Annotated in this window: 50 protein-coding genes and 2 riboswitches (1 of these 52 running past the window's edge); of the genes, 23 read left to right on the top strand and 27 right to left on the bottom strand. The window is 61.9% G+C overall.

The features are described from left to right. Nucleotides 1-748: 748 nt before the first annotated feature. Nucleotides 749-1,168, top strand: coding sequence for a DUF1499 domain-containing protein (locus IE093_RS10065; protein WP_189468726.1), 420 nt, complete (start codon nt 749-751; stop codon nt 1,166-1,168). After that, nucleotides 1,165-1,827: a deoxyribonuclease V gene (gene nfi, locus IE093_RS10060; RefSeq protein ID WP_189468724.1), complete on the top strand. Its 663-nt coding sequence runs from the start codon at nt 1,165-1,167 to the stop codon at nt 1,825-1,827. The genes IE093_RS10065 and nfi overlap by 4 nt, the downstream gene beginning before the upstream one ends. Nucleotides 1,828-1,830: 3 nt before the next feature. Here nfi and IE093_RS10055 read toward each other — a convergent pair whose 3' ends face one another. Further along, entirely contained in the window at nt 1,831-2,721 is an 891-nt protein-coding gene (locus IE093_RS10055; protein ID WP_189468722.1) for an aldo/keto reductase, read from the bottom strand. Between the two features lie 131 nt (nt 2,722-2,852). On the opposite strand from IE093_RS10055, the gene IE093_RS10050 reads away from it, so the two are divergent. From IE093_RS10050 to IE093_RS10040, 3 genes are all read left to right on the top strand, one after another. Next, the gene (locus IE093_RS10050; protein ID WP_189468720.1) at nt 2,853-3,407 is read left to right on the top strand and encodes a DUF1415 domain-containing protein; all 555 of its coding nucleotides are present in this window, start codon (nt 2,853-2,855) and stop codon (nt 3,405-3,407) included. 78 nt (nt 3,408-3,485) lie between these two features. Continuing rightward, nucleotides 3,486-3,986, top strand: coding sequence for a thiol peroxidase (tpx, locus tag IE093_RS10045; RefSeq protein ID WP_189468718.1), 501 nt, complete (start codon nt 3,486-3,488; stop codon nt 3,984-3,986). A 96-nt stretch (nt 3,987-4,082) separates the two neighbouring features. Then, complete coding sequence (locus IE093_RS10040; protein ID WP_189468716.1) at nt 4,083-4,514, top strand: OsmC family protein; 432 nt, start codon at nt 4,083-4,085, stop codon at nt 4,512-4,514. A gap of 88 nt (nt 4,515-4,602) precedes the next feature. Here the strand turns inward: IE093_RS10040 and IE093_RS10035 are convergent, their stop codons facing one another. From IE093_RS10035 to IE093_RS10015, 5 genes are all read right to left on the bottom strand, one after another. Then, on the bottom strand, nt 4,603-5,223 hold the full coding sequence (locus tag IE093_RS10035; protein ID WP_229803449.1) for a glutathione S-transferase family protein: 621 nt from the start codon (nt 5,221-5,223) through the stop codon (nt 4,603-4,605). Between the two features lie 14 nt (nt 5,224-5,237). Next, the gene (locus IE093_RS10030) at nt 5,238-6,920 is read right to left on the bottom strand and encodes a GMC family oxidoreductase (RefSeq protein WP_189468714.1); all 1,683 of its coding nucleotides are present in this window, start codon (nt 6,918-6,920) and stop codon (nt 5,238-5,240) included. Between the two features lie 103 nt (nt 6,921-7,023). Continuing rightward, nucleotides 7,024-7,722, bottom strand: coding sequence for a gamma-glutamyl-gamma-aminobutyrate hydrolase family protein (locus IE093_RS10025; RefSeq protein WP_189468712.1), 699 nt, complete (start codon nt 7,720-7,722; stop codon nt 7,024-7,026). Continuing rightward, entirely contained in the window at nt 7,719-8,723 is a 1,005-nt protein-coding gene (locus tag IE093_RS10020; RefSeq protein ID WP_189468710.1) for an amidoligase family protein, read from the bottom strand. Before IE093_RS10020 ends, IE093_RS10025 begins: the two co-directional genes overlap by 4 nt. A gap of 80 nt (nt 8,724-8,803) precedes the next feature. Further along, nucleotides 8,804-9,064 (bottom strand): hypothetical protein, encoded by a 261-nt coding sequence (locus IE093_RS10015; RefSeq protein ID WP_189468708.1) that lies wholly within the window; start codon nt 9,062-9,064, stop codon nt 8,804-8,806. On the opposite strand from IE093_RS10015, the gene IE093_RS10010 reads away from it, so the two are divergent. The 4 genes from IE093_RS10010 (at nt 9,063) to IE093_RS09995 (ending at nt 14,547) form a co-directional block, all read left to right on the top strand. Beyond that, complete coding sequence (locus IE093_RS10010; RefSeq protein WP_189468706.1) at nt 9,063-11,396, top strand: mechanosensitive ion channel family protein; 2,334 nt, start codon at nt 9,063-9,065, stop codon at nt 11,394-11,396. The genes IE093_RS10015 and IE093_RS10010 overlap by 2 nt on opposite strands. Before the next feature lie 102 nt (nt 11,397-11,498). Beyond that, nucleotides 11,499-12,479 (top strand): LacI family DNA-binding transcriptional regulator, encoded by a 981-nt coding sequence (locus IE093_RS10005; protein ID WP_189468704.1) that lies wholly within the window; start codon nt 11,499-11,501, stop codon nt 12,477-12,479. Between the two features lie 215 nt (nt 12,480-12,694). Then, nucleotides 12,695-13,474 carry a ThuA domain-containing protein gene (locus tag IE093_RS10000; RefSeq protein WP_189468702.1) on the top strand — a complete coding sequence of 260 codons (780 nt, stop codon included), beginning with the start codon at nt 12,695-12,697 and terminating at the stop codon, nt 13,472-13,474. Continuing rightward, on the top strand, nt 13,471-14,547 hold the full coding sequence (locus IE093_RS09995) for a Gfo/Idh/MocA family protein (RefSeq protein WP_189468700.1): 1,077 nt from the start codon (nt 13,471-13,473) through the stop codon (nt 14,545-14,547). The genes IE093_RS10000 and IE093_RS09995 overlap by 4 nt, the downstream gene beginning before the upstream one ends. Here IE093_RS09995 and IE093_RS09990 read toward each other — a convergent pair. From IE093_RS09990 to IE093_RS09955, 8 genes are all read right to left on the bottom strand, one after another. Beyond that, the gene (locus IE093_RS09990) at nt 14,510-14,923 is read right to left on the bottom strand and encodes a hypothetical protein (protein WP_189468698.1); all 414 of its coding nucleotides are present in this window, start codon (nt 14,921-14,923) and stop codon (nt 14,510-14,512) included. The two genes, IE093_RS09995 and IE093_RS09990, sit on opposite strands and share 38 nt — an antisense overlap. Nucleotides 14,924-14,928: 5 nt before the next feature. After that, entirely contained in the window at nt 14,929-15,765 is an 837-nt protein-coding gene (locus IE093_RS09985; RefSeq protein WP_189468696.1) for a DnaJ domain-containing protein, read from the bottom strand. A 159-nt stretch (nt 15,766-15,924) separates the two neighbouring features. After that, nucleotides 15,925-16,350 (bottom strand): cytidine deaminase, encoded by a 426-nt coding sequence (gene cdd / locus IE093_RS09980; RefSeq protein WP_189468694.1) that lies wholly within the window; start codon nt 16,348-16,350, stop codon nt 15,925-15,927. Nucleotides 16,351-16,354: 4 nt separating this feature from the next. Continuing rightward, complete coding sequence (gene deoD / locus IE093_RS09975; RefSeq protein WP_189468692.1) at nt 16,355-17,089, bottom strand: purine-nucleoside phosphorylase; 735 nt, start codon at nt 17,087-17,089, stop codon at nt 16,355-16,357. 35 nt (nt 17,090-17,124) lie between these two features. Continuing rightward, nucleotides 17,125-18,342 carry a phosphopentomutase gene (locus IE093_RS09970; RefSeq protein ID WP_189468690.1) on the bottom strand — a complete coding sequence of 406 codons (1,218 nt, stop codon included), beginning with the start codon at nt 18,340-18,342 and terminating at the stop codon, nt 17,125-17,127. Beyond that, nucleotides 18,339-19,682 (bottom strand): thymidine phosphorylase, encoded by a 1,344-nt coding sequence (deoA, locus tag IE093_RS09965; RefSeq protein ID WP_189468688.1) that lies wholly within the window; start codon nt 19,680-19,682, stop codon nt 18,339-18,341. Before deoA ends, IE093_RS09970 begins: the two co-directional genes overlap by 4 nt. Then, the gene (gene deoC, locus IE093_RS09960; protein ID WP_189468686.1) at nt 19,682-20,458 is read right to left on the bottom strand and encodes a deoxyribose-phosphate aldolase; all 777 of its coding nucleotides are present in this window, start codon (nt 20,456-20,458) and stop codon (nt 19,682-19,684) included. Before deoC ends, deoA begins: the two co-directional genes overlap by 1 nt. Nucleotides 20,459-20,540: 82 nt before the next feature. Next, a complete protein-coding gene (locus IE093_RS09955) occupies nt 20,541-21,812 on the bottom strand; it encodes a NupC/NupG family nucleoside CNT transporter (protein ID WP_189468684.1) in 1,272 nt (423 codons plus the stop codon). Between the two features lie 253 nt (nt 21,813-22,065). Between IE093_RS09955 and IE093_RS09950 the strand changes: the two genes are divergently transcribed. Continuing rightward, nucleotides 22,066-22,839, top strand: coding sequence for a DeoR/GlpR family DNA-binding transcription regulator (locus IE093_RS09950; protein WP_189468682.1), 774 nt, complete (start codon nt 22,066-22,068; stop codon nt 22,837-22,839). 15 nt (nt 22,840-22,854) lie between these two features. Beyond that, on the top strand, nt 22,855-23,670 hold the full coding sequence (locus IE093_RS09945) for an alpha/beta hydrolase (RefSeq protein WP_189468680.1): 816 nt from the start codon (nt 22,855-22,857) through the stop codon (nt 23,668-23,670). Here the strand turns inward: IE093_RS09945 and IE093_RS09940 are convergent. Then, a complete protein-coding gene (locus IE093_RS09940) occupies nt 23,662-24,291 on the bottom strand; it encodes a class I SAM-dependent methyltransferase (protein ID WP_189468678.1) in 630 nt (209 codons plus the stop codon). The genes IE093_RS09945 and IE093_RS09940 overlap by 9 nt on opposite strands. 244 nt (nt 24,292-24,535) lie before the next feature. Here IE093_RS09940 and IE093_RS09935 point away from each other — a divergent pair, with 244 nt between their 5' ends. From IE093_RS09935 to IE093_RS09905, 7 genes are all read left to right on the top strand, one after another. After that, nucleotides 24,536-25,231, top strand: a complete 696-nt coding sequence (locus IE093_RS09935; RefSeq protein WP_189468676.1) for a CBS domain-containing protein — start codon at nt 24,536-24,538, stop codon at nt 25,229-25,231. 386 nt (nt 25,232-25,617) lie between these two features. Then, a complete protein-coding gene (cyoA, locus tag IE093_RS09930) occupies nt 25,618-26,535 on the top strand; it encodes a ubiquinol oxidase subunit II (protein WP_189468675.1) in 918 nt (305 codons plus the stop codon). Nucleotides 26,536-26,539: 4 nt separating this feature from the next. Next, nucleotides 26,540-28,567, top strand: a complete 2,028-nt coding sequence (cyoB, locus tag IE093_RS09925; protein ID WP_189468673.1) for a cytochrome o ubiquinol oxidase subunit I — start codon at nt 26,540-26,542, stop codon at nt 28,565-28,567. 2 nt (nt 28,568-28,569) lie between these two features. Beyond that, the gene (gene cyoC, locus IE093_RS09920; protein ID WP_189468670.1) at nt 28,570-29,172 is read left to right on the top strand and encodes a cytochrome o ubiquinol oxidase subunit III; all 603 of its coding nucleotides are present in this window, start codon (nt 28,570-28,572) and stop codon (nt 29,170-29,172) included. A 1-nt stretch (nt 29,173) separates the two neighbouring features. After that, a complete protein-coding gene (gene cyoD, locus IE093_RS09915) occupies nt 29,174-29,491 on the top strand; it encodes a cytochrome o ubiquinol oxidase subunit IV (RefSeq protein ID WP_189468668.1) in 318 nt (105 codons plus the stop codon). Continuing rightward, complete coding sequence (gene cyoE / locus IE093_RS09910; protein WP_229803447.1) at nt 29,491-30,378, top strand: heme o synthase; 888 nt, start codon at nt 29,491-29,493, stop codon at nt 30,376-30,378. Before cyoD ends, cyoE begins: the two co-directional genes overlap by 1 nt. A gap of 142 nt (nt 30,379-30,520) precedes the next feature. Beyond that, a complete protein-coding gene (locus IE093_RS09905) occupies nt 30,521-31,123 on the top strand; it encodes a Yip1 family protein (RefSeq protein ID WP_189468665.1) in 603 nt (200 codons plus the stop codon). An 84-nt stretch (nt 31,124-31,207) separates the two neighbouring features. Here IE093_RS09905 and IE093_RS09900 read toward each other — a convergent pair whose 3' ends face one another. Further along, complete coding sequence (locus tag IE093_RS09900; RefSeq protein ID WP_189468663.1) at nt 31,208-32,338, bottom strand: pyridoxal-phosphate-dependent aminotransferase family protein; 1,131 nt, start codon at nt 32,336-32,338, stop codon at nt 31,208-31,210. Between the two features lie 67 nt (nt 32,339-32,405). Further along, on the bottom strand, nt 32,406-32,744 hold the full coding sequence (locus IE093_RS09895; RefSeq protein ID WP_189468661.1) for a DUF6482 family protein: 339 nt from the start codon (nt 32,742-32,744) through the stop codon (nt 32,406-32,408). Nucleotides 32,745-32,964: 220 nt separating this feature from the next. Here IE093_RS09895 and IE093_RS09890 point away from each other — a divergent pair, with 220 nt between their 5' ends. Continuing rightward, nucleotides 32,965-33,489, top strand: coding sequence for a porin family protein (locus tag IE093_RS09890; RefSeq protein ID WP_189468659.1), 525 nt, complete (start codon nt 32,965-32,967; stop codon nt 33,487-33,489). Nucleotides 33,490-33,557: 68 nt separating this feature from the next. Here the strand turns inward: IE093_RS09890 and IE093_RS09885 are convergent, their stop codons facing one another. The 6 genes from IE093_RS09885 to IE093_RS09860 form a co-directional block, all read right to left on the bottom strand. Next, nucleotides 33,558-34,964: a Na+/H+ antiporter NhaC family protein gene (locus IE093_RS09885; RefSeq protein WP_189468657.1), complete on the bottom strand. Its 1,407-nt coding sequence runs from the start codon at nt 34,962-34,964 to the stop codon at nt 33,558-33,560. A gap of 34 nt (nt 34,965-34,998) precedes the next feature. Continuing rightward, nucleotides 34,999-36,288, bottom strand: coding sequence for an NAD(P)/FAD-dependent oxidoreductase (locus IE093_RS09880; protein ID WP_189468655.1), 1,290 nt, complete (start codon nt 36,286-36,288; stop codon nt 34,999-35,001). Nucleotides 36,289-36,294: 6 nt separating this feature from the next. After that, entirely contained in the window at nt 36,295-37,092 is a 798-nt protein-coding gene (locus IE093_RS09875) for an IclR family transcriptional regulator (protein ID WP_189468653.1), read from the bottom strand. A 154-nt stretch (nt 37,093-37,246) separates the two neighbouring features. Continuing rightward, nucleotides 37,247-39,136, bottom strand: a complete 1,890-nt coding sequence (thiC, locus tag IE093_RS09870) for a phosphomethylpyrimidine synthase ThiC (protein WP_189468651.1) — start codon at nt 39,134-39,136, stop codon at nt 37,247-37,249. Between the two features lie 86 nt (nt 39,137-39,222). After that, a riboswitch (TPP riboswitch) is annotated at nt 39,223-39,346 on the bottom strand. An 18-nt stretch (nt 39,347-39,364) separates the two neighbouring features. Next, entirely contained in the window at nt 39,365-40,033 is a 669-nt protein-coding gene (tenA, locus tag IE093_RS09865) for a thiaminase II (protein WP_189468649.1), read from the bottom strand. 60 nt (nt 40,034-40,093) lie between these two features. Beyond that, nucleotides 40,094-40,250, bottom strand: a riboswitch (TPP riboswitch). Between the two features lie 49 nt (nt 40,251-40,299). After that, the gene (locus IE093_RS09860) at nt 40,300-40,926 is read right to left on the bottom strand and encodes a CDP-alcohol phosphatidyltransferase family protein (RefSeq protein WP_189468648.1); all 627 of its coding nucleotides are present in this window, start codon (nt 40,924-40,926) and stop codon (nt 40,300-40,302) included. Between the two features lie 91 nt (nt 40,927-41,017). On the opposite strand from IE093_RS09860, the gene IE093_RS09855 reads away from it, so the two are divergent. From IE093_RS09855 to IE093_RS09840, 4 genes are read left to right on the top strand one after another with little or no spacing between them, the layout of a single operon-like run. Further along, complete coding sequence (locus IE093_RS09855) at nt 41,018-41,995, top strand: zinc-dependent alcohol dehydrogenase (RefSeq protein ID WP_189468647.1); 978 nt, start codon at nt 41,018-41,020, stop codon at nt 41,993-41,995. A gap of 46 nt (nt 41,996-42,041) precedes the next feature. Beyond that, on the top strand, nt 42,042-42,440 hold the full coding sequence (locus tag IE093_RS09850; RefSeq protein WP_189468646.1) for a 6-pyruvoyl trahydropterin synthase family protein: 399 nt from the start codon (nt 42,042-42,044) through the stop codon (nt 42,438-42,440). After that, nucleotides 42,437-43,531: a glycosyltransferase family 4 protein gene (locus IE093_RS09845; RefSeq protein WP_189468645.1), complete on the top strand. Its 1,095-nt coding sequence runs from the start codon at nt 42,437-42,439 to the stop codon at nt 43,529-43,531. The genes IE093_RS09850 and IE093_RS09845 overlap by 4 nt, the downstream gene beginning before the upstream one ends. Beyond that, nucleotides 43,528-44,397 carry a class I SAM-dependent methyltransferase gene (locus IE093_RS09840; protein WP_189468644.1) on the top strand — a complete coding sequence of 290 codons (870 nt, stop codon included), beginning with the start codon at nt 43,528-43,530 and terminating at the stop codon, nt 44,395-44,397. The genes IE093_RS09845 and IE093_RS09840 overlap by 4 nt, the downstream gene beginning before the upstream one ends. Here IE093_RS09840 and IE093_RS09835 read toward each other — a convergent pair. From IE093_RS09835 to IE093_RS09820, 4 genes are all read right to left on the bottom strand, one after another. Next, entirely contained in the window at nt 44,384-45,253 is an 870-nt protein-coding gene (locus tag IE093_RS09835) for a RibD family protein (RefSeq protein ID WP_189468643.1), read from the bottom strand. The two genes, IE093_RS09840 and IE093_RS09835, sit on opposite strands and share 14 nt — an antisense overlap. A gap of 121 nt (nt 45,254-45,374) precedes the next feature. Continuing rightward, nucleotides 45,375-46,199, bottom strand: coding sequence for a creatininase family protein (locus IE093_RS09830; RefSeq protein ID WP_189468642.1), 825 nt, complete (start codon nt 46,197-46,199; stop codon nt 45,375-45,377). A 100-nt stretch (nt 46,200-46,299) separates the two neighbouring features. Next, nucleotides 46,300-48,231 (bottom strand): glucans biosynthesis glucosyltransferase MdoH, encoded by a 1,932-nt coding sequence (mdoH, locus tag IE093_RS09825; protein ID WP_189468640.1) that lies wholly within the window; start codon nt 48,229-48,231, stop codon nt 46,300-46,302. Continuing rightward, nucleotides 48,203-48,688, bottom strand: partial view of an OpgD/OpgG family glucan biosynthesis protein gene (locus tag IE093_RS09820; protein ID WP_189468638.1) — the final stretch only. 1,065 nt of this gene lie beyond the right edge of the window; the window shows 486 of its 1,551 coding nt (coding positions 1,066-1,551); the start codon falls outside the window, past its right edge — the gene reads right to left on this strand; its stop codon occupies nt 48,203-48,205. The genes mdoH and IE093_RS09820 overlap by 29 nt, the downstream gene beginning before the upstream one ends.

Raw genomic sequence — 48,688 nt, 5'->3', positions numbered from 1 at the left:
ATATCCGGCCGCGCAAACGTTTCGACTTCAAGTGCCCCATCGAAATGATGGAAGAGCTGATGGCGAAGTGTCACGAAGGGCCATCATCAATCCAATGACTGTGTTGCACTCAGAACCTGCATCCGCCGTGTTCACATCCAAATTCACCACGTCATTTTCCGAGGAATCACCAAGCTCGCACTTATACAGTCATCGGGTAAGGTACACTTACGCATAATTATCAAAGAACTGTTCTTGAATTTTTCTGAACGGTTTGGCGAGGGAGGAAGCTTTCTGGCATGACTGTAAATAGGTGTGCGCTCGGACAAAACTGTCGCCCAGGAGGTGACGGAAGGGATCGCGAGCGGAGCGAACGACATGATGCCGGTGGGATAGCCGCCTGCCTTCGATGTTGCGGGTTTCGGCGGATCATGGCATCAGCCGCAATGCCGATATCGAAACCTATGCGGCCCGGTGGCTTGACGTCGGCGCTGCGGCGATGGCTGGCTGCCACGCCCGCCTGGTGTTGGTTCGAAAGCGTGAGAGTTGACAACAAATGGCTCGTTTTCGCGCGCCCGTTTACGCAAGCCGCTTGCAGTTCTCGTGGATATGGACTTGACTGACCAACAGTCCAGTGGAAGGACACTGGTAGTGATGGTCGTCCATGCCTTGACATGGACCTTTTTTGTGGAAAATATTTCCAATTGTATGAGAGTGAGTTCTTCGTGACTCGCCGTATCGCACAACAATAGATGAGGGCGCACTCCTTATGATGACCAATCCGCTGACCAGCAAGCGACCCCAGTCGTTGGGCGTTCATCAGGGCCGGTTGTCGAGCTGTCCGACGGCGCATAACAGTGTCTGCAGCCAGTCCGAGGACCCTGAGCACTACACCGAACCCTTCGCTCCGGGGCTGCGCAGCAAGCAGGAGTTGATGCGCCGGCTCAAGAGTGCCTTGGCCGCTTGCGAGGAAGCCGAGATCATCACTGCCACCGACGACTACCTGCATGCGGAATGCCATGCCTCGATGCTGGGGCTCGTCGATGACCTGGAACTGCTGTGGAGCGCAGAGGAAGGTGTGTGCCACGTGCGTAGCGCCTCACGCCTGGGCATTCCCGACTTCGGTCGGAACCGCACCCGCGTAGAAAAGCTGCGCATGCTGCTGGAGGGGTGGGGCTTCTGTGAGTGAGCGTCTCGTTGCATGAGTGGACGTTGAGTCCGGAAGACGCGATCGGATTGCAGACCCGCCTGGCGCCGAGAGTCGAGCGCCAGGACCGCCTTGACACTATCAGCCGCATCGCCGGCGTCGACATCGGGTTCGAGCAGGAAGGAGAGATCACCCGAGCGGCGGTGGTGGTGCTCGAATGGCCGGGGCTTGCGGTGCTCGAGCAGGTCGTGCATCGCGAGCCGACTCGCATGCCCTACATCCCCGGCCTGCTGTCGTTTCGCGAGGTGCCGGCCGCACTCGAGGCGTTCTCCCTTCTTGCCTTGCCTCCCCACCTGGTGATGGTGGACGGGCAGGGCATCGCTCACCCCCGACGACTGGGGGTGGCTTCCCACCTTGGATTATGGCTTGACCTGCCGACTATCGGCGTGGCCAAGTCGCGGCTGTGCGGCTGGCACGGCGAGATACCACCGCAGCGTGGCGACTGGATGCCTTTATGGGATGGTGACGAGATCATCGGCGCCGTGTTGCGCAGTCGCCAGAACGTGAAACCGATCTACGTTTCGCCCGGCCACCGGCTGTGCCTTGAGACAGCGGTGAATTGGGTGGTGCGTTGCCTCGTGCGTACCAAACTGCCCGAACCGACCCGCCTCGCGGATCGGCTCGCCTCCCGACGCGGTTGAAACCTAAACGATATCCAGAGGAACCTGGTGCTCGGGGGCCGGAAAGGCAGCATCGAGCCGGGCGATGGCTTCCTCGCTCAAGTGGATCTGCAGCGCCTTGGCGTTCTGGGCCACGTGCTCGCGTTGTACCGCCTTGGGGATGGCGATCGCGTCGCGTTTGCCCTGATGTTCGCGAATGACCCAGGCCAGCAATAGCTGGGCCGGTGTGATGCCCAGGCCCGAGGCGATTTCCAGCACTTCGGGGTGAGACATCAGCTCGTTACGCAGCCGTCCGCCCTGAGCCAGGGGGCAGTAGGCCATCAGTGGCATGTCGCGGGCACTCATCCAGGGGCGTAGCCGCTGCTCGATGCCACGCGATCCCAAATGGTAGAGCACCTGGTTGGTGGCACAGGCATTACCGCCCGGCAGGGCTTCCAGGGCGGCCATGTCGTTGACGTCGAAATTGGACACGCCGAAGCGGCGGATCTTGCCCTGTTCCTGCAGGCGCAAAAAGGCTTCCAGCGTTTCTTCGAGTGGAATGCTTCCTGGCCAATGCAGCAGATAGAGATCCAGGTAATCAGTCTCGAGGCGCTTCAGGCTGCGTTCGCAAGCGGTGATGGCACTGTCGCGTCCGGCATTCCAGGGATAGACCTTGGATACCAGGAACGCCTGGTCACGGCGACCGGCGAGAGCCTCGCCGACGACTCGTTCGGCGCCGCCGTCGCCGTACATCTCGGCGGTATCGATCAACGTCAGACCGAGTTCCAAGCCTTGCTGCAGAGCGCGTACTTCCGAGCGATGCGGCGCCAGGCCCTCGCCCATGTACCAAGTGCCCTGACCGATGGCGGGCAGTTCGATGGCAGGCTGGTCGGCGGTGGCGGCGAATTGCACCCGGGGCAGAGCAGTAGGGTTCATGATGACCTCTTCATGTCATACATTTTTATGGAAGCCTTTTCTAGCCCATGCTGGCCCAGGGTGTGGGGCGTTGCAATGGTCGGCGACGATATCGGCTATACTGGACATCCTCTCACCACCCGAGTCTTGTCATGAGCCGATCCGACAGTGCGCTTGCCGCGACCCGTAGCTGGGTCGAGGACTTCGTGGTAGCACATGATGTCTGCCCTTTTGCCGGCCGCGAACTGCGTCGCGAAGCGATTCGCTATGTGGGCGTCACCGCCGATGACTGGCCGGCCGCGCTGACGACACTGATCGAGGAGTGCCGGCGTCTGGACGGTGCCCCGGACATCGCCACCACGCTGTTGGTGCTGACCAGTGGGGTGGAAGACTTCGACGACTATCTCGACCTGCTGGCCATCGCCGAGACGCTGCTGGTCGATCAGGGCTATGAGGGCACTTACCAGCTAGCGAGCTTTCACCCCGATTACTGCTTCGCGGATGTCGGGCCCGAGGACCCTGCCAATTTCACCAATCGCTCGCCCTGGCCGATGCTGCACCTGCTGCGTGAAGCCGACATCGAGCAGGCGCTGGAGCACTACCCCGATCCCGAGGCGATCCCCGAACGCAACATTGCGGCGATGCAACGCCTGGGGCGGATGTCGCTGGCCGAGCAATTGGCGGCGTTACGGAAATTCCCGGGATAGGACTTGAATCTGCGCCGAGGACACCGCATAGGCTATGGTGTAGAGATTGCTTCCCTTGTTGTAGACGAAGGAGAAAAGATGAACCAGGTCACTCGAGCGGGTATCCCTATTGAAGTCGCCGGCGATTTCCCGGCGGTCGGCCGTCCGGCACCGGCGCTGTGTCTCACGACTCAGGAAATGCAGGATGTGACCCTGTCCGACTTCGCTGGCAAGCGCAAGGTCCTCAATATCCTGCCCAGCCTCGATACACCCACATGCGCGACCTCGACCCGCAAGTTCAACGAGCTGGCTTCCGCCCTCGACAACACCGTAGTGCTAGTGGTGTCGGCGGACCTGCCGTTTGCTGCCAAGCGCTTCTGCGGAGCCGAGGGGTTGGATAATGTCGTCACCCTGTCGACGTTCCGTCATCCCGAGTTCCATCGCGACTATGGCGTGGCCCTGACCAGCGGGCCGATGGCAGGTCTCACGGCGCGAGCCGTGGTAGTGATCGACGAGCATGATCAGGTCATACACAGCCAATTGGTGCCGGAGATCAAGCAGGAGCCGGATTACGATGCTGCCTTGGCGGCGCTGAAATGACCGCACTCGCTGTCAGCCGTCTACACTGATTCGGGCAAACCTGTGGCGGCGCCGTGAGGGGCCGTCGAAGCAATACAAATCCAGGAGGGAGGTGCTATGAGCATCCAGAAGTCCGGGTCAGCAGAATGGCGGGGCAGTTTGAAGGAAGGCAAGGGGACCGTGTCGACCCAGAGCGGCTCGCTCAAGGACAGCTCTTATGGCTTCAAGCATCGCTTCGAGGGCGAACCGGGGACCAATCCCGAAGAGTTGATCGGCGCCGCCCATGCCGGGTGTTACTCCATGGCATTGTCGATGATCCTGGGCGAAGCTGACCTCGAGGCCGAAAGCATCAAGACCGAAGCCACGGTGACCTTGGAGCAGGATGACAGCGGCTTCAGCATCACCCGGGTGCATCTAGATACCACAGCCCGCATTCCCGGTGCCGATCAGGCGACGTTCGATGATTGTGCCAACAAGGCGAAGGTAGGGTGTCCGGTATCCAAGCTGTTTAAAGCTGAGATCACCCTCGATGCCAAGCTGGAAAGTTGACCACCGAGTATCAAGCCATACATTCATATCGACATGCCGGCCATCCTTCGGGATGGCCGGTGCATTTGTCGGTCCTAATGGGGGCGTGTCAGGTGAAAGCGCTTTCCTTGAAGCTGCGCCTCGACAGGCGGGCATCTTCCCAGGCCGTCAGGGCTGGACAGCGTGACTCCCATTCCAACTCCTGGAAACGTAGCCGTAGATAGTCCAGGGCCACGCCGATGACGATATCGTCCAGGGTGAGATGGACATCGTCGGCGTAACGATGACGAGGCGCGGTTTCGGCCTCCAGGGTTGCCAGACCGCGTTCGATGGACGCCAGCCTGCGACGCCCCAATACGCTGCGGTCGGGGTCATCCAGGTCGGCATAACGGCGGGCTATCGACAACTGGAAGGCGGAATCGATCAACCCCATGCCGAGCCCCACACCATGCATCACTTCGGCTAGATTGTCCGCTGGCAGCAGGGGAGGGCCGGAACCGGTACTGTCCAGATAGTGGGCGATCAGCAAGGTTTCGCTGATGGTGATGCCTTCTGACGTGCGTAGCGTCGGCACCTTGGCGTGGGGGTTGGCCTCGAGCAGTGCCTCATCGTCGGTCCAGGGGTCGACCCAACGCAACTTCAGACGTTCCCCGAAGCCTTTTTCCTTTGCGCAGATACGTGCCACTCGGGCATAGGGAGACGTGGCATTGAGAAACAGTTCCAGGCTCATGGGCACCTCCTGCATCACGAAGCGGCCGTGGTGGCCATGCTCGTTTGCTGCGTTATCCGGTGGCGATTGCGGCGATCCTCGAGCACCATTCGTGCGGCTTTTTCGGCGATCATCAGTGTCGGCGAGCAGGTGTTGCCCGAGGTGATGGTGGGCATGATCGAGGCGTCGACGACACGCAGGCCGTCGATGCCATGCACCCGCAGTCGGGCATCGACCACGGCATCGCCGTCCGGGCCCATTTTGCAGGTGCCCACCGGGTGGAAGATGGTAGTGCCGATATTGCCGGCGGCCTGGGCGAGGTCTTGGTCGCTGTCGAGTTCAGGGCCGGGCTTGACCTCTTCGGGACGATAGCGGGCCAGCGCCTTTGACGCCACGATACGCCGGGTCAGGCGAATGGCATCCACCGCCACACGCCGGTCCTCGTCGGTGCTCAGGTAATTGGGAGCGATCGTCGGTGACACCGAGGGATCGCGTGAGCGGATATCGACCCGGCCACGGCTTTCCGGTCGCAGGTTGCAGACCGAAGCGGTGAAGGCCGGAAAATCGTGCAGCGGTTCGCCGAAGGCCGGCAGCGACAGGGGCTGGACGTGGTATTCCAGGTTGGCACTGGTCTGGCTGGGATCCGAGCGGGCAAAGGCGCCGAGCTGGCTGGGCGCCATCGACAACGGCCCGCTGCGGGATATCAGGTATTCCCAGGCCATACCGACCTTGCCCCACCAGTTAGAGGCGATCTCGTTGAGCGTCTTGACGCCCTGTATCCGGAAGATCATCCGCAATTGCAGGTGGTCCTGAAGGTTACCGCCGACGCCGGGTAGTTCGTGGACCAATGGAATGTCGAGCGAGTCAAGCAGCCGGCGCGGCCCGATTCCCGAGCGCTGCAGGATGGCCGGCGAGCCGATCGAGCCGGCGCACAGGATCACCTCGTCGGCATGCATCGCTTGCCAGGCCCCCTTGAGACGCACCCGCACGCCGTTGGCACGTGGCTGAACGCCACTTCGGGGATTGGCCTCGGCGAACAGCAGGCGGTCGACCTCGGCTTCGGTCACGATGGTGACGTTGGGACGCTTGTCCAGACCGCGCAGGAAGGCTTTGGCGGCGTTCCAGCGCACGCCCTTGCGCTGGTTGACCTGAAAGTAGCTGACACCCTCGTTGTCGCCGCAATTGAAGTCGTCGACCTTGGGGATGCCGCACTCACTGGCGGCATCGCTGAATGCTTCAAGGATTTCCCACTGGAGTCGCTGACGTTCCACCCGCCACTCGCCACCGCTACCGTGGTGCTCGCTGGCGCCGGCGAAGTGGTCCTCGCTGGCCTTGAACAGAGGCTCGACGCTGGCCCAGTCCCAGCCAGGGTTGCCGAGTACCGCCCAGTGGTCATAGTCACGCGCCTGGCCACGCATATAGATCATGCCGTTGATAGACGAACTGCCGCCCAGCACCTTGCCGCGTGGATAGCCGAGACTGCGCCCATTGAGACCGGGATCGGATTCGGTGCGGTAGCACCAGTCGGTGCGCGGGTTGCCGATGCAGTAGAGGTAACCCACCGGTATATGGATCCAGGGGTAGCTATCCTTGCCACCGGCCTCCAGCAGGATCACCCGGTGCGCGGGATCCTCGGAGAGGCGCTTGGCGAGCAGGCATCCGGCGGGGCCGGCGCCGACGATCAGGGTCGTGGTGGTTGCGGGAACGGCTGTGGTCATAGGGGGCGGTCCGCCGTCTTGGTACTGAAGACAGTATTGTCGTGTGGGTCAGCTTAGAGCAAACGTCGATCGGCATGAGAGGCGACCTTGGTCCAAGGCTGGTTCAGACGCTTTCCAAAACGGTTCGGAGCTGGCTTCGGTGACGAATGGCGGCCTTGACCAGGGCGCGAATCAAACGCTGCTGCGGTCGGTTGAAGACCAGCCATTCGGGGTGCCACTGCACACCGATCAAGAAGTCATGCTCGTGGGACTCGATGCCCTGTACCAGACCGTCGCGATCACGAGCGACGATTTCGATCCCTCGTCCGGCTCGTTGCACCGCCTGGTGGTGCAGACTGTTGATGCGACACCAGGTGACCGAGAGGATACGGTGCAATTTGCTGTCGGCGACGATGTCCACGGTCTTGCGCGGCAGCACCGTTCGGCGCCGCTTGAGCCCCTGGTGGGTGGTATAGATATCGCTGTCCAGCGTGCCGCCGAGATGGACGTTGATCAACTGGGCGCCGCGGCAGATCCCGAGTACCGGACAGCCAAGGGGAATGAAGCGTTCGAGCAGTCGCAGCTCCAGGGCGTCGCGCTGGGGATCGACACGCACGTCGAGCTGGACTTCGGCACCGTAGAGATGGGCTTCGATATCGTCACCTCCGCCGATGATCAGACCATCGAGGGATTCAGGCATGGGGCGCGACGGAGACAGGCGCAGGGGGCGGCCGCCATGCCGCCATACCGCCAACCAGTCGAAGAACCAGGCGATCAGGCTCTTGCGGTCCGAGGTGGTGATGCCGATCAAGGGGCGCGTCATTCGTTCATCCACCCGCGCAGCTTGTCCAACCAGCGCGACATGGGAGATTGCGCGTGGTGAGCAAGATATTCGCGGGCCTGGGCATCGAGCCGCTGGGAGTTGGCTGCCAGGCGCTCGACTTCTCGCCAGCGGTTCCACTCGATGGTGACTCCCCATTCGGGTGACGAGAGCTGGGCATTGGGCAGGCGATAATGGAAGGTCGGGCGTGGCTTGACCAGGTCGTCAGCGAACAGTTCGCTGGGGTAGTCTGGGCGCAGGTAGGCGAACAACGGAAAGAGGTCCAGTTCACGATTGCGGGTCGGATTATGTTCGAGATAGTCGGCGATCAACCCGTCCATTCCGGGGTGGTAGCCGGGGTCGAGCACCTTGATGGCATAGGCCTTGGGAAAGGGGTTGGCGTGTGGCAGCACTTCCCGGGTGATATCGATGTCGATCTGATCGCGTAGCCATGCGGCCAGCAGCAGATAGGCGCGCAGGTGGGCCAGGATGCTCTCGGGATCCAGGCTCGGGACCTCGGGGTTCAGGTGCAGGCCGAAGCCATACCACAGGCTATCGTCGGTGCCTTTGGCGCCGTGCTCGCGCAGGGCATCGAACAGGGCATCGAGCTCGCCCAGTTCGTGCCAGGGAATCGGTGGACAGACGACTTCGGTGGGCACCAGGCCGGCCACTACGTCGCCGATCAGTTCCCGGGTCCGGGTGTGAAATTCGATACGCAGTTGATGGCGTTGCTGGTCCCATTCCGCGTCGCTTTTGGGGGGCTTGTCGACCACCTTGGCATCGGGATGGGCATACTTGGCATCGAGTTCGATGACAAATTCACCCCAGCGGGTGTCGGTGACCTTGAGACGATGTGGACTGACCACATGGACATGACCGCCGAACAGTCGGGTAACGAGCGCGGCGGCATCGTGGGGAGGAATGCCGGCGAACTCGATTTCCACACCCACTCGCCGGGTTTCGCCCGACGGGGTGTGCTTGAGCGGGGGTGGTTGTGGTTCCATGGCGACTCCGGAAGCCAATGCGCTCAATGCCTTGCAGTTTATCATCATAGCCTGAGAAAGGTGGAACCCCGCCCGTTTCGTTACTCCAAGGCCCGAAATATCAACTGGACTCCCACGATGGCCATGGCCAGGATCGATGAGGCCCAGGCGCTGGAGACATTGATCTCGCCGAGCCACAGGTAGGGGGCGAGCTTGAGTAGATTGACGCAGGTGAAGGTCACCACGCTGGTGGCGATGAAGGTCGATTTGTCGAGACCGCGTGGGATCAGGTAGATGTACTTTACCCTGTTCAGTGCCCCGTGCAGACTCTTGTCTTCGCGTCGTTCCGGGGGAGACACCATGCTTCAGTCGCTCGCGAGACTCTGTCTGAAAAGTCGCCGAGCTCTTTCGGTGCTGTGTCTATCCTTGGCTCTGGTATTTGCCGCCGGAGTCGAGGCCCAGACGCTGTCGCTACCCGGCCTGAGCGGAAGCGAGGAGCAGCAATCGCAAGCTCAGGATCCCGAGGCATTCCGGCAATCCCTGGATGAGGTGATTACCACCCTGGAGGATGCGGAACGCCGCGGTGCTCTCGTGGAGCGTCTTAAGGAGCTGCGCCAGGCGACGGCGCAAGCCGAAGAGGAGGAGACACCGGTACGCCAAGGGTTGCTTGGCGCCTTGGCGGACACGCTCAGCGATTTTGGAGAACAGGCCGAGGCCGGCCAGTCGCCGCTGGACAACTGGCAGCGTCAGTTCGACCGGGCCTGGGAAGAGGCCGTGGCGATTGCCAGCGATGCTGGCGTCACCGAGCTGATGCGCGTGGCCTTCGAAGCAGTGGTGATACTGGCGATCTGGGCTGGTGTGCTGGCGCTGCTGATCCTGGGCGGTCGCCTGCTGGCCAAACGCCGCGGCTGGCCACTGGAATTGCCTCGCGAACCACGTGCCTGGTTGCTCGTCATCCACTTCCTGCGACACCTCTTGCCCTGGCTGCTGTCTTTTGCGCTGGTGCTGGCCATGGCGCAATTCATAGATTCCGGAGCGGGGCGCAGTCTGGGCTTGGTGGTGGCCTATATCGCCTTCTGCGGTCGCCTGTTGTCAGTGGTTTGTGAGGTCGTCATCTCGGTGTTCACCCGTGGGCACCGTTATGTGGCCGTGGATTACTTGCGTCGCCAGGGGGTACGTCACCTGTTCGTGATCGGCGCGCTGGTGGCACTGGCCGACGCCCTGACTACCGGGCGACTGATCTCTCTGCTGGGCGACAATCTTGCCGGGTTGTCGTCGGTGCTGGCCAATGTGCTGGCCGCTCTGGCCGCTGGGGTTTTCGTGGTGCGCTTCAAACGTCCCATCAAGCACTTGATCTGCAATCGCCCCTATTCGCAACGCAAGCAGGCCAGCACCGCCGATGACGTGATCCGGGTATTGGGTAGGCTGTGGCATGTGCCGGCCCTGCTGTTGGTAGGGGCCTCATTGTTGGCGATTTTCGTTTCAGTAGGCGATGCCGGTGGCGCCTTGACGCGTGCGATCATCTCCGCCGCCTTGCTGGTGGTGACTCTGGTGGTCACTGGCCTGATTCGCCGCCACCGGGACACCATGGCCCGGCGCCGGCGCATGTCCCAGTATCGCAAACGCCTGGAGCGTTTTGGCTATACCCTGGCACACATGCTGTGTTGGGTGGCCTTTGCCGAGTTATCGCTGCAAGTGTGGGGCGGCTCGCTGATCGGCCTGGGACAGCAGAGCGTGGCCAGTGCACAGATCGGACAGGCACTGCTGGCAATCGGTTTCACCGTGCTGTTGGCGTGGCTGGTGTGGATCTTCGCCGACACCGCCATTCATAGGGCACTGATGTCATCGGCGCGGGCACGGGGTGGCCGTGTCAACAGTGCCCGTGTACAGACCATTACCCCGCTGATTCGCAATGTCATCTTCGCCACCATCGTGATCATCGCCGCCATCGTCGGACTGGCCAACTTGGGGGTCAACGTCACACCGCTGTTGGCCGGTGCTGGGGTCATCGGGCTGGCCATCGGCTTCGGAGCCCAGACCCTGGTCCAGGATTTGATCACCGGCATGTTCATCCTGATCGAAGACTCATTGGCCATCGACGATTTCGTCGACCTTGGCGGGCACCTGGGCACCGTCGAGGGTTTGACCCTGCGCACCGTGAGACTGCGCGATATCGATGGCATCGTACATATCATCACCTTCAGCCAGATTACCTCGATCCATAACATGTCCCGCCAATTCGGCATCGCACTGATGCGTATCCGTGTTCCTCACGACATGAAGATCGACGATGCCATCGCCCTGGTGCGCGAGGTCGCCGATGAGCTGCGCCAGGATCCGGTGATGCGTCACCATATCTGGTCACCGCTGGAGATGCAGGGTATCGAGCGCTTCGAGGAAGGTGCGGCGGTGCTGCGCATGCGGATGCGCACCGCGCCGGTGATGCAGTGGGACGTGGCACGGGCCTTCAACCTGCGTCTCAAGCAACGCATGGAAGCTAAGGGGTTGGACATGGCGCTGCCACGCATGAGTATCCAGATGGAGGGCCGAGCCGGCGGTCGCGATTGGGAAGAGGCCGTGGGTGCCGCTTCGCGGAAGCAGGACGCCCAAGGCCGCGAGCTGGGTGAAGTTAGCGTCGCCGGCTCCGGTAGAGGCATCGGTGGTTCGCCGGATCCTGCACCATCCCAGGATTGAAGCCTTGTGTCTCTCCGCGCTGGAAGGATGTCTGCAAGCTGCAACCGAGGGGGATATCGGGCACAATCAATGGACTCTCGTAACGTTGATGGCCGTTCGCCAATGACCAGACACTCAGATACACCGAGCCGGCTGGCGAAAAGTGCCACCATCCATGAAATCGCCAGGGCGGCGGGAGTGTCCATCGCCTCGGTCAGCCGGGCGCTGAACGGCAAGCCGGGAATCAGTGACAAACTGCGCCAGCACATCCTGCAGATCAGCCGTGACATCCATTACCAACCCAGTGCTGCCGCGCGTGCCTTGATCAGCGGCAAGAATGCCGTGGTCGGCATTTCTCTCGGTCGGCAGGATATTGAGCTGCGTCCGTACTACATCCTGCTCTATCAGCACTTGACCCTGGAACTGCATCGTAAGGGCATGGTGCCAATCTTTTTCGCTCATGATCAGACCTCGACGCTACCCGAGCGGGCTGGATCCGCCATCCTGCTGAGCGACTTTTCTGGTGACGAACGCCCGGAGTTTCTCTCCGCGCGGCAAATCCCTTTCGTGCGTATCGGCTTGCCGGGTGAGGGCTTCTCGGTGGCGCCGGACGACCGTCACGGCATCTATCTGGCGACCCGTCATCTGATAGAGAAAGGGCGTAGGAAAATCGCCTATATTGGCGATGAGCTTGCTGGCGATCGCCATCGTCTAGAGGGGTACCAGCAGGCGCTCAAGGAAGCTGAGCTTCTCGAACGCCTCATCAGCGTGCCTTACAACTATGACCCTGCCTTGACCGCTTACCGCTACCTTAGCCGTTTCCTGCAGCAAGAGTTGGCACTCGATGGCCTGGTCTGCGAGAACGACGAACTCGCACGCGGTTGTCTGACGGCACTGTCGGATCAAGCGGTCCGTGTGCCCGAGCAGGTGGCCGTCACCGGTTTCGATGATTTGCCGACTCTGGCTGCCCAGTTGACCACGGTACGTCAGGATATTGGCCAGATCGCCAGTGAAGCGGTGAGTTTGCTTGGCGAGGCCATCGCCGGTGCTTCTCCACGTCATGTCACATTGCCTGTCACGCTGATCCCTCGTCAGACGAGCTGATCTGCCTGCATTCACGGCGGAGTATTACCAAGCGTCTGTTTTTCTCGCCAATGGCCATCGTCGGCATATGGCTTGCTTCCCCATACCTTGGTTGAAATGGCATTAAAAGCCATGAGTAAACGTTTACTCTTGATACGTAAACGTTTACTTTTGGGTAGCGTGCCTTGGCCAAAGTGCACGATATATCCATCAATCACCCGGAAAGGAGAGTCGCGATGACACTCAATGTCACCGTTTGGGGAGAGAACGTGCACGAGCAGACCAACGAGGTGGTCGCACGCATCTACCCCAAAGGCATGCATGCCTGCATCGCCGCGGCCCTGAACGAAGACCCCGAGATCCAGGCAAGTGCGGTGACGCTGCAGGATCCCGAGCACGGCCTCACCGAGGACGTGTTGGAGAGCACCGACGTGCTGCTGTGGTGGGGGCATGCCGCCCACGGCGAGGTACGCGACGAGATCGTCGACCGGGTTCAGGCTCGAGTGCTGCAGGGCATGGGGCTACTGGTGCTGCATTCCGCCCATTACTCGAAGATATTCAAGCGCCTGATGGGCACTACCTGCTCGCTGAAATGGCGCGAGGCCGGCGAGCGGGAACGGCTGTGGGTGGTCAATCCCAGCCATCCCATCGTCCAGGGGCTGGGCGACTATATCGAGTTGCCGCACACCGAGATGTATGGCGAGCCGTTCGCGGTGCCCAATCCTGATGAGGTGATCTTCATCAGCGCCTTCGAGGGCGGCGAGGTGTTCCGTTCCGGTCTGACCTACAAGCGCGGCAACGGCAAGATCTTCTACTTCCGCCCCGGTCACGAGACCTATCCGATCTATTACGACGAACAGGTGCGCCTGGTGCTGAGAAATGCCGTGAAATGGGCGCGTCCCGAGGGGTCGCGGTGGATCGATAGCTGCCCCACCGTGCCGCCGGAGCAGGCGCCGGACCCGGTGAAGGTCAAGGGCGAAGGACTGCACAAGCCGGGTGAGGAGGGGTTCAAATGATTCGACTGGCGATTATCGGGGCCGGCAGCATGGCCGGCGAGCATGCCAAGCATTTCGGGGCGCTCGAGGGCGTCGAGGTGGTGGCGGTATGTGATCTCGACGCCGACAAGGCGCGTGGCTTCGCCGACAGGCACGGCATCGCCGCGGTATATACCGATCTAGAGGCCATGCTGGCGCGCGACGATATCCAGGCCGTGAGCAACGTCACCCCGGACGGCGTGCATAAGGCGATCTCGCTGGCAGCCATCGCCGCCGGCAAGCACATCCTGTGCGAGAAGCCGCTGGCCACCAATGCCGCCGATGCCGAGGAAATGGCGGAGGCGGCGCGTCGGGCTGGGGTGATCAACATGATCAACCTGAGCTACCGCGACGCGCCGGCGATTCAGCATGCCCGCGACCTGATTGCCTCTGGCGCCATCGGCCGGGTGATGCATGTCGATGCCAGCTACCTGCAGAGCTGGTTGGTGAGCCACGCCTGGGGCCGCTGGGATAGCGATAGCCAGTGGCTGTGGCGGCTGTCCGAGGCGCACGGCAGCAAGGGGGTGCTGGGGGATGTCGGGGTGCACATTCTCGATTTCGCCAGCTTCCCGGTGGGCGACATCACGCGGGTCAACTGCCAGCTCAAGTGCTTCGACAAGGCGCCCGGCAATCGCATCGGCGACTACATCCTGGATGCCAACGACAGCGCGCTGATGCGCGTCGAGTTCGCGGGCGGCGCACTCGGTACCATCCAGGCCACGCGTTGGGCCACCGGCCACCTCAACTCGCTGAAGCTGAGCGTGTATGGCGACAAGGGCGCGGTGAGCGTGGTGCTCGACGACGCCAAGGACCGGGTATTGACCTGCTTCGGCGACGACATTCACCCGGCGAACTGGACGTCGGTGGAGTGCTCACAGACGCCGAGCATCTACCAGCGCTTCATCGCCGGCATCGTGAGCGGTCACAATGACCAGCCCGACTTCGCTCGCGGCGCGGCGTTGCAACGCGTGCTGGATGCTTGCTTCCTGGCTGACTCGCAGGATCGCAGTGTGGTGGTTACAACCACCAGTGACAAAGCGCCACTCCCAGCGTGATGCCCAGAGCCAGCAGGCCGACCATCGACCAAGGCCCGCGCCAGCGCTGCCAGCGGTTGTGCAACGTCACGGCGTGGGTCACGCGGCCGATCAATTCGTCGTGCCGCGAGCAGGTATTGTCCGGTGGCAGCGAGAAGTCGTTGGCCACGCTGTCCTGCCAGTAACGGCCATGGGTGAGGCCGAGCCGTGCCCGCAGCAGGCCGATATCGCGCAGCGTGGCGTGCAGGGCATCGTACTCCTCGCGGCGGGATTTGACGCTCAGCACGGTACTGGCATCGGCTTTCAAGGCCGTATGCTCGCAGGCCTCGATGGCCGCGGTGATGTCGCTGTCGGAGGCCTGGGGCGTGATACCCAGGCGCTTGTATAGATCGCGCATGGTACTCAGCTTGCTTCCATCAGGTATTCGTAGGCCTTCTTGATCTTCTGGAATCGCTGCGAGGCGCTGGCCACCATCGCCTCGCCTTCGGCAAAGAAGCGGTCCGGGTGGTGAAGCTGGGCCAGCCGGCGATAGGCTTTGCGGATATCGCTGCGGCTGGCGCCCGGCTCCAGGCCGAGAATGGCTAGCGCGCGCTGGGTGCGGTCACCGGGCGGCGGCTCTTGTGTCGAGTGCTGGCGATGCTGTCGCTGGGAGCCGCCGGCTCCCGAGTGCTGGCGATGCTGCTGGCCGGAAGAGCGTCGCTCATGGGACTGCCGATCGTGGCTCCTCTGGTGTTGGCGTTGGCGGTCCTCCTGCTGCTGGCGGTGGCGTTCCTTGGCCTGCCAGTAGCCGGTACGGCTGGGGTCGTCGGGGTTGGTGAATTCCTTGCCTGCAACCTCAGTGAACAGCATGGCGAACTTGGGGGGTGAAACGCCCAGCAGGTCGGCCAGAAAGCGCAGTATGTGATGATGGGCGCTGGTCAACTTGCCGTCGGCCACCGCCAAGGTGATTGCCTGTCGCAGGAAAGGGTGGGCTTGTTCGCCGCCGCAGTCCTTCTGCATGACTTCGGCAGCCAGTTGAATGGCGCCGAGATCCTGTTGCGCAGCGATCTCTATGACCGGCTCGAGTTCGTGGCCATGTCGGAAATCGCGTGCCAGGTCGGTAAGGCGTTGTCTGTCGGCTTCGGAGAGATGCCCCTTGCTGGCCAGCACCCAAGCCAACAACAACAGACCGGCGGTATCGGCCTGGTTGCGGCTCTTCAGCAGCAGCAGTTCAAAGGGTGAAAAGCGAGCGATGGGCATTCCCTGGCTCCGCGACAGGTATCTCTGTTGTTGTGTCCAGCATCTCGATGCGCTAGCAATGGTCGCCCCGGCGGGGGACGAAGGCAAGTCTCAATAAGTATCGGCGCTCCCGGGCGGGGCTTTAGGTTGAAGGCAGGAAGGTGCCATGTCGCTGTCGATTCAAGGTCGCATCGACGAGGACTGGCCGAGGTTTTCAGGGCCGAAGGAGTCGGGTAGCAGTTCGTCCATGCTGTAGCTCTTGAGCCAGTTGCCTTGGGCGTCGAGTACATGGATGCGTGTCTCCGGCGAGGCGAACTCGCGGATCCGTTGGCGGCAGTCGCCGCATGGCGTGCACAGGCGTTCACCGGGGCCGATCACGTAGAGCGTCGCGATGGCTTTGCGGCCGCTGGACACCATGGCGGAGATGGCCGAGGCCTCGGCGCACAGCCCCTTGTAGTTGGCGATTTCCACATTGCAGCCATAGAACAGCTGGCCGTCGTCGCTCTCCAATGCCGCCCCTACCGGGTGCCGGGAGTAGGGAGCGTAGGCATTGTCACGCACGCTGATCAGCCGCTGACGGAGTTCATGCGGGATCGGATATGTCATGGAATCAGCCCTCGCTGCGGTGGGTGGAATCGTCGCGCAACACCGCTTCCAGCGTCACTTCTATCATCTCGTTGAAGGTAGTCTGTCGTTCATCCGAGCTTAGTGCCTCGCCGCGCAGGATATGGTCGGACACCGTGCAGATGGTCATCGCCCGGGCACCGTATTCCGCCGCCACGCCATACAGGCCAGCCGCTTCCATCTCGATGCCGACGATTCCGTAGCGCTTCATCAGTTCGAAGAGTTCGTGCTGCGGAGAATAGAACAGGTCGGCCGAAAACAGGTTGCCGACCTTGAGCGGGATGTGCTTTTCCCTGGCCACGCTGACAGCATGGCTGACCAGATTGAAGTCGGCGATAGCGGCGAAGTCGTGGTCCATGAAGCGGGTACGGTTGACCTTGGAGTCGGTGCTGGCGCCCAGCCCGATCACCACATCGCGGAGCTTGACGTCGTCGCGTACCGCACCGCAGGAACCGACGCGGATCAATGTCTTGACGTCGTAGTCGGTGATCAGCTCCTTGGCATAGATCGATATCGAGGGGATGCCCATGCCGTGACCCATCACCGAAATCTCGCGTCCCTGGTAGCGGCCGGTGAACCCCAGCATGTTACGAACCCTATTGACTTCCCGGACATCGGTCAGAAAGGTATCGGCGATGAACTGTGCACGTAGTGGATCGCCGGGCAGCAGCACGGTATCGGAGAAATCGCCCTTGTTTGCCTGAATATGGGGAGTGGCCATTGGGGTGACTCCTGTCGATTGAATACGAGGTCGTGTCAGAGAAAACTGCGCCCGTAGGCCATGGGGCTCAGTGCGAAATAGCGGGCCAGCGATTGGCCGATGTCGGCAAAGGTGTCGCGCATGCCCAGCGAACCGGGCCGCAGTCCGCCGCCGACGGCCAGGACCGGGATATGCTCGCGGGTGTGGTCGCTGCCGTGCCAGGTCGGATCGCAGCCATGGTCGGCGGTGATGATCAGCAGATCGCTCGGCGCTAGACGCTCCAGCAGCTCGGGCAGTCGCGCATCGAAGGCTTCCAGCGCCGCGGCGTAGCCGGCGATGTCTCGGCGGTGGCCGTAGACCATGTCGAAGTCGACGAAGTTGGTCATGATCAGGGTATTGTCGCCGGCCTGTTCGCAGGCTTCGAGAGTGGCGTCGAATAGCGCGTCATGGTCGCTGGCCTTGATCTTGCGAGTGATCCCGCAATGCGCGTAGATGTCGGCGATCTTGCCGATCGACACTACCTCGCCGCCTTTCTCGTCGACGAGCTTTTGCAGCACCGTCGGCGAGGGAGGTTCCACCGAATAGTCGCGGCGATTGGCGGTGCGCGTGAAGCTCGAGGCGTCATCACCGGTGAAGGGGCGTGCGATCACCCGCCCGATATTGTAAGGCTCGAGCAGGCGGCGGGCGATCTCGCACAGCCGGTAGAGGCGTTTGAGGCCAAAGGTCTCCTCGTGAGCGGCGATCTGGAATACCGAGTCCGCCGAGGTGTAGACGATCGGTTTGCCGCTACGCACATGCTCCTCGCCGAGGCGTTCGATGATCGTGGTACCTGAGGCGTGGCAGTTGCCCAGCACGCCGGGCAGCTCGTCCTCTCGAACCAGCGCGTCGAGCAACTCGGGCGGGAAGCTCGACTCCTTGTCCTCGAAATAGCCCCATTCGAAGAGCACCGGGACCCCGGCGATCTCCCAATGGCCGGAAGGCGTGTCCTTGCCCGAGGAGAGTTCACGGGCATGGCCATAGGCGCCGTTGACGGTGTTCGGCACCTCCACTCCCACAGCCCAGCCACCGGTGCTTTCATGGTGGGCATGGAACAGCCCCAGGCTGGCCAGGTTGGGCAGCGTGAGCGGGCCGCGCCTGCCAATGCCGGCCTCTCCTCGTGCGCAGGCCTGGGCAATGTGACCCAAGGTGTCGGCACCAGCATCGCCGAAGGTCTCGGCATCCGGCGTGGCGCCTATGCCGAAGGAATCCAGCACCAATACGATGGCTCGTTTCATATGGCCTCCCCGGACTGGGTAGTGGGACGAATCACGTCATGAATCAGGGTAGGGGGCTTGGCCACGGTATCGCTTATCACAAAAGCGTCGTGCGCCTGTTGGACGGCGCGTTCTGCATCGGCTTCGCTGCGCGCATGCACCAGTGCCAGCGGCCGTTCGGCGTCCACCGTTTCGCCGATGGCAGCAACCTGTGCCAGTCCAACGGCATGATCGATGGCGGCCTCGGCCTCGAGGCGGCCGCCGCCGAGTTCGACTACCGTCATGCCCAGGGCCCGGGTATCCATGGACTGGACATGCCCCGACCGCTCGGCATGCACCGCGCGAACCACCGGGGCCTGGGGCAGGTAGTCGTCATACCGAGCCAGGAAGTCCGCGGGACCGCCGAGCCCAGCAACCATGCGTTCGAAACGCTCGGCGGCGGCGCCGGATGCCAGTGCCGAATCGAGCTGCTTAAGTGCGGCGTTATGCGAGTCGGCCAGACCGCCGGCGAGTAGCATCTCCACCGCCAGCGCGCGAGTGACCTCGAGCAGACGCCCGTTGCGGCGTTGCCCGGTCAGTACTTCCACGGCTTCATGCACTTCCAGTGCGTTGCCGGCGCAGCTCGCTAGTACCTGATTCATATCGGTCAGCAATGCTGCCGTCGGCGTGCCGGCACCGCTGGCGACGCTGACGATGGCCTCAGCCAGCTCCCGCGAGGCAGCAGCGGTGGGCATGAAGGCACCACTGCCGACCTTGACGTCCATGACCAGGGCCTCGAGCCCGCAAGCTAGCTTCTTGCCGAGGATCGATGCCACGATCAGGGGGATCGACTCCACCGTGGCGGTCACGTCGCGCACTGCATAAAGACGCTTGTCGGCGGTGGCCAGGCTACCGGTCTGGCCGATGATCGCCACCCCAGCGTCCCTGACCAGCTCGCGGAAGGTGGCGTTGTCCGGCGCGACGTCGTAACCGGGAATCGATTCCAGCTTGTCCAGGGTGCCTCCGGTATGACCCAGGCCGCGCCCGGAAATCATCGGCACGAAGCCGCCGCAGGCGGCGACCCAAGGACCCAGCACCAGCGATACCACATCGCCCACGCCACCGGTCGAGTGCTTGTCGAGCACCGGGCCGGGCAGGTCGAGGTCCGTCCAGTCGAGGACCATCCCGGAATCGCGGATCGCCGTGGTCAAGGCCACGGCCTCGTCGTCGTTCATGCCGTTGAGGAATACTGCCATAGCGAAGGCGCCGATCTGGCCGTCGCCGATGCTGTCGTCGGCGATGCCGGCGATGAATTGACGGATCTGCTCGTCTCTGAGTGCCTGGCCATCTCGCTTACGACGGATGATCTCCTGCGGTAGCATCAGTAGCCTCCCGATGACGGACGTGCCTCCGCTTCGACCCCGAGAGTGGCGAGCAGGTTGCCAAGCAGACCGGAGGCGCCGAAGCGGAAGTGCGCCGGCGTCAGCCAGTCTTCTCCCATCAGCTGGGCGGCAAGGTCGAGATAGGCCTTGGCGTCTGCGGCGGTGCGTACACCACCGGCAGCCTTGAAGCCGACCTCCAGGCCACTGTCACGAATCGCGCTGAGCATGATCTCGGCGGCTTCCAGGGTGGCGTTGACCTCGACCTTGCCGGTGGAGGTCTTGAGGAAGTCGGCGCCGCCGGCGATGGCCAGCTCGCTGGCCTGTCGGATCAAGGCGGGATCCTTCAGTTCACCGGTTTCCAGGATCACCTTGAGCACGCGCTCGCCGCAGGCGGCCTTGCAGGCTTCGACCAGTGCCTGGCCCACGGCCACGTTGCCGGCCATCAACGCGCGGTAGGGGAAGACCACGTCGACCTCATCGGCGCCCAAGGCCACGGCTTCGCGGGTCTGGCGGACAGCTTGGTCGACATCGTCGCCGCCATGAGGAAAGTTGGTGACGGTAGCGATCTTGACGGTGCCGTCGAGACCCAGCGACTCGAGTTCGTGGCGGGTCGTGGCGATGAATCGTGGATAGATGCAGATTGCGGCGGGAGAGCCCGCCGGCGTTTTTGCCTGGCGGCACAGTGCAGTGATGCGCTCGTCGTTGTCGTCATCGTTGAGGCTGGTCAGATCCATCAGCGCCAAGGCCTGGCGCGCGGTGCTCTGCAAATCGGTCATGGTATTACCACTGTTGGGCGAATTGGCGTGATAGAGCGACTCGGAGTACCGGCCGCTCCTTGTCGTGATCGTGAGTGAAGTGTCAGCCCGCGGCGGCCAAGGCAATGAAGAAGCCGGCGATCGTCGCCGACATCAGATTGGACAGTGTCCCGGCCAGCACGGCCTTAATGCCGTAACGCGCGATGTCCTGTCGGCGGCTGGGGGCAATGCTGCCGAGGCCACCCAGCAGGATGGCGATGGACGACAGGTTGGCGAAACCGCACAGCGCGAAGGATAGTACCGCCACCGTATGCGGGGTCATTGCCTGACCGGTTGCCGCCACCACCTGGTCGCCATCGACATAGGGGGCCAGGTTGATATAGGCCACTAACTCGTTGACTACCAGCTTCTGGCCGATGAAGGAGCCGGCCAGTGTCGCTTCTTCCCAAGGAACGCCGAGCAGGAAGGCCAACGGGGCGAACAGCCAGCCGAGCAGCAGCTCGAGGCTCAACTCGTCCATGCCGAACCAGCCACCGACGCCGCCCAGGATGCCGTTGATCAAGGCGATCAGGCCAATGAAGGCCAACAGCATGGCGCCCACGTTGGCCGCCAGCCTGAGACCCGACGAGGCACCGGCCGCTGCGGCATCGATCACGTTGGTGGGGTGATCCTCTTCTTCGATGCGTTCCCTGGCATGGGCAACATCGTCATCGGGGGTATCGGTCTCGGGCATGATCAACTTGGCGAACAGCAGGCCCCCGGGAGCGGCCATGAAGGAGGCGGCGACCAGATACTCCATGGGAATGCCGAGCGCCGCGTAGCCGGCCAACACCGAGCCGGCCACCGAGGCAAGGCCGCCGCACATCACCGCGAACAGTTGCGACGGGGTCATGCGTGCGATGAAGGGGCGTACCACCAGGGGGGCCTCGGTCTGGCCGACGAAGATATTGGCGGTTGCCGACAGCGACTCGGTGCGCGAGGTGCCTAGTGCTTTTTGCAGCGCACCGCCCAGCAGGCGAATGATCCACTGCATGATGCCCAGGTAGTAGAGCACGGCGATAAGCGACGAAAAGAAGATGATCACCGGCAGTACATTGATGGCGAACACGAATCCTATCTGTTCATTACTGACCAGCCCACCGAACAGGAAGCCGATACCGTCGTTGGCGTAGGCCACCACTTGGCTGACGCCGTCGGAAATGGTCTTGAGCACCACCTGGCCGAAGGGCACGTAGAGCACTAAGGCACCGATGCTGGCCTGGATGGCGAAGGCGCCGGCCACGGTGCGAAGACGGATGGCGCGGCGATTGTAGGAAAAGATGATGGCGATGAGGATCAATGTCGCCATCCCTACCAGGCTCATGATGATGGTCATGGGGTACCTCGTGGGTTGTCGTTGTTGGCCCGGCTCGCCTCGGGCGCTCGTTGCTCATGGAGTGAAAAATATAACATCAAGTGTTATTTTTCTAACATTTTGTGGCGCGGCTACGACGATTCGATGCTTCCCATCTTCCGTGTTGCCTATGACAGGGCTGGATATTGCCCGGCGAGTGGCGCAGCATGAAAAGGTAAGCAATTGATGAACATGGGGTTGTGTCGAGAGGGCAGCGAAATGAGAGGGCAAGGCCATGAACAGCCGTAGCGCCGTGCGCTTGGCGCGCTTGCAGGAGGCCCTGAGTCGCGGTGGTACTATCCGGCTGTCCGAAGCGGCCCGCTTGTGCGGTGTTTCGGAGATGACCATTCGTCGTGATGTGGCTGCCAGCGAGGGAGTCATGATGCTGCTCGGCGGGCGTCTGGTGATGGCCGACAACCCGCAGTATGCCCCGGTCTATGATCTGGACGAGCAGCAGGACAGCCATCACCTGGCCAAACAGCGCTTGTGTCAGTGTGCGGCCGGCTTCATCGAGGACGGCGATACGCTGTTCATCGATTGCGGTACCACCTTGATGCCGTTGGTGGCGTCCCTGGCTGGCGACAGGTCGTTGACGGTGGTGACCTATGCGCTGAATGTCGCCAATGCCGTCAGTCGCCTGCCCAATGTGCGCCTGCTGATGCTCGGTGGTCTATATCACGCAAGTTCACAGTCCTTCGGTAGTGACGACATGGCTGGGGCGATCCAGCGGCTGGGTATCAACAAGACCTTCATTTCGGCGGCGGGCGTGCATGTCGAGCGGGGAGTGAGCTGCTTCCACTTTCACGAGGTCGCCCCCAAGAGGGGGGCAATCGAAGCCGCCGAGCAGTGTATTCTGGTCGCTGACAACAGCAAGTTCGGTATCATTCGCCCCGCCTATTTCGCACGACTCGATGAATTCGATGTCATTGTCACCAATGGAGAAGTCGGCGAGTGTCTGCGTCGCCGGCCATCGACCGATGACACCTCGCCAAAAATCCTGGTGGCCTGAGTGTTCCGGACCCTTATGGCAATCGTCATCGTGGCCTTGTCGTCCCATGCTCATGCTGTCGACCGCGAGGCGACGCTGTGCGGGCCGATCAAGGAGCGCTTTTTCTTCTGGCAATGGAGCCTGGCGGCTCCGAACCCCAATCCGGCCCGTGTGGCTGGGCTGGCGCACGTCGAGGCGACGACCTTCGTCACCGGCGACGGCAAGCGTTTGGTCGGGTATCGCTATGCCGCCCATGGCAACCTGAACGAAGAGGGGCAGCCGCGCGGCTACGTGCTGATGGCCATGGGCAATGCCATGGTAGCCGACATGATGATCCAGCATCTGGGAGATTTTGCCGCCGCCGGTTTCGACACCTATGTGTTCGATTATCGCGGTTATGGCAACTCGCAAGGGCGTCGCCGGATCAATGCCATCATCGAGGACTACAAGGAGATCGTTGCCGCCCTCAACGAGCGCTATCCGAGTGCGCGGCTATATGGCACTTCCCTGGGCGGGGCAGTGATGATGAACGTGATCGGCAGCGGCGTCGAGTTCGAGCGAGCGGTGATCGATGCCAGCCCCAGCCGCTTTTCACCTTTCGGGTGTCCGCGACGTATCGATCCGGTCGAGCACTTGCCCGAGGATGCCCGCCGGTTGTTGGTGATTACCGGTCAGCGAGACTCGGTTCTGAGCGCCAGGATGACCCGCGAACTGCGAATCGAAGCCGAAAAGCGGGGCGCCGAGGTGATCGACGGCGAAGACTACGATCACCCGTTCATGGATCGTGCCGAGGTGCACCGTGAACGGATGGAACGAATCGAGCACTTTCTATTGGCCGAGCCGTCATTGTGATGCTGGTGGTGTTTCCTTACATGGCACGCAGTAATAGAGCTGCGCCGGCAGCACATTGAGCGGTTCGAAACCGCGCCTGACCTCCGAGAAAACGCGCTGAAGGTGTGGCAGCACCTTCGGCGAGAACTGATAGATCAGTAAGGCGCCGTTGGGGGAGAGTACTTGATGGGTATTGCGAAGCACAGCTTCGCAGGTGGCTCTCGGCATGGTGCTGAAGGGGATGCCCGCTATCACGTAATCGGCGGTCTCGAGATCACGTTCGATAAGCGTATCAAGGATGTCGGCTGCCGAGCCGTGAACCACCTGGAGTCTTGGGTCGGGCAGCGAGTCGTGCAGAAAGGCAACGAAATCCTGGTTCGTTTCCACGGCTACCAGCACTGCCTCGGGATGCATGCGGCGCAGGATTTCGCGCGTGATGGTACCGACCCCGGGGCCATATTCGACAATCACGCGGGCTCGATCCCAGTCGACCTGGTCCAGTAACCGCCTGACGAGAAAGGGCGAACTGGGAATGATCGAACCCAGCATCCTCGGGTGCTTGAAGAAGTTCCTCGCGAACAGTGACCACTGGCTGCGCGGGGAGGGTGCGGGTTTCTCTGATGTACGTGACTGAAAATCCATAGACCGCTCCCTTTGTCTGAGCATGGAGGCGTTTTCTCCACTCTAGGCCACTGGGGAGCACTGGGAAAGGGCAAATGCTTGAAATGCCGAACCTTCGCTTTCCTGCAAAAAACTGTCCTCGATCAAGGTGGGTCGTCGGATGCCTTGCTAGATTGATAAATAGGTTCGGTGCCGAGCCTGCCACCATCGGCGCTCATGTCATTGCCTAGTCGCCTTGTCGCGACGATCACCCGGAGACAATACCATGCAAGCCTCAGACGTCATGACCCCCAATGTCATCACGGTAACGCCCGATACCGACGTGCACGAGATCGCCCGGTTGTTGCTCGAACATCGTATCAGTGCCGTGCCGGTGGTCGATGCCGACCAGCAGGTATTGGGTATCGTCAGCGAAGGTGATCTGATACGCCGTGTGGAGAACGAGACCGACAAGCGGCAGTCATGGTGGCTGAGGTCGATCTTTGCTGGCGAGAGCCGGGCCAGCGATTACGTCAAGACCCATGGTCGCAAGGCGCATGAGGTCATGACCGCCGACCCCGTGGTCGTGGGCGAGGACGAGCCACTTTACAAGATCGCTACCCTGCTCGAGAAACACCATATCAAGCGGGTACCGGTGGTTCGCGATGGTCGGCTGGTCGGTATCGTCAGTCGGGCGAACCTGTTGCGGGGGTTCTCGGCAACCGCCCCGGATGCCACCACGCCGGTCACGGCGGACGATCGCGAGATTCGCGATGCCATCCTCAAGGAGATCAACGAAAATACCGGGCTGACGTTCGATCGCGTCAATGTCATCGTCCAGGATGGCGTCGTGCAGCTATGGGGCCTGGTGGAGTCCCAGGATGAGAAACGCGCGGCAGAGGTCGCTGCCGAGAACACCCCCGGCGTCAAACGAGTCGAAAACAACCTGGGCTTCTTGCCGATTGGCATGAGTAGCGTCTGATTCTCTCTCGTCCGGTAGGACACAAAACGACGGGGCGGCCCTTTGGCCGCCCCGTCGTCATTGCGACTTAACGTAAGTGACGGCACCAGGTATCCCCTTTGTCGAGGGGAAATTGTCTACCTGCGACAAACCGCCCTGCGGCAAAACGTCTCTTCCCATCAGTGTGTCGCATCCCGACAATCCTTTCCCCGCCGCCGGACCGAAGGCTTGACCGCACGGCTCGAGGTGCCATTCATGGCGGCTCAAGCTTCCGATGTGCTCCTCCCTGTCCTGCTGATTGGGGTGAAACGACCGGTTTCAAGGGGAGTGTCTGCTACGTCTATTGGCTTGTTTAGTAAGTAGCGTATTCATAACATTCTGCCTCCCCGCCCTGACGAGGTCGTACCATGAGAAGAAACTCCTGCTTGCGAGTGCTCGGCATTTTGCTGTGGCTATCGCTGCCCCTGCTGCTTGGCGGCTGCAGTTCGGCGCTTCTGGATCCCAAAGGTGAGATCGGTGTCGAGCAACGCACTCTGATACTGACCGCCTTCGGCCTGATGCAGATCGTCGTCATTCCCGTGATCGTAATGACGCTGCTTTTTGCCTGGCGCTACCGCCGCGGCAACAAAGAGGCTGCCTATCACCCCGAGTGGGCGCATTCCAATCGGATCGAGGCCGTCGTATGGCTCATTCCTTGCGTGATCATCGCCTTCCTGGCGGCATTGACCTGGTACACCTCGCATAGTCTGGATCCCCACAAGCCGTTGGCCGATGAAGAGGGGGAGGCACTTGAGATTCAAGCCGTGTCGCTGGATTGGAAGTGGCTGTTCATCTATCCCGAGCAGGGCATTGCCACCGTCAACGAACTAGCCTTCCCGGTCGATGTACCGGTGCACTTCCGGGTCAGCTCGGGGTCGGTGATGAACGCCTTCTTCATCCCGGACCTGGGCAGCCAGATCTACGCCATGGCGGGGATGGACAACGACGTGCACCTGATTGCCAACGAGGAAGGCACCTATCCCGGCCGGTCGACCAACTACAGTGGGGCGGGATTCTCGGGCATGACCTTCGAGGCGCATGCCACCTCGCAGCAGGAGTTCGATGCCTGGGTCGAGCAGGTGCGCCAGGCGCCGGAGACGCTGACCTTCCCCGAGGAGTACGACGCCTTGGCGCAGCCCAGCGAGGACCATCCGGTCGAGTACTTCTCCCAGGTGTCGCCTGGTCTTTACGAAAGCATCATCAAGAGTTTCCACACCGGTTCCGGGCATGACGACATGCACGGTGGCCATGGTGAGATGCTCATGAGCGCGGAGGCAGCGGAGTAACATCATGTTCGGAAAACTCAGCTTGGAAGCGATTCCCTATCACGAGCCGATCCTGGTGGCCGTGGGAATTGCCGTCATCATCGGTGGTCTCGCCCTGTTCGGTGCCTTGACCTATTTCCGCAAATGGAACTGGTTGTGGAGCGAGTGGTTCACCTCCGTGGACCACAAGAAGCTTGGCATCATGTACTTCATCGTGGCGCTGGTGATGCTGTTACGGGGCTTCGCCGATGCCATCATGATGCGTACCCAACTGGCCATGGCATCCGCCGGGTCAGCGGGGTATCTGCCTCCCGAACACTATGACCAGATCTTCACTGCCCATGGCGTGATCATGATCTTCTTCGTCGCCATGCCCATGGTCATCGGTCTGATGAACCTGGTGGTGCCGCTGCAGATTGGTGCCCGCGACGTTGCCTTCCCATTCCTCAACAACCTGAGCTTCTGGCTGTTCGCGGCTGGGGCGATCCTGGTCAACATCTCGCTGTTCGTCGGTGAATTCGCCAAGACCGGCTGGTTGGCTTATGCCCCGCTATCGGGAATCGAATACAGTCCCGGGGTCGGCGTCGACTACTGGATATGGGCATTGCAGATATCGGGGATCGGCACGACGCTCACCGGTATCAACTTCTTCGTGACCATCCTGAAGATGCGCACCAAGGGCATGACGCTGTTCCGCATGCCGATCTTCACCTGGACGTCACTGTGCGCCAACGTACTGATCATCGCTTCCTTCCCGATCCTGACGGCGACCATCGCCCTGCTGACGTTGGATCGCTACCTGGGAATGCACTTCTTTACCAACGATTTCGGCGGCAACGTGATGATGTACGTCAACCTCATCTGGGCCTGGGGTCACCCGGAGGTGTACATCCTCATCCTGCCGGCATTCGGCGTGTTCTCGGAAGTCATCGCGACCTTCGCCCGCAAGCGCCTGTTCGGTTACAACACCATGGTCTGGGCGACCGTGTGCATCACGCTGCTGTCATTCATCGTTTGGTTGCACCATTTCTTCACCATGGGAGCGGGAGCCAACGTCAATGCCTTCTTCGGCATCATGACGATGATCATCGCCATTCCCACCGGGGTGAAGGTCTTCAACTGGCTGTTCACCATGTATCGCGGCAGCCTCGAGTTTTCCTCGCCGGTACTGTGGACGCTGGGCTTCATCATCACTTTCACCTTGGGCGGCATGACCGGGGTAATGTTGGCGGTGCCGGCTGCCAACTTCGTGTTGCACAACAGCCTGTTCGTCATCGCGCATTTCCATAACGTGATCATCGGCGGTGTGTTGTTCGGGATGATGGCGGGCCTGACCTACTGGTTCCCGAAGGCCTTCGGCTTCAAGCTCGACGAGAAGTGGGGCAAGCGCTCCTTCTGGTGTTGGCTGGTGGGCTTCTACGTGGCCTTCATGCCGCTCTACGTGCTGAGCTTCTTCGGCGCCGTGCGCCGCATGCAGTCCTATGACAACCCCGAGTGGCAACCGTGGATGCTGCTGGCCTGGGTGGGCGCCGTCATCATCATGCTGGGTATCATCTGCACCGTGATCCAGTTCTGGGTCAGCATCCGTGATCGCCGCAAGTACGCGGATGTCACTGGCGACCCCTGGGATGGACGTACCCTGGAGTGGGCCACGTCCTCACCCGCGCCTTTCTACAACTTCGCGCATCTGCCGCAGGTCGATTCCGTCGACTGCTTCTGGGCGCAGAAGCAACAAGGCATCCAGGCGGTAAGCAAGGGGCCGTACCAGGACATCCACATGCCCAAGAACACTGCGGCCGGGCCGATCATCAGCCTGTTCGCGCTGATCCTGGGCTTTGCGCTGATCTGGCATATCTGGTGGCTGGCGATCGTCGGTGCCGCCGGAACCTTCGTCAGTTTCCTGGCGCGCATCTTCAACGATGATGTCGACTACTACGTGTCCGCCGCGGAAGTCGAGCGCATCGAGCGCGAGCATCAGCAACGGCTGAAGCTGCGCGAGCAGCAGCCCGAGGATGAGAGCGTGCCCAACACACGGTTTGGAATGCAGGTGTAATCATGACTACCGAAACATTGAGTCATCACGATGCGCATGATCACCATGATGCCGGAGGCATAAAGGTATTCGGCTTCTGGGTCTACCTGATGAGCGACCTGGTGATCTTCGGATCGTTGTTCGCCACGTACGCCGTGCTCATGAAGGGCACGGCCGGGGGCCCGACGGGAGCGGACATCTTCGAGCTGCCGTTCATCCTGGTCGAGACCTTCCTGCTGCTGTTCAGTAGCTTCACCTACGGCATGGCGGTGCTGGCGATGAATGCTGGCAGGATCGGGCAAATCAAGGCCTGGCTGGGTATCACCTTCCTGCTCGGCGCTGCCTTCGTGGGCATGGAAATCTATGAGTTCCAGCACTTGATCCATGAGGGCTTCGGTCCCGATCGCAGTGCCTTCCTGTCGGCGTTCTTCACCCTGGTCGGCACCCACGGCCTGCACGTGACCTTCGGCTTGATCTGGATCCTGGTGATGCTCGTGCAACTCCATACCAAGGGTCTGAACGACGTGACCCGACCGAGGATCCTGTGCCTGAGCCTGTTCTGGCACTTCCTCGACATCGTCTGGATCTGTGTCTTCTCTTTCGTCTACCTGATGGGAGTCCTGTGAGATGAGCGATTCGCACTCTGCGCACGGCAGCGTCAAGTCCTATGTCATGGGGCTGATCCTATCCATCGTGCTGACCGTGATTCCGTTCGCCGTGGTGATGAGCGGTGCATTGAGCACCATGGCCATGGTCGCAGTCATCGTCGTCACGGCGACACTGCAGATTCTCGTGCAATTGATCATGTTCATGCACATGAACACCAAGTCGGACGAGGGGTGGAACTTCCTCTCCTTTGTCTTCACGGTGACGATACTCGTCCTGGTCGTCGGAGGTTCGCTGTGGATCATGCATCATCTGCATCTGAACACGATGATCGGCTGATGCCGCGTCATGGAGTGGTCAAGGACCTCTTTATCCTGACCAAGCCAGGGATCATCGGCGGTAACCTGATCTCCGTCATTGGCGGCTATTTTCTGGCCGCCCGCGGTGAGTTCGACCCGTTGTTGTTTCTCTCCGCGCTGATCGGTCTGGCCTTGGTGATCGCGTCGGGCTGTACGTTCAACAACGTCATCGATCGCGATATCGATGCCGTCATGCGGCGCACTCGCGATCGCCCGCTGGTGCAGGGACGCATCTCGCCCGCCGTGGCGCTTTGTCAAGCCACATTGCTGGGCATTGCGGGCTTCGTGCTGTTGGCGTTCGGCACCAACCCCTTGACGGTGGGCTTGGCGGCGTTCGGCTTCGTGATTTATGTCGGTGCCTATAGCCTGTACATGAAACGGCACTCCGAGTACGGCACGTTGGTGGGCAGCCTGTCGGGGGCTGTGCCACCGGTAGTAGGATATTGTGCCGTGACCGGGCACTTCGACCCGGGGGCGCTGACACTGCTGATCATCTTCAGCCTGTGGCAGATGCCGCATTCCTACGCTATCGCTATCTTCCGCCTCGAAGATTATCGGGTGGCTTCGATCCCCGTGCTGCCGGTGGTCAGGGGAATTGCAACGGCCCGACATCACATCCTCGGCTATATCCTGGCCTTCATTGCTGCCACGCTGACGCTCAGCCTGGCGGGCTATGCCGGCCCGGGCTATCTTGCCGTCGCGTTGGTCATGGGGCTCTATTGGCTGTATCTGGCGCTGCAGGGGTACCGTGCTCGCGACGAGGCGCATTGGGCGAGACGCATCTTCGGCTGCTCGATCCTCACCATCACGGCACTGAGCCTGATGATGTCGCTGGATTCGACCCTCGGGGCGCTGCCCCTCTTGTGAGCTGACTCACTTTCCTCCTGGGCGGCCATCCGTCCACAGTTGCGTTGAAACAGCATCGCGATACGCCTGCCTATACTGTCAGGGATGCCCAAGCGGGCATCCTTGGCGGTATGCCGTTCATACGGATAGCAGGAGATTTCGGATGCTGACTCATGTCTGGGGGCTGTTGGCCCATCCCTATCGGGAATGGAAGCAGATGCATGACGAACGGGAAACGGTGACGCACCTCTATGCGCACCATGTGTTCGTCATGGGCGCGATTCCCGTGATCTGCGCCTATATCGGTACCACCCAAGTCGGATGGGGATTGGGAGGAGAGCGCACCATCAAGCTGAACCTGTTGGATGCGTTCTATGCCGGTATCGCTTTCTACATCGCGATCCTGGCTGCGGTGTTCGTGATGGGAAGCGTGATCCACTGGATGGCGCAGCGCTACGCCAATCCGCCCAGCCGTCGGCGTTGCGTGATCTTCGCCGGGTATCTCGCCACGCCCATGTTCTTGAGTGGGATGGTGGCGCTCTATCCCTTGGTCTGGCTGTGCTTGCTGGCGGGGATCATTGGGCTCTGCTATACCGCCTATCTCCTCTATGTGGGCATACCCGCCTTCCTCGATATCAGCAGTGAAGAAGGCTTCATCGTCTCCAGCACGACCCTGGCGATAGGCGTGCTGGTGCTTGAGGCACTATTGGCGGTGACGGTGCTGTTGTGGGGATATGGCGAGCGAATCCTGCTATCGCTGTTTTAAGCATGACCGTACCGAAGAGCATCTGGAGAAGAGGGCGGCCCAATGGGTCGCCCTCGTCGTTATCGTTGAACCACGTAAGATCGGCTAGGGTGTGCTTTCCAACTGTGCCAGCGCCTTCTCGAGTCGTGCCACGGCGCCGTCCACGTCATGCAGCTTGTCCAGGCCGAACAAGCCGATGCGGAAGGCTTGGTATTCATCGCCTTCGTCGCACATCAGCGGTACTCCGGTGGCTACCTGCAGGCCGGCCGCCATGAACTTGCCCGCTATGGCGCCATCCCCGGTATAGCTGACCACCACGCCAGGCGCCTTGAAGCCCTCGGCTGCCACGCTCACGAAACCTCGCTCTTCGAGCAGGGCGCGTACTCGTTGACCGAGCTCCCACTGTTCGTCGCGAACCTTGTCAAAGCCGTAGTCGGCGGTTTCTTGCATGATGTTGCGCAGGCGCCGCAAGCCATCGGTGGGCATGGTGGCGTGGTAGGCATGACCGCCGCTCTCGTAGGCTTGCATGATCTCATGCCACTTGCGCAGATCGGCAGCGAAGCTGGTGCTGGTGGTGGTTTCGAGTCGCTCCAGGGCACGTGGAGAGAGCATCACCATGGCACAGCACGGTGAACCGCTCCAGCCTTTTTGCGGCGCGCTGATCAGCACGTCGACGCCACTTTCGCGCATGTCCACCCACAACGTGCCGGAGGCGATGCAGTCGAGCACGAACAGCCCGCCGACCCGGTGTACGGCATCAGCGACCTCTTTCAGGTAGTCGTCGGGCAGCAACATGCCCGAGGCGGTTTCCACGTGCGGAGCGAAGACCAGGTCCGGTCGTTCGGCCTCGATGGCGGCTACGACCTCGTCGATGGGCGCCGGGATGAAGGGTGCCTGCGCTTCCTCGACGACACGGCGTGCTTTCAGCACCGTCGAAGTGGCGGGGATATCGCCCATCTCGAAGATTTGAGTCCAGCGGTAGCTGAACCAGCCATTGCGGATTACCAGGGTCTTCTTGCCGGTGGCGAACTGCCGGGCTACCGCCTCCATGCCGAAGGTACCGCTACCAGGCACGATCACTGCCGCTTCGGCACTGTAGACGTCCTTCAGGGTCCGGGAAATGTCGCGCATCACCCGCTGGAATGACTGCGACATGTGATTCAACGAACGATCGGTATAGACCACCGAATACTCGAGCAGTCCATCGGGGTCCACGTCGGGTAGCAAGCCTGGCATTTCGATCTCCTGGAATAAGCAAGGTCTCCCAGAATATGTGTTAGCCCGGCGATTCGCTACCTCCCTTCTAAAAGCCGATGCGGGTGCCGTTCTTCAGTGCATCCTCGCTGCTTACCCGGGCCATCTCGCTGCCGATCATTTCGTCGCTATCGTCGATGAAGGTCAGGATGCCATGGGTGAACCCCATAGGGCGCAGCAGATCCTTGGCCTCTTCGATCGCATGGAAGTGGATAGGCTGTTGATGGTTGTCAACGAGCTGATAGGATTTTTGCTCATCGTGCAGGTGTACCAGATAGACACCCGCTCGGCAGGAGCAAAGCTCCACTTCCGGCTTGGGGTCGCGATGGGCAAGCGAGCGGAGCTGGTGTTGAGTCACATTCTCTAGGGTATCGGTCCTTGGGGTCATGCTAGCGTCTCCTCGTTGAGCATTGGAGAACCAGCCGTCGCTGGAGAAACCAGCGGAATACTCTCTTACCATAGCGCCGTATGGGTAGGCTGCAAGCAAGGACGGTGCCGATCGTCGAACGACGAAAGCGATCGGGTCAAGAGCACATTGCAAGTCCGAGAGTTGTGAGCCAAACTTCATGAGAGTAAGAAAACGCTGTTTCCTAAGTGGGAGGTGGCCCATGAAACTGTTTGCCATATCCGCCGCTACACTACTGATGGTTGGCACTGCCGCCACGGTCCAGGCACAGTCATTCCAGTCCGCCAGCTATCCCCAGATCTATGTCGGCGGTGATGCCATGTTCTGGGAGCTCGACCCCGATCGTGGGCCCTCCGCCGACAGCGTCGGCCTGCGCTTGCGTGGTGGTGCTCAGCTCAGTGACTACTTTGCTGTGGAAGGGCATTTAGGCAGCGGCGGTTCCGATACCAACCGCGGTCTGGAGACTGAACTGGATTATGTGGTTGGCGCCTATGCCAAGGGCATCCTGCCGGTGGCCGACGAATTCCGTCTCTATGGCCTGGCTGGCTATAGCGAGGTGAAGGGCCTATTTCCCGACAATGATCGGGAAAATGACTTCTCCTACGGCGCTGGCGCCGAGTTCGACATAATGCCCAATGTCTCGGTCGGTGCCGATTACATGCGCTATCTCGATGAATCCGACTTTACCTTCGATGCCGCCAGCGTCGGCGTGATTTATCGTTTCTGACGCGTTCCATGTCCGCCGCAGCCAAAACTGCCCCGCCGGTAACGGCGGGGGCATCAAGTACCATATTTCTATAGCCAACTACCCGCGATCAGATAGGCGAAAAGCGCAATGAACGCGACGGCCAGGGCGAAGGGAATCTGTGTCTTGATGTGATCGATATGGTCGGATGCCGCACCGGTGGAGGCCAGCACCGAGGTGTCCGAGAGTGGTGAGCAGTGGTCGCCGAATACGCCTCCTCCCGCCACGGCTGCCACGGTGGCGTAGACCAGCGGCGTGACCTGATCACTGGTAAAGGTGAAGGCGATCGGTACGGACAATGGCATCATGATCGCGAAAGTGCCCCAGGAGGTTCCGGTGGAAAAGGCGATCACCGCGGCGATAAGGAAGGTCATGGCAGGTAGCAGTGAGGGAGTCAGCCAATCCTGCGTTACTTCCACGATATAGGTGGCGGTGCCCATGTCCTTGGACAGTTGGTTCAGCGAATAGGCCAGGGCGAGAATGACGATTGCGGGCATCACCCCTTTCATCCCGGAAATAGCCGTTTTCATGATGTCATGGAAGGGAATGCCCTGCAGTCGCATGAGCACACCCAGCGTCACGGATGCCGCCAGAAACGCTTCCATGGTCTTGGCGGAACCCATGACGATGAAGGTGCCCACGGCGACGCCGATGACGATCAGTACCGGTAAGAAGAAGTTGAGGAACAGCGAAGTGCGGACGCTGCCATATGGTTGGATATCGGTAAGCTCTTCTCCGACCAGCGGTTCGGCGCCGTCCCGCAGTACTTTGCCTTCTTCCTGTGCGCGCTTTTCCGCTCGGCGCATCGGGCCGAAGAGGGGAACGATACCGACGATCACCAGGCCGACCGTCAGCACGGAAAGCCAGGCATATATGTTGTAGGGGATCGCCCCCAGGAAAACCGACATGGCCTGCCCAGCGTCCTCGATGGGGCCCATGCCGATCAGCAACCCGGAGATGAACACCGCCCAACCGGTGATCGGTACCAGAACGCTGACGGGGGCCGATGTGGAGTCGGCGATATAGGCCAGCTTCTCCCGGGAGACCTTGTAGCGGTCGGTCAGTCCGCGCACGGTGGTGCCGACGAACAGCGGGCTGAAATAGTCGCTGAAGAACACGAACATTCCCATGAACCAGCCGACGAGTTGAACGCGTACCCGCGATAGGGCCCGGCGCTCTATCCAGGAAGTGAAGTTCTGGATGGCGCCGGTGCGCTGGAAGAACGCGATGACGGTGCCGATGAACAGTTCGAGCAAGAGTATCCACGAGAAACTGGTGGTGCCCAACGTCTCTTTGAGGAGAGTCGGAAAGCCCATGAGCCCCTTGTCCATCGACATGACGCCGACGAAACAGGCGACGGCAAGGGAGAACACGGTGTTGCGCGTGACGAAAGCCAGCAGGATGGCAAGTGCCGCCGGCATGACCGACAGCAGCCCAAGATGATCGTGAAGGTCCATTGGTTACCTCGATTGTTGTTGTGGATGAAAATGCTCAGGTTTCGCGGCTGGCCTTACGCCGTTCCAGCGCCGCCGTGAGATGGAAACCGATGCGGCGGACTGGCTCGGGGGGCATCCAACTGGCACGGCCGAAGAGCGCCTGGATATCCTCGACCGGCAGGCCAAGGGCATGACGTGCCAGGGCATTGCCAAGAAAGGTGCCCTTGACGATGCCGCCACCATTGCAGCCGGCCGAGACATACAGGCCCGGCTGAATCTCGCCCCATAGGGGGGCGCCGTTATGGGTCAGCCCGGTGGTGCCGCCCCACACACGCTCGAATCGAATCGGGGCGAGCTCGGGAAAGCGGGCTTCCAGACTTGCTTTCAGCGAGTCCTCGATTCGGGTGTTGCTTGCCTCGCGCTCGTAGCTGTATCGCGAGCGGATCATCAGGCGTCCATCGGAGGTCGTGCGTAACGTGCAGCCGAGTCGATGCGCCGGCAGTAGCCCCCAGGTTTGGGGCATGATCCGCGTGCGATTCGAGTCCGCCAGCACAGCAGTCACGGCGGCATAGGTATAAATGGCCGTCAGGCGTGACGCATCGGCGCCGAAAGCGCGTGCAAAGGCGTTGTTGGCGAGAATGACCCGAGGCGTGCGTATTTCGCCTTCGGCGGTGATGACACGCCAGCTTTCGTTATCTCGATGAATGGCGGTGGCCGGGCACTGTTCGTGCAACTCGACGTTTGCGGGGAGCGTTTCCGCCAATCCCCGGATCAAGGCGGCGGGCTGCACGAGGTAACAGTCAGGCGAGTAGAGGCCTTCCGTGTAGTAGCGTGTGCCGATTCGCTCGGCCAGCGCATCACCGTCCAGGGTGTCGTAACGCAGCTTGGCGGAGTCAAGGAATGCGCGATACGAGGCCAGGAATTGGCGTCCGGCGGGGCTACTGGCCGCGCGATAGGTGCCGCTATGCTGGAGCTGGCAGTCGATGCCATGCGCTTCGACACGCTGACGCAATCGCGCCATGGTCTGGCGGGTCAGCGCATTCAGGCGAGACATCCGTTCGAGTTCCTTGGGGCTGGCATCGTTGGCCAGTGCGATTTCCAGCATGAAACCGGAATTTCGCCCGGGGCTGCCTTCGCCGAGACGTTCGGCATCGAGGATCTTGATTCGGTCGTGGGGCCGGGCGTCTTGCCATGCCATGGCGGCGGCAAGGCCGGTATAGCCGGCACCGACGATTACCAGGTCGGCTGTGGCATCGCCGCGCAAGGTGGGGAAAGGTTCACGGTCCGGCAGCCACAGATTCCAGCCGCAGGGGCGTTCGTGAGAGGGAAGGTTAGGCCAGGCCATGCGGGCTTATTCCACGTACAACAGGCCGTGTGCCTGCTGCACCATCTCGAGGGCCTCGGCCTGCATGCTTTCCAGCACCTCTTGCTTATGGGATTCGGTCATGCGCGATTTGAGCATCGAACAGCTCATCGCTCCGAGGGGATGCCCACTATGGTCGAGAATGGGGATGGCCAGTCCGGTATATTCCGGCAGTTGCGAGCCTTCGACACCTCGTGCATAGCCGGTCTTCAAGAGGTGGTGGATCTCGACTTCGACGTTGGTGGGGGAGATGTTGTAGTCGGACTGCAGGCGAGAAGCATTGTGCATGAGGATCGCCTTGCGCTCCGATTCCCCGAGATAGGCGAGCAGCGCGATGGACGCCTGGCCGACACCCAGAGGCAGGCGTCCACCGGTTGCGCGCACGAAGCTGCCGACCGGATAGTCTCCGTTCTGGACTTCGAGACACACCGCATTGACGCCATCGCGGGCGAAAAGATAGAAGCTGTCGCCGAGGCGTTGGGCCAGCGACAGCAGTCGGGGACGTGCCAGGTCGCGCAGCCCGGCTCCGTTGCCGGCCTGGGCGCCGAGAACCAGTAGCTCATAGCCCAGCAGATAACGACCCCGGATCGGCGAGGGACGCAGGAACCCTTGCTCCTTGAGCCCTTTCAACAGCCGATAGATCGTCGGGCGACTGAGGTCGATGGCATCCAGGTAGTCGTCGATGCTTGCCCCACGATAGCCACAGGCAGCGGTGACCTGTAGTACCTGCATGGCATGCACCAGAGTCGAGGGACCTTGTGCCGTGGGATGGCGATTGGACGTCATTATCGTGTCACGGGTTGATGAGCCAGCCCACAGCTTAGCGAGATAAAATCGGAAGTTCGTCTCGTATAATGAGATGTTGTAAAAGACACAGGGCCGCATGGTGCGGCCCTGTGTTCGAGATCGGTTACCGTGGCGGTAACGTGTTCGGTCGACCTCAGACCTCCTTGTAGAGCTCGGCGCCTTCGCGGCGGAACTTCTCGGCCTGCTCCTCCATGCCCTTCATCACTGCTTCCTGGTCGCCGTCAAGCCCCTTCTCCTTGGCGTAGTCGCGGACTTCCTGGCTGATCTTCATCGAGCAGAACTTGGGCCCGCACATCGAGCAGAAGTGGGCCACCTTGGCTGAGTCCTTGGGCAGGGTCTCGTCGTGGTACTCGCGCGCGGTGTCCGGGTCGAGGCCTAGGTTGAACTGGTCTTCCCAGCGGAACTCGAAGCGCGCTTTGGACAACGCGTTGTCGCGACGCTGGGCGGCCGGATGCCCCTTGGCCAGGTCGGCGGCGTGGGCGGCAATCTTGTAGGTGATGATGCCGGTCTTGACGTCGTCCTTGTTGGGCAGGCCAAGGTGTTCCTTGGGGGTGACGTAGCACAGCATGGCACAGCCGTACCAGCCGATCATCGCCGCACCGATGCCGGAGGTGATGTGGTCGTAGCCCGGGGCGATGTCGGTGACCAGCGGCCCGAGGGTGTAGAAGGGCGCCTCGTCGCAGTACTCGAGCTGCTTGTCCATGTTCTCTTTCACGAGGTGCATGGGCACGTGGCCGGGGCCCTCGATCATCACCTGCACGTCGTGCTTCCAGGCGATCTTGGTCAGCTCGCCGAGGGTCTTGAGCTCGGCCATCTGCGCCTCGTCGTTGGCGTCGGCCACCGAGCCGGGGCGCAGGCCGTCACCCAGCGAGAACGCCACGTCATACTGCTTGCAGATCTCGCAGATCTCCTCGAAATGGGCATAGAGGAAGCTCTCCTGGTGGTGGAACAGGCACCACTTGGCCATGATCGAGCCGCCGCGGGAGACGATGCCGGTGACCCGCTTGGCGGTCAGTGGCACATAGCGCAGCAGCACGCCGGCGTGGATGGTGAAATAGTCCACGCCCTGCTCGGCCTGCTCGATGAGGGTGTCGCGGAACACCTCCCAGGTCAGATCCTCAGCGACGCCGTTGACCTTCTCCAGCGCCTGGTAGATGGGCACGGTACCGATCGGCACCGGGGCGTTGCGAATGATCCACTCGCGGGTCTCGTGGATGTTCTGCCCGGTGGAGAGGTCCATGATCGTATCGGCGCCCCAGCGGATGCCCCAGGTCATCTTGTCGACCTCTTCCTCGATCGAGGAGGTCACCGCCGAGTTGCCCAGGTTGCCGTTGATCTTCACCAGGAAGTTGCGGCCGATGATCATCGGCTCGGATTCCGGATGGTTGATGTTGTTGGGAATGATGGCACGGCCCGCCGCCACTTCCTGACGTACGAATTCGGGGGTGATCTCCTCGGGCAGCTTGGCGCCGAAGCTCTGGCCCGGGTGCTGGTGACCTAGGATACGCTCGACCTCTTCCGTCCCCAACGCCTGGCGGCGCTGATTCTCGCGAATGGCGATGAATTCCATCTCCGGGGTGATGATGCCCTGGCGTGCGTAATGGAGTTGGGTGACGTTCTTACCGGGCTTGGCCCGACGGGGGGTACGGGTCAGGTCGAAGCGCAGCGGCGCAAGCATCGGGTCATTGGCACGGCGCTGGCCATATTCGCTGGTCGGACCGTCGAGGAATTCGGTGTCGTCACGCTCGTCGATCCAGGCACGGCGCAGCTCGGGCAACCCTCGGCGCAGGTCGATACAGGTATCCGGATCGGTGTACGGGCCTGAGGTGTCGTAGACCAGCAGCGGCGGGTTCTGTTCGTCGGCGCCGGAAGTCTTGGTCGGCGACAGCGAAATCTCGCGGAACGGCACGCGGATGTCGGGGCGCGAGCCTTCGACGTAGACCTTGCGCGAGCCTGGCAAGGGTTTGACGGCAGCATCATCGACGCGAGCGCTCTCGGCGAGAAAGTGGGCGGTTTTTGCCATGTGAGGGTTCTCCCTTCCTTAATAAGCCAGCGTGTGGTCGTCTGGGAGGACCGGCGGGGAAGGGACAGGGGCAGGTTGGATCGGATGCCTGCTTGTCGCTTGATCCCTACGCTGGTCCTAGCCAGTTCAGGTTCAACGGGATCCATGCTCGGGCGCTGATATCGCGCCGCATGATCTCAGCCGCTCTCAACGGCACCCCGTCAAGCGAGTGGGTTCATCAAGTGATTATCAGAAGGCCCGGTCGAGGCCCATTTGCCAGAAATCGATCTCCAGTCGTGTGGCATCGCGAAAGAGGGTGGTCAATTCCTGGAAGCGGCTCGGCGATACATCGGCGAGTCGGGTATCCAGCCAGTCGATTTCGGCGCGCATCGCGGCCTGGAAGTCAGGGCTTGCATACATGGCGATCCACGCCTCGAAGGGGTTGGCCTCGCCGCGTAGCGTGAATTCCTGGGACTCCAGCCAGTTGGCGACCTCGCCATAGCCTACCAGGCACGGAGCCAGTGCCACGTGCAGGTCGAGCAGATCGCCGCGGCTGCCGGCGTCGAGCACGTAGCGGGTATAGGCCAGGGTAGCCCGGGCCTCGGGCAACGTGGCCAGGTCGTCTTCATCGATGCCCCAAGTGCGACAGTAGTCGATATGCAGGCCAAGCTCGACATCGAGAATAGCCTTGAGGCCTTCATGAGCCTGGCGCAATTCGTCGAGCGTTCGGCTCTTGTAGGCGGCCAGGGCATAGGCACGCGCGAAATGCAGCAGGAACAGATAATCCTGTTGCAGATAGTGACGAAAGGCGTCCTCCGCGAGAGTGCCAGCACCCACCCGACGCACGAAATCGTGCTCGATGTAGGCGCGCCAGTCAGCCTGGCAGGCGGCTTTCAGATCATCGAAGCGGTAACCCATGACATCTCCGGTCGATGGCAACTGATCCGGAGGTCGGGCAGGGGGGAGGTGGAGTGGGACAAAACGCCACCGCCTGATTCCCTACGCCGGTACACGCCTGCCAAGGCACCATGCCCCGGCACGCTCACCCGGATCAGGTTCCACGGGATCGGCGCTGCTGTTCGCCTTGCAAACTGCGCCATCTCAGCCGGATTCACCGGCACCCCGTCAAGCGAGTGTGGTCAGTCTAGGTGATGGCGATTATTGCCGCAATGCCTCGACATCGATCATCGAATCTTCGCCGATGCACTCGGCGCTTCCTCGGGGGAGGCATGAGTGGCCAACCAGCGCACATCGACGGAGAAGGAAACCAACAGCAGCAGTAGCGCCGTGCCACTCAGCAGCGCTGCCTGGTCATGGCCGACGACCGGTAACAGGCACACCAGTAAGGTGGCGACCTGCCACACGCAGACGACCTTGCGCCGGCGGCTGTCGGGCAATTCGGCGCGCAGCCAGGTCCAATACCAGCTGGCAGCGACGAACGCATAGCGCATGGCGCCGATCGCCAGCACCCAGGCACCCACCTTGTCGAGCACCATGAGAGCGGCGCACAGTACCAGGATGAAGAAGGCATCGACTTCCATGTCGAAACGGGCGCCGAAGGTACTGACCGTACGGGTTCGCCGTGCTACCCAGCCATCGAGCCCGTCGAGCAGCAAGGCGATGAAAGCCAGGCAGGCCAGGGCAACGGCCTGGCGCGCCATGAACTCGGGAAACGGCAAGGTTCCGGCCATCATCGTCACCAACACGGCGCGCAGCAGAGTGATGCGATTGGCCCAGCCCCGCCACAGACGCGTATCGGAAAACGCGCGGAGCAAGCCGGCCGGGCGAGTAGGCGATGGCGGCTCATCCATCGGCGGTTTTCCCCTAGCCTTCTATGCTGAGTGGAAGAGTGTGATTGGTTGAGCGTAGATCTGGTTGCCCAACAACCACAAGTACAGTGTCATGTCACCAATTTCCGCCAAGGCATTCTGGCTCCTGGCCCCCGGCCATGGGGCATTGCGTGACGAGTCGTTGCCACCACTGGGGCGTGACGAGGTCCGGGTTAGGACACGCTATAGTGCCGTCAGTCGCGGGACCGAGGCGCTGGTGTTCAACGGTCAGGTACCGACCAGCGAATATCAGCGCATGCGTGCTCCGTTCCAGAGTGGCGACTTCCCCGCCCCGCTCAAGTACGGCTATGCCAGTGTCGGCATCGTCGAAGCGGGTCCTGAGACGCTGCGCAATCGGCATGTGTTCTGTCTCTATCCGCATCAGGATCGCTATGTGGTGCCAGCCGGTGCCGTGCAGCCTCTGCCCGATGGCCTTCCCCCGGAGCGAGCGGTGCTGGCAGCCAATATGGAAACCGCTCTCAATGGCGTATGGGATGCAGCACCGAGTCTCGGCGATCGAGTTCTGGTGATCGGTGCCGGCGTCGTCGGGGCGCTGGTTGCCTATCTGTGTGCCCGCATTCCCGGCACTCGGGTGCGGTTAGTGGATATCGAGCCGCGGCGCGCCGAACTGGCCGAGGCGCTGGGTGTCGGCTTTTGCTCCCCCCCGCAGGCGCCGTGCGACAACGACTTGGTGGTGCACGCCAGCGGCAACCCCGGCGGGCTGCGCCGCGCCCTCCGGCTTGCCGGGCCGGAAGCCACCGTGCTGGAAATGAGCTGGTATGGTGAGCAAGAGGTCGGTTTACCGTTGGGCGAGGCCTTCCATGCCCGGCGGTTGACCCTGCGCTCGAGCCAAGTCGGTGGTATCGCTACGGCGCGGCGCCCGCGGTGGGATCATCACCGGCGCCTGGCGTTGGCTCTCGAACTGCTGGCGGACGAGTGTCTCGATGCCCTGATCAGCGGCGAGAGCGATTTTCTCGACCTTCCCGAGACCATGCCGGACCTCGTCTCCGGCAGTGGCGAGGTGCTGTGTCATAGGCTGCGCTACCCCTGACCGGCCATCGCCCTTTTTGGACAACGCCTGAGAAATGGAGAAGCGCATGTTCAGCTTGACCGTTCGAGATCACTTCATGATTGCTCACAGCTTCGGTAGCGAAGCCTTCGGCCCGGCCCAACGCTGCCATGGTGCCACCTATGTCGTCGACGTGACCTTCAAGCGACCGGATCTCGATCGCGACGACCTGGTCGTGGATATCTGCCGGGCCAGCGAAGCGCTGCATGAAGTGCTGGTCGAGTTCCATCTGCAAAACCTCGATGAGTTCGAGGAGTTCAAGGGGCATAACACCACCACCGAGTTTATGGCGCGGGTGGTTTTCGAACGTTTGGCCAAGGTCGTGCACAAGGGGCGACTGGGAGAAAACGCCAAGGGGCTTACCGCCATGTGCGTGACACTGCACGAATCGCATGTCGCCTGGGCCAGCTACGAGGGGGCGCTGTGACGACATCCGTGACTCTGATCGTTGCCGGCGACCCGGCTCAGCTCACTGGCGGCTATGTCTACGACGCGCGTATTGCGGAGGTGCTGCGGGCACGGGGCTGGCGGGTCGAGGTGACCGGTCTTGAGGGAACATTCCCTGAACCGAATGCCGTGGCAGCTCAAGCCCTGGAAACAGCATTGGTCCGTCAGGCGGATGGCGCGCGGGTGGTTATCGATGGCCTGGCCATGGGCGCTCTGCCCGAAGTGGTGGCGGCGCATGGGCGACGGCTCGACATCACCGCGCTGGTGCATCATCCGCTGGCCGATGAAACCGGCCTTGATGATGCCGAACGTACACGCTTTACGATCAGCGAAACCCGCGCTCTGTCGGCGGTCGGGCGAGTCATCGCCACCAGTGCATTCACGGCGCGACGGCTGGCGGATTTCGGCGTGCCCGCCACCAAGGTGGCGGTGGTCGAACCTGGCGTCGAATCCGCGCCCTTGGCGGCCAGCGTGGTGAATGAAGATGACGAGCGTTGCCAGCGCCTGTTGTGCGTGGCCACTGTGACGCCTCGCAAGGGGCATGAGGTACTGGTCGAGGCCTTGGCGTCGTTAACCGATTGCGTCTGGTGGTGCGATTGCATCGGCGGGCTCGACCGCGACCCGGCACATGCAGAACGAGTTGCAGCGTCGATCGCCGCGCATGGGCTGGATCAGCGCCTGCGGCTGCTCGGCGAGCGCGCCCGCGAGGCGTTGGGGGAGGCTTATCATCAGGCGGATTTGTTCGTGCTGCCCTCGTATTACGAAGGTTACGGCATGGTGGTTACCGAGGCCTTGGCGCATGGTTTGCCGGTGATCACCACCACCGGTGGCGCGCTGGCGCATACCTTGCCGGCCGGGGCGGGACTGGCGGTGCCACCTGGCGATGCCATGGCGCTGAGCGATGCCTTGCGGCAATGGTTCGACGAACCCGACCTGCGGGCACGGTTGCGTCTCGGCGCTCGCGAGGCTCGCGGCCGTCAGCATGATTGGCAGGACGCTGGCGATGCTTTCGCTGCCGCCCTGGAACGGCCTCCTCTGGCATCACCCGATAGGGAGGGAGGGCCACCATGAACGTTTCCGCGCTGGGCAGCCGTTTCGACTTTGATTGGCTGGCGCTGCGTGAGCGCGCCGATGACCGGGCCCGCAGTCGGCGTTTGACGCGGCTGGCCGCCGACTGGTTGTCGCGGAGTGAAGCTCCCCTGGTGCTGGTCGATCTTGGCAGTGGTGCCGGCAACAACCCGCGTTTTCTGGCACCACGTTTACCTGGCCCCCAGCACTGGCGCCTGGTCGATCATGATCATGACCTGCTTGTCCAGGCCGCTCATCGCTGTCGAACGCTATGCGATAGAGAGGGGAGAGCAATAAGCGTAGAGACACAGGCGTATGACTTGGCGGATCTCGACGCTTCCTGGTGGGAGGGGGCTTACCTGGTCTGTGCCTCGGCCTTGTTCGATCTGGTGTCCCGCGACTGGACAGCGCGTTTCGCTGCCGCTTGTGTGCGACGAAGCATCGCTGTGCTGTTGACCCTGAGTGTCGATGGTCGCTGGGCTTTCGTCGATGAGCAGGGTTCGTTTTTCGATGACGAGGAGGATGCCTGGGTCAATGCCCTGTTCAATTCCCATCAGCGTCGCGACAAAGGCTTGGGAGCTGCGCTGGGTGGCACGGCCCCGACGGTGTTATGCGATGTCTTCGTCGAGCATGGCTATGCCGTAGAGACGGCATCCAGCCCCTGGCAACTGCCCGCTGGGGAGCCCGACACCTTGGCTCTTGCCGGCGCCCTGGTGGATGGCTGGTTTGATGCCGCCAGCGAACAGGCGCCTGCAGCGCACGCTCGCCTGGCCTCTTGGCACGCTCGGCGTCGCACTGCCTTGGCTCGTGGGGAGCTTGGTGTGTGGGTTGGGCATGGAGATGTCTTCGCGAGCCCTAGTAACCACTGAAGGAAGTGGTCAAGTCTAGGTCGACGAGTAGGTCGTCGCCGCACTCGAAGCGTCGCCACGTGGGGCGCAGTGCCTGGTCGAGCGTCGCAATTGGAGCCAGCTCCAGTCCCGCGCGGCCTGAACCGATCAGAAGTGGCGCCACTAGCAGATGAAGACGCTGCAGTGCCCGAGCTTCAAGGAAGCGTGACACCGTCTTTCCTCCACCTTCGATCAATACACGCTGCAGGCCCAAGCTTGCCAGTCGTTCGAGAATCGCCCCCGGCTCGACACCGTTGACCGTTTGCGGCATCGCGATCCGCACGACATGCTCACCCACTGACCCGGAGGGAGTCACGCCTTCACCGACCAGGTGCAGGGTCGGCGCCTCGGCGACCTGGAAGACATGGCTGCTGGCCGGCACGCGACCACGAGGGTCGAGCACTACCCGATACGGCTGGCGACCGTTGACATGGCGCACGCTGAGTCGCGGATCGTCGGCGACGACGGTGCCAGCCCCCACCAGAACGGCGTCGACCAGGGCGCGCAAGCGGTGCAGGTGTACGCGACCGGCAAGTCCATTCACATAATGCGAGTGACCGGAAACGGTGGCGATGCGACCGTCGAGGCTCTGCCCAAGTTGCGCGATTGCCAGGGGAGCGTCTTCGGAGACTAACGGCAGCAGGCAGTCGAGCAGGTCACGGGCCTCGTCGGGCAGGGGCGTCGTTGCATGCCAGGTGCCGCCTCGTTCGACGCAGAAGTGGATATCTTGGATGGTGAGACGCAGCAAGGGCGACGTTGACCAGTCGTGTTCGCGGGCCCGGCGTATGCAATCCCAGGCCGCCTCGAGCAGCGAGGCATGGTGGGGAGTGTGGGACATGCGGCCTCCGGTCCAGAACGGGATTCACTTCATGTGTAGTCCATTATCGGCGTACGACCGTTCCCCCAGTCAGGGGATGGCCCATGCAGCGGGTCGAACGTGACGGGCATTCGCTTGGCGGTCACTCCGCCTTGGGTCGAGATTGAAAGTTCTCGACGCTCATGGTGTGGGTTTCGCGCAGGATGCGTGCCAGGCGTTTTGCATAGTGAGCGACCAGTCGCTCGCCCAGTTCGGGCGTGCCCAGCCGAGCGTTTCCTACCGCTCCGCCGGGATGCAGATCCTCTGCCAGCCAGGCGAAGGCAGCCTCGCCTTCGGGGCCCAGTAGCAAACCCGCATCGGCCATGGTCTTGCCCCATGAAACGGGATGATCAAGGTGCTCGAGACGCACCTTGTGGGGCGCGATATGGCGCATCATGGCGGTTTCCACCGCGCCGCCGTGCAACCCGTGGCGGAGTTCCTCGGCAGGCAGTCCCCCGCTGGGCAGCATGCCCGGCGGTGGCATGCGCATGTAATGGGACTTGACCACCAGCAGGCCATGGCGTCGTCGTAGGGTCAATGCGGCGAGATCCATCACCGCCGGGTTGCCGCCGTGAGCGTTGAACAGCACCAGGCGCTTGAGCCCGGCACGTGCCACGGCTTCGCCGTACGTCTCCAACGTAGCGATGGCGATCGCTGGCGGCAGGCTCAGGGTGCCCGGAAAACTCAAGTGCTCATCGCTGGCGCCCACCATCATGCTCGGCAGCTTGACCAGCGGGAAGTCGTCAGGTAGATGCTCCAGGGCCGCTTCGAGCAATCCCTCCCCGATATCGAGGTCGGTGGACAATGGCAGATGGTCACCGTGTTGTTCGATGGCGCCAAGCACCATCACGGCTATGCCGTCGTCGGGGAGCGCAGCGATGTCCTGACTGGTCAGGTCCTGCCAACGGGGAAAGGACGAAGCGCTCATGAAATGCCCTCCTGCGATGGCCTTGAATTCATGATCGTTCACGACCGGACTTCGGTCCATGAAGACAGTCAAGGGGCACGCCGACGGCAACGGTCATGGCTCACTTCCTCACGGATGCATCCCTGTAGGGCAGGGTCGAGGGGCGGATGAAAGTCGTGAACGACTGAATCGGCATCTCGCCAGGCATCTCGGGAGGTGGTGGCACGGGGCATACGGTTCCATCCTCGGGCAGGGGCTGCGACAGGTTTCGCAGGACCTCCGGTGGCGAGACCTCGGTAGGCACCAGCAGTAAGCCGGCTCGCCGCAGCCGATCCCCCAGACGCAAGCTGCTGGTCAGCCGCACCAGTGGCGCCGCCAGTAGCAGGCCGGCCCATACGGGAGCCAGCCACCAGAAGAACATCGGTGCCAGCTGATAGGTAGCAAGTGCCCAGATGCCTCCAAGCAGGGTGGCGGCCCAAGTATGGCGGATGGCATCCGTCCACGGCACGGCTCGTCCCTCGCGTACCTGGGGCGCCCAAGTGACGTTATGGCCGCTCAGCACGCCCACCACGAACAGGCTATGGAAGGCCATCATGATCGGTGCGATCAATACCGCGCAGACGATTTCCAGCAAGGCACTTGCCAGCAGGCGAGTGCGTCCACCGAAAGCCTGGGGACGTTGCCATAGCGCCAGCAGTATGCCCATCACCTTGGGGAGCAGCAGCAGTACGGCGGTGCTGGCCAACAACGGCATGATCAGGCCGGGAGGATCGATCGGCCAATCGGGGAACAACTGGTAACTGTCGCTGAAGAAACGATGGCGGTTCAAGGCTCGACCAATGGCGTCCAGTGTACTGACCGCGAGCATCAGGCCCCATAGCAGCGACGACATGTAGGCCAGGGCGCCAAACAGGAAGTGCAAGCGATTCATGGTATGTAAGCCCCGTCCGCCGAGCAGGCGCAGGTGTTGCATGTTGCCCTGGGTCCAGCGTCGGTCGCGCTTGGCGAAATCCAGCAGGTTGCTGGGCATTTCCTCGAAGCTGTCGACGAGGTCGGTGTCCAGTTGGACCTCCCATCCGGCACGGCGCATCAATGCCGCCTCGACGAAGTCGTGACTCAAGATTTCGCCTCCCAAAGGTGGTCGGCCGGGAAGTTCCGGCAGCCCACAGCACGCCATGAAGGCTCGGGTACGCAGGATCGCGTTGTGGCCCCAGAAGTTGGCGGCATCGACCTGCCAGAAGCTTTGACCAGCCGCCAGCATGGGGCTGTATAGTGCCGCGGCGAACTGTTGGAAACGTCCGAATACGCTGTCCTGGCGCACCGGGATCGGAACTGTCTGGATCAAGCCCACGCGAGGATTGGCCTGCATGGCGCCCACCAGAGCCAGCAGGGTCTTGCCGCTCATTAGACTATCGGCATCCAGTACCACCAGGAAGTCGTATCGCTGCCCCCAGCGACGGCAGAATTCCGCCAGATTGCCGGCCTTGCGTCCTTTGTTATTCGTACGCCGCCGATAGTGGATGGCGAGGCGATCCTTGAAGCGCTGCTGTAGGGCCGCCACAGCACTCTCTTCACGACGGGCGATCTCGGCATTCGTGGTGTCGCTGAGTACGAAGACTTCGAAACCGTTGGCCTCACGGGTGCCGAGCAGCGAGCGGCAGGTGCTTCCCAGGCCGGCCACCACGCGCTGCGGGTCTTCGTTGAAGATGGGCATAACCAGTGCAGTGCGGTGCTCGGCGATCGGTGTCGCCGGCCTTTGTGCCGGCACTTGCCTGGCCAGGGTCAGCGGGTCGCGTCTGGTGAGCCGGATGAGAAAGCCGATCACCGCGGTCCAGAAGGCGATGACGATCCATGCGAAAGTGATCACGAACAGCACCAGAATGACGCCTTGCAGTGGCGTGATGCCATTCACATGCAGGATACGGAACATCGCCCAGGCGCCGAGGGCCGTGCTGGTCAGGACCAGCACGGTGAAGAGCAGCCGCCGGCTGTGATGCCAGGGAATATTCGTGGAGTGCAGCTGACTAGCGGAGTTCGTCCGGATTCCAAACATAGTTCCAGGTTTCCGTCATTGGCTGACCGCGCAAGGTCAAGAGCAGTCGAAGGTCCATGGGAGTTTTGCCGTCGGGCAGCAGGCGGAAGGAGGCCCGCCAGGTTTTGCCGTCGGGCAGGCGCTCGACCCGCAGTTGCTCGACCTTGCCCGTCGATGCGCTCAGTTGTGCCTCGACGGGATGGCTGTCATCCAGGGTGGAGAGTTCGCCACCCCGGAAGTCGACCACGAACTGACGATGGCCACGTGGGGGTGGTTCGTTCTGATCGGGGGCCGTAGCCCTTCCCTGGCGAGCACGCACGACACTGGCCAGGGACTGTTGAGGAAGACTCGCGTCAAACGTGGAGGTCCGGTAGCGATAGGTGCGTTCCTCACCCGCAGTCATGGGCTGCTCCGGGACCCAATAGGCCACGATATTGTCGTTGGTTTCGGAATCGGTGGGGATTTCCACCAACTCCAC

Origin of the sequence: Litchfieldella qijiaojingensis (assembly GCF_014651875.1) — a bacterium.
Taxonomy (GTDB): Bacteria; Pseudomonadota; Gammaproteobacteria; order Pseudomonadales; family Halomonadaceae; genus Litchfieldella; species Litchfieldella qijiaojingensis.
Note: the sequence above shows the minus strand (reverse complement) of the source record. Positions and strands in the feature narration are given on the sequence as shown.

What these genes read in the sequence shown, in the direction of transcription:
- IE093_RS10065 (WP_189468726.1), top strand. Translation starts at nt 749, where the DNA reads ATGATGACCAATCCGCTGACCAGCAAGCGACCCCAGTCGTTGGGCGTT.
- IE093_RS10055 (WP_189468722.1), bottom strand. Translation starts at nt 2,721, where the DNA reads ATGAACCCTACTGCTCTGCCCCGGGTGCAATTCGCCGCCACCGCCGAC.
- IE093_RS10050 (WP_189468720.1), top strand. Translation starts at nt 2,853, where the DNA reads ATGAGCCGATCCGACAGTGCGCTTGCCGCGACCCGTAGCTGGGTCGAG.
- tpx (WP_189468718.1), top strand. Translation starts at nt 3,486, where the DNA reads ATGAACCAGGTCACTCGAGCGGGTATCCCTATTGAAGTCGCCGGCGAT.
- IE093_RS10040 (WP_189468716.1), top strand. Translation starts at nt 4,083, where the DNA reads ATGAGCATCCAGAAGTCCGGGTCAGCAGAATGGCGGGGCAGTTTGAAG.
- IE093_RS10035 (WP_229803449.1), bottom strand. Translation starts at nt 5,223, where the DNA reads ATGAGCCTGGAACTGTTTCTCAATGCCACGTCTCCCTATGCCCGAGTG.
- IE093_RS10030 (WP_189468714.1), bottom strand. Translation starts at nt 6,920, where the DNA reads ATGACCACAGCCGTTCCCGCAACCACCACGACCCTGATCGTCGGCGCC.
- IE093_RS10025 (WP_189468712.1), bottom strand. Translation starts at nt 7,722, where the DNA reads ATGACGCGCCCCTTGATCGGCATCACCACCTCGGACCGCAAGAGCCTG.
- IE093_RS10020 (WP_189468710.1), bottom strand. Translation starts at nt 8,723, where the DNA reads ATGGAACCACAACCACCCCCGCTCAAGCACACCCCGTCGGGCGAAACC.
- IE093_RS10010 (WP_189468706.1), top strand. Translation starts at nt 9,063, where the DNA reads ATGCTTCAGTCGCTCGCGAGACTCTGTCTGAAAAGTCGCCGAGCTCTT.
- IE093_RS10015 (WP_189468708.1), bottom strand. Translation starts at nt 9,064, where the DNA reads ATGGTGTCTCCCCCGGAACGACGCGAAGACAAGAGTCTGCACGGGGCA.
- IE093_RS10005 (WP_189468704.1), top strand. Translation starts at nt 11,499, where the DNA reads ATGACCAGACACTCAGATACACCGAGCCGGCTGGCGAAAAGTGCCACC.
- IE093_RS10000 (WP_189468702.1), top strand. Translation starts at nt 12,695, where the DNA reads ATGACACTCAATGTCACCGTTTGGGGAGAGAACGTGCACGAGCAGACC.
- IE093_RS09995 (WP_189468700.1), top strand. Translation starts at nt 13,471, where the DNA reads ATGATTCGACTGGCGATTATCGGGGCCGGCAGCATGGCCGGCGAGCAT.
- IE093_RS09990 (WP_189468698.1), bottom strand. Translation starts at nt 14,923, where the DNA reads ATGCGCGATCTATACAAGCGCCTGGGTATCACGCCCCAGGCCTCCGAC.
- IE093_RS09985 (WP_189468696.1), bottom strand. Translation starts at nt 15,765, where the DNA reads ATGCCCATCGCTCGCTTTTCACCCTTTGAACTGCTGCTGCTGAAGAGC.
- cdd (WP_189468694.1), bottom strand. Translation starts at nt 16,350, where the DNA reads ATGACATATCCGATCCCGCATGAACTCCGTCAGCGGCTGATCAGCGTG.
- deoD (WP_189468692.1), bottom strand. Translation starts at nt 17,089, where the DNA reads ATGGCCACTCCCCATATTCAGGCAAACAAGGGCGATTTCTCCGATACC.
- IE093_RS09970 (WP_189468690.1), bottom strand. Translation starts at nt 18,342, where the DNA reads ATGAAACGAGCCATCGTATTGGTGCTGGATTCCTTCGGCATAGGCGCC.
- deoA (WP_189468688.1), bottom strand. Translation starts at nt 19,682, where the DNA reads ATGCTACCGCAGGAGATCATCCGTCGTAAGCGAGATGGCCAGGCACTC.
- deoC (WP_189468686.1), bottom strand. Translation starts at nt 20,458, where the DNA reads ATGACCGATTTGCAGAGCACCGCGCGCCAGGCCTTGGCGCTGATGGAT.
- IE093_RS09955 (WP_189468684.1), bottom strand. Translation starts at nt 21,812, where the DNA reads ATGACCATCATCATGAGCCTGGTAGGGATGGCGACATTGATCCTCATC.
- IE093_RS09950 (WP_189468682.1), top strand. Translation starts at nt 22,066, where the DNA reads ATGAACAGCCGTAGCGCCGTGCGCTTGGCGCGCTTGCAGGAGGCCCTG.
- IE093_RS09945 (WP_189468680.1), top strand. Translation starts at nt 22,855, where the DNA reads ATGGCAATCGTCATCGTGGCCTTGTCGTCCCATGCTCATGCTGTCGAC.
- IE093_RS09940 (WP_189468678.1), bottom strand. Translation starts at nt 24,291, where the DNA reads ATGGATTTTCAGTCACGTACATCAGAGAAACCCGCACCCTCCCCGCGC.
- IE093_RS09935 (WP_189468676.1), top strand. Translation starts at nt 24,536, where the DNA reads ATGCAAGCCTCAGACGTCATGACCCCCAATGTCATCACGGTAACGCCC.
- cyoA (WP_189468675.1), top strand. Translation starts at nt 25,618, where the DNA reads ATGAGAAGAAACTCCTGCTTGCGAGTGCTCGGCATTTTGCTGTGGCTA.
- cyoB (WP_189468673.1), top strand. Translation starts at nt 26,540, where the DNA reads ATGTTCGGAAAACTCAGCTTGGAAGCGATTCCCTATCACGAGCCGATC.
- cyoC (WP_189468670.1), top strand. Translation starts at nt 28,570, where the DNA reads ATGACTACCGAAACATTGAGTCATCACGATGCGCATGATCACCATGAT.
- cyoD (WP_189468668.1), top strand. Translation starts at nt 29,174, where the DNA reads ATGAGCGATTCGCACTCTGCGCACGGCAGCGTCAAGTCCTATGTCATG.
- cyoE (WP_229803447.1), top strand. Translation starts at nt 29,491, where the DNA reads ATGCCGCGTCATGGAGTGGTCAAGGACCTCTTTATCCTGACCAAGCCA.
- IE093_RS09905 (WP_189468665.1), top strand. Translation starts at nt 30,521, where the DNA reads ATGCTGACTCATGTCTGGGGGCTGTTGGCCCATCCCTATCGGGAATGG.
- IE093_RS09900 (WP_189468663.1), bottom strand. Translation starts at nt 32,338, where the DNA reads ATGCCAGGCTTGCTACCCGACGTGGACCCCGATGGACTGCTCGAGTAT.
- IE093_RS09895 (WP_189468661.1), bottom strand. Translation starts at nt 32,744, where the DNA reads ATGACCCCAAGGACCGATACCCTAGAGAATGTGACTCAACACCAGCTC.
- IE093_RS09890 (WP_189468659.1), top strand. Translation starts at nt 32,965, where the DNA reads ATGAAACTGTTTGCCATATCCGCCGCTACACTACTGATGGTTGGCACT.
- IE093_RS09885 (WP_189468657.1), bottom strand. Translation starts at nt 34,964, where the DNA reads ATGGACCTTCACGATCATCTTGGGCTGCTGTCGGTCATGCCGGCGGCA.
- IE093_RS09880 (WP_189468655.1), bottom strand. Translation starts at nt 36,288, where the DNA reads ATGGCCTGGCCTAACCTTCCCTCTCACGAACGCCCCTGCGGCTGGAAT.
- IE093_RS09875 (WP_189468653.1), bottom strand. Translation starts at nt 37,092, where the DNA reads ATGACGTCCAATCGCCATCCCACGGCACAAGGTCCCTCGACTCTGGTG.
- thiC (WP_189468651.1), bottom strand. Translation starts at nt 39,136, where the DNA reads ATGGCAAAAACCGCCCACTTTCTCGCCGAGAGCGCTCGCGTCGATGAT.
- tenA (WP_189468649.1), bottom strand. Translation starts at nt 40,033, where the DNA reads ATGGGTTACCGCTTCGATGATCTGAAAGCCGCCTGCCAGGCTGACTGG.
- IE093_RS09860 (WP_189468648.1), bottom strand. Translation starts at nt 40,926, where the DNA reads ATGGATGAGCCGCCATCGCCTACTCGCCCGGCCGGCTTGCTCCGCGCG.
- IE093_RS09855 (WP_189468647.1), top strand. Translation starts at nt 41,018, where the DNA reads ATGTCACCAATTTCCGCCAAGGCATTCTGGCTCCTGGCCCCCGGCCAT.
- IE093_RS09850 (WP_189468646.1), top strand. Translation starts at nt 42,042, where the DNA reads ATGTTCAGCTTGACCGTTCGAGATCACTTCATGATTGCTCACAGCTTC.
- IE093_RS09840 (WP_189468644.1), top strand. Translation starts at nt 43,528, where the DNA reads ATGAACGTTTCCGCGCTGGGCAGCCGTTTCGACTTTGATTGGCTGGCG.
- IE093_RS09835 (WP_189468643.1), bottom strand. Translation starts at nt 45,253, where the DNA reads ATGTCCCACACTCCCCACCATGCCTCGCTGCTCGAGGCGGCCTGGGAT.
- IE093_RS09830 (WP_189468642.1), bottom strand. Translation starts at nt 46,199, where the DNA reads ATGAGCGCTTCGTCCTTTCCCCGTTGGCAGGACCTGACCAGTCAGGAC.
- mdoH (WP_189468640.1), bottom strand. Translation starts at nt 48,231, where the DNA reads ATGTTTGGAATCCGGACGAACTCCGCTAGTCAGCTGCACTCCACGAAT.